Here is a 57671-nt window from a genome sequence, read left to right on the forward strand (position 1 = left end):
GATCCCGGCAATCCCCTCATACGAGGGTTTACACCGAACCTTCCTCGCAATAGGCTCGTTTCCGTGCGCCGCGGCCACGGCAAGTGACCTTGCGGAGCGTCCTCCGGCGTCTGGCTGCCGTCCTCGATGCGGCCGAGGCCCTGGCCGATCGTGGCGAGCACGTCGCCCTGGAGCGGGCCCTGGTACTGCGGCTGCACGGCCGTGGCGGCGGCGGTGAAGATCTCGCCGACGGGCGCGTCGTTGAAGTACGGCTTGCTCAGCCCGGTCAGGGCCGGGTCCTCGTAGAGCGAGGGCGTGGACGGGAAGTTCCCGGTCGCCTCGAACACCTTGAGCTGCTGCTCGGGCGCGGTGAGCCACTCGATGAACTCGTACGCCTCCTCGGGGTGCTCGCCCTGGGCGGGGAGCACGAGGTGCGAGCCGCCCATGTTCCCGGCGCCGCCGGGCACGGTGGCGATGTCCCACAGACCGGTCGCGTCGGGCGCGTTGGTCTCGATGTAGGAGGTCATCCACGCGGGGCAGATGATCGTGGCGAAGGTGCCCTCGTTGAACCCGGCGTTCCACTCCGGGGTCCAGGCGGTGAGGCGGTTGGACATGCCCGACCCGATGGCCTCGACGGTGAGGTCCCACGCGTCGGCGATCGCCGGGTTGGACTCGACGATGAGGTTGTCCTCGCGGTCGTACACGCCCTCGTCGGCCTGCTCGACCATGGCGCGGAACATGTTCCCGGAGGACTCGAACCAGTACCCGCCGGTGTCGGCGGTGTACTGCTGGCCGAGGGCCACGTAGTCCTGCCAGGACTCGGCCCACAGCGCGGAGACCTCGTCGCGCTCGACGGGGAGCCCGGCCTCCTCGAACAGGTCGCGGCGGTAGCACATGGCCATGCCGCCGACGTCGGTGCCGAGCCCGATGAGGGACTCGCCGTCGGAGGAGAGGGCCTGCTGCCACTTCCAGTCGAGCCACTGGCCTTCGAGCTCGTCGGCGCCGAGGTCGAGGAGGTTGTGGAAGCGGTCGGGCTGGGCGGTGTACTGCGAGATGTAGCCGACCTCGACGGCCTCGATGTCGGCCGCGCCGGAGCCGGTCGCGAGGTGCGTCGTCAGGTTCGTGTGGTGGTCGGCGAACTCGGAGATGCGCTCCTCGAACTCGATCTCGGGGTGGAGTGCCGTGTACTCCTCGTAGAGGGGGCCGAAGCCGAAGTCGCCGAACAGGCCCACGCTCAGGGTGATCTTGCCGTCGTCGTCCCCGCCCGAGCAGGCGGCGAGGCCCGCCGCGGTCACGAGGGCCGCCACGACACTGATGGCGCGGGTCGGTCTGGATGTCATCACTGGTTCTCCGTTGTCGTTGTCGGATGAGGGGTGCGCGGGCGGACGGGCGCCCGCCCGCGCCGGAGGGCGCCTCAGCGCCGGAAGTAGAACTGGTCCACGGACACGAAGTCCTGGGACTGGCCGGAGGTGAAGGTCAGGTACACGTCGTGCGTGCCGGTGACGGCGCTGACGTTGCCGGGGACGTCCCGCCACGAGGTCCACCCGCCGGTGTTCCCCACGGCGAAGGACCCGATCGGCGCGGCCGTGCGCGAGTCGATCCGCACCTCGACCAGGCCGCTGACCCCGCCCGCAGCCCCGGAGGCGACGCGGGCCATGAAGTCGAGCGGGCTCGACGAGCCGAACACGACGTCGTCGTAGCGCACCCAGTCGCCGTTGCCGAGGGGGCCGATCGCCCCGCCGGACACCGGCAGGCTCGCCGAGGACCCGTCGAAGGAGGTCGCCTCGACGGTCGCGTAGGCGTCGCGGGTCCCGCCGCCCCCGCCGGGGGTGGTGGTCGGCTCGCCCGTGGGCTCGCCGGAGCCGCCCGCGGTGTAGACGCGCACGTAGTCCACGAGCATCGAGGCGCCCGGCTGCGTTGCGGCCGTGGGGGTCGCGAACCCGGCGACGCCGTCGGGGAACGCCCCGCCCATCGCCAGGTTCAGCAGCACGAAGTACCCGGCGTGGTTGGTCATCTGGGTCCAGGTGTCCGCGGGGAGCGCGCTCTCGTTGACGGTGTGGAACAGCTGCCCGTCGGCGTACCAGCGCAGCTGGCCCGAGGCGCCCGAGTCGTCCCACTCGAACCGGTAGGTGTGGAAGCCGTTGTGGCAGGAGCCGCCGCACTGGGTGGTCGCGCCGAGGCCGTTGAACTCGTTGCAGGGGCCGCCGGGGGCGACGCCGCAGTGGAGCACGCCGTGGGCGTTGGCCTGCCCGTTGACGTTCTCCATGATGTCGTACTCGCCGATGCCCGGCCAGTTCCAGTAGTTGCCGCGGAACGGCGAGCCGAGGGCCCAGAACGCGGGCCAGTACCCGAGGGCCGCGTTCCCGCTGACCTGGGGGAGCTGGAGGCGGCCCTCGATGGCGAGGGTCCCGCCTGCGGGTGCCTTGAAGTCGGCGCGGACGGTCTCGATGCGCGCGGAGGTCCACGCGCCCGCGCCGTCGCGCAGGGCCGTGATCTTGAGGTTGCCGCTGCCGTCCATGGAGACGTTCGCGGGGTTGTTCGTGTGGGCGGCGATCTCGCCGGTGCCCCAGTTCGCGGGCCCGCCGGGGTAGGCGTGGCCGAGGTCGAACTGCCAGTTCTGGGTCGAGGGCAGCTGCCCGGCCGACCCGTTGAACTCGTCGGACCACACCTGGTCCCAGGTCTGGGCGGCGCCGACGTCGGTCTCGGCGTTGGCGTTCGCGATGGCCAGGCCGACGCTCGCGAGGAGCGCGACTCCGGCGGTGACGGCGGCGACGGCGCGGGCGAGGCGCCGCCGGGATCTCGTGGGTACGTGGGTCTGAACGTCTGCCATGAAGGCTCCTCTGCCGGGTTGAGAGACCGCTCTCTGAGAGTCGTCCCCAGTTGGGGCCGGTAATGAGAGAGCGCTCTCTCGCGTGGTCCAGAAACACATTCGTACCGAACGAATAGGAACATGTCAATGGGTCGTGGCCGAAACGTTACCCGGATCGGCCCCGCGCACCCATGTAAGCCCTTGCAGGGCAGGAGGTTACCGTTCAACCCGCTCAGCGGGCCCCGTCCTCGCCCTCGGTCTGCGGGGGACGCCCCGCCTCCTCGGCCCGGCGCCGCAGCTCGCCCATGCGCGCCTGCCGCTCCACCCGCAGCCGGTCCAGCCGCTCGGCCCGCTCGATGCGCTCCTCCGGCGACTCGGTCCCGGTGAGCATCCGCTTCTCCAGCCACTCCACGTGCTCGGCGTGCGCGGCCGCGTTGATCGCCCGCACGTCCTGGTAGGCGCCCCGCAGCGACTCCATCCGCTTGAGCGCGTCGTGGCACTGCGCCACCAGGATCTCGATGTCGGCGTGCTCGGCGTCGTCGGCGTCCTCGCGGCGGGCCTCCAGCCAGGCGATCCCCTCCCGCAGCCGCTCGCGCGCCTTCAGGTTGTGCATCGCCAGCTCCTCCACGAGCCGGTCCGCGGTCTCCAGGAAGCCCAGGTGCGGGTCGAAGCGGTCGTCGGTGCCCATGGGGCCGTCCTTCCACGAGGAGGTGCCTCTTCCTCTACTACCATATGCCCGCCGCTAGGATCATCCTTCACCGCGCGTCCGTTTCACCCCGAAGACGAGGTCCTGTGGCACCGTTCGAGTCCGTCATCGACACCCTCACCCGGACCCAGACCGCACCCCCGGTCTGGGTCGCGATCGCGTGCCTCGCGGCAGCCGCGGCCGCCGTCCTCTACGCGCCCGTCTGGCGCTGGAGCCGCGGCCTCGTCACCATCGCCCACGAGGGCGGGCACGCGCTCATGGCGGTCCTCATGCGGCGGCGCCTCACCGGCATCCGCCTCCACGCCGACACCTCCGGCCTCACCTTCTCGCGCGGGCGCCCCACCGGCTTCGGCGCCGCCATGACCCTCGTCGCCGGGTACACCGCCCCGGCCCTCCTCGGCCTCGGCGCGGCGGCCCTCGTGGGCGCCGGCCGGATCGTGCTGCTCCTGTGGATCACCCTGGTGCTCCTGGCGGTCATGCTCGTGTTCATCCGCAACTGGTACGGCGCGCTGGCGCTCATCGTCGTGGGCGCGGGCGTGTTCGCCGCGACCTGGTACGGGAACGCGATCGTGCAGACCGTCGCCGCCTACGCGGGCGTGTGGCTGCTCCTCCTCGGCGCCGTCAAGCCCGTCCTGGAACTCGGCGGGCGCCGCCGCGGCGGGCGCGGCTCGGGCCAGTCGGACGCCGACCAACTTGCGGGCATCACCCCGTTCCCGGCCGCGTTCTGGGTCTTCGTGTTTGCCCTCGCCACGATCGCCGCTGCTCTCTGGGGCACCTGGATGCTCCTGCCGATCGGCGAGTGGCTGGCTTAGGCGCCCCGGAGGCGCCGGTTCGTCCACGCGGTCGGTTCCGCACTCGCGGGGTCCTCGGGCCACGGGTGCTTCGGGTACCGGCCGCGCATCTCGCCCCGCACCTGCGCGTACGGTCCCCGCCAGAACGACGCCAGGTCGGCGGTCACCGCGAGGGGCCGCCCGGCCGGGTCGAGCAGGTGCGCCCGCACCTGGACGCCCGCGACCCGCGGGATCTCCTTGGCGCCGAAGAACAGCTGGAGCTTCATCTTGAGCACCGGGGTCCCGCTCGTGTAGTCCACGGCCGCCTCCGATCCGTTGCCCAGGCGCAGCCGGACCGGCGCGGTCCGGTCGAGGTCCTCCGACCACGGCACGAGGTTCCGCAGCGCGGCCGCCGTGTCGATCCGCTCCAGGTCGCGGCGCCTGCGCGCCCGGTCCCACCACGGTTCGAGCCAGTCGGTCCCCGCGAGCAGCGCCGCGTCGGACACGTCCGGCCACGGCTCGCCGATCTCCTTGCGGCAGAACGCCATCCGTTCGCGCATCCGCCGCGCCCCCTCGGACCACTGGAGCAGCTCCAGGCCCTCCTGCCGGAGCCCGTCGAGGAGCGCGGCGCGCACCAGCGCCGGGTCGGGGTTCCCGAGCCGGTCCGAGGCGTCCTCGATGGCGCCGACCATCCGCACCGACCGCGCGGCCACGTCCCGGCGCTCGGCGTCCCACTCGACGCGCTCCACCAGCTCCTCGCCGACGAGCTCGCGCGCCAGGCCCCCGTCGATCGGGACGGCCGCGCGGATCACCGCGGCGGCGCGCCCGGGGGAGCGGTCGGCGTCGGCGATGGCGAGCCACTCGCTCCCCGAGAGCGCCGACCCCTCGGCGGCGACGGCCCCGGTGCCCCCGGCGGTGAGCCACTGGCCGCCGCTGCGCTTGGCGACCCGCTCGGGGAACGCCAGGGCGATGACCGTGGCCGCCGCCTCGTCGTCGCCCACGTGCCGGTCGATGCTCGGGACGGCGCGGGCGAGGCGCTTGACCTCCTGCTCCCACTGCCGGTCGCGGGCGTTGCGGAGCTGGCGCCACTGCGCGAGGAGGTCGTCCCCCTTGCCGCGCTTGTCGAGTCCGAGGAGCGCGGCCACCTCGGCGGCCTTCGCGGAGCCGACGCGCGCGGCGCCGTCCACGAGCGCCCGCGCGAGCCGCGGGTGCAGCCCGGCCTTGGCGAGGACCCGCCCGCGGTCGGTGGCGCTGCCTTCACTGTCGATGGCGCCCAACGCGGTCAGCGTCGCCTCGGCCGCCTCGACCGCCCCCGCCGGGGGCCGCCCCGGCAGCGCCAGGTCGTCCACCGCGGTGCCCCAGCACGCGGCCTGGAGCCGGAACGCGGTGAGGTCGGCGGCGGCCACGTCAGGGACGGGCTGGGCCGCCCGGCGCAGGTGCTCGGCCTCGCTCCAGGCCCGCCACACCGCGCCCGGCCCCTCGCGCCCGGCGCGGCCCGCGCGCTGATCCGCCGCGGCCCGTGAAGCCGGGGCGGTGGTCAGCCCGGGGAGCCCGCGGGCGTGGTCCACGACGGGGCGGCGCACCAGCCCGGCGTCCACCACGATCCGCACGCCGGGCACCGTCAGGCTCGACTCGGCGATGTCGGTGGCGAGCACGACCCGGCGGCGCTCGCCGATGCGCATGGCCCGGTCCTGCTCCGCGGGCGGCACGGAGCCGTGCAGTTGATGTACCTCGGCATCGAGGTGCCCGAGCCGCTCCGCGACCCGGCGGATCTCGGCGGCGCCGGGGAGGAACACCAGCGCGTCGCCCTCGTCGGCGGCGAGCGCCCGGTCCACGAGGTGCGCGACGTGCGCGAGGAACCGCGGGTCGACCCGCATCCCGTCCGGCGGCTTGAGCCGCTCGCGCGGGGGCTCCCAGTGCATCGCGACCGGGTGCCGCATCGGCTCGGAGGCGACGGCGGGCGCGGGCCCGGCGTCCCCGGCGAGCAGCCCGGTCCACAACGCCACGTCGGCGGTCGCGGACGCGGCGACGAGCCCCAGGTCGGGGCGCAGCACCTGGCGCGACTCGATGAGGAACGCGCACGCGGTGTCGGTCTCCAGGTGCCGCTCATGGCATTCGTCCAGGACCACGAGGTCGACGCCCGGCAGTTCGGGGTCGGCGAGGAGCCGGTTCAGCAGCACCCCGGTCGTCACGACCTCGACCCTGGTTGCGGCCGACCGCTTCGTCTCCCCGCGGATCTGGAACCCGACCCGGTCCCCGGTCTTCTCCCCGAGGATCGACGCCATGCGCGCCGCGGCCGCCCGCGTCGCGAGGCGCCGCGGTTCGGCCACCAGCACCCGCCGCTGCGGCCCGTCCCCGATCAGCCCCGCCAGCGCCAAGGGCGCCAACGTGGTCTTCCCGGTCCCGGGCGGCGCGGCGAGCACCGCGGTCCCGGTGCGCTCCACGGCGTCGAGCAGCGCGGGCAGCGACGCCCGGATCGGCAGATCGGGCAGGACGAGCTTCGGCATGCGGACCATTGTCGCCGAGGCCCGGCGGGGCCGTGCCGGGGCCGGAATGTGAACGGAGGTTATCGGGCAAATCGGACGCGCGGAGCCGCCCCCGGCTCAACAGTGCCAGGCGGGTGCGACAGCGGGTGCGACAGGGAGCGTCCGGCGGTCGCGTTCGGCCGCCGGACCCCGTGGTCAGCCCAGGTCGCCGTCCGGGCAGGAGGCGTCGTTCGCGACGTAGCCGAACACGATCGGGGTGTCGCGGCTGATGTCGCCGCCGCTCTCGGGGTCCTGGTAGAGGATCTCGCAGGTCTCGTGCTCGGCGCTCTCGGGAGCGGTGGGCTCCGCGGAGACGTCGGTGAAGCCGTCGCCCGCGAGCCGGTCGAGGGCGTCGTTGACGTTGTCGCCGGTGAAGTCGTCGAGGTCGGCGAGGTCCTCCTCTTCGGAGGTCCGCTCCTCGGTCGTCTGCTCTTCCTCCTGGCCCTGGTCCTCGTCGTCGCCGGAGTCCTCGTTCTCCTCTTCCTCGGCGGCCGACTCGGTGGTCTCCTCGGCGCTGCTCTCGCCGGTCGTGGTGGGGTCCTCGGCGGCACCCGAGGGGTCGTCCTCGTCGCCCTTCCAAGGGGCCCAGATGAGGAACGCGATGAGGATCACGGCGAGGCCCGCGGCGACGATGAGGATCGGGCCGGTCGGGTTGCGCCGGGCCTCCTCCATGTCGCGCGGGGGCGGCAGGGGCCGCTCGGGGGCGCCGCCGGTGCGGTACTGGCCGGTGCCCGCGCCGGTGCCGTAGTCGTCCTGGAACGACTGCTGCTGCATGGGGCTGGTGTGCGCGGCGACGACTCCCGCGCCCATGGCCGCGCCCGCGGCCGGGCCCATGATCCGGGTCGACTGGGTCTGCGGCGACTGCGGGGGCGGGGGACTGGCGAGGATCGCGGTGGTGCCGCCGCCCATGCCGCCCGCGCGGCACACGCGGGCGAGCTCGGCCGCGGAGGCGAAGCGCTGGCGCGGGTCCTTTGCGAGGCAGCGCATGACGATGTTGGCGATCGGGGCCGGGACGTCGGGGGGCAGCGGTGCGGGCGTGCCGGTCAGGTGCCCGGCGATCGCGGCGGTCGGCTCGTTCCCGGCGTACGGGGGCCGCCCGGCGAGGGCCTCGTACGCGACGATGCCCAGCGAGTACAGGTCGGTCGCGCCGGTGAGCTGCGAGCCCTGGAGCTGCTCGGGGGAGGCGTACGCGAGGGTGCCCATGACGGTGCCGGTCTCGGTGAGCCCGGCGCCGCCCTTGGCGGCGGCGATGCCGAAGTCGACGATCTTGACGGAGCCGTCGTCGTTGACCAGGAGGTTCCCGGGCTTGATGTCGCGGTGGATGATGTGGGCCTGGTGCGCGACGTCGAGGGCCTCGGCCGCGGAGGCCATGATCTTCAGGGTCTCGTTGGGGGACAGGCGCCTGCGCTCGCGCAGGACGTTGTCGAGGGCCTTCCCGCGGACCAGCTCCATGATCAGGTAGGACACGAGCCCCTCGGGGGCGTGCTCCTCGCCGTAGTCGTACAGCGCGACGATCCCGGGCGACTGGAGCTGCGCGACGGCCTGCGCCTCCTGGTGGAAGCGGGCCCGGAACCGGTCGTTGCCCGACAGTCCGGAGTGGAGCAGCTTGACGGCGACGACGCGGTTGAGCCGGGTGTCGGTGCCGCGCCACACCTCGCCCATGCCGCCCGCTGCGAGGCGTTGTTCAAGGCGGTAACGGCCAGCGATCAGGTTCCCGGGTTCCACCCTCGGCCTCTTTCGTTCATCGGGAGCAGGGCACGAAGTGAGCTTAGTCGTGCGCCGCCTCCCCGCCCGCACGCGGCCGGGCACGCGTGAACGGGCGGTGGATCCCGTTGGGGCCGAAGGTGAACCGGCCTCCTACGCCTGGCCCTCCGCGGGCTCCAGCGTCAGGCTGATCGAGTTGATGCAGAAGCGGGCGTCGTCGGGGTTGTCCCAGCCCTCGCCGTAGAACACGTGCCCCAGGTGGGAGTCGCAGTTCGCGCAGCGCACCTCGGTGCGGCGCATCCCGAGGGTGTTGTCCTCGATGAGCTTCACCTTGTCGCCCGCGAGCGGGGTCCAGAACGAGGGCCACCCGCACCGGGAGTCGAACTTCGTGTCGGAGGCGAACAGCTCGGTTCCGCAGGCCCGGCACCGGTACACGCCGCGGCGCTTCTCGTCGACGTACTCGCCGGTCCACGGCGCCTCGGTGCCGCCCTGGCGCAGCACCTTGTACTCCTCGCGCGTCAGCTTCTCGCGCCACTGCGCGTCGTCCTCACGTCCCATGCGACCCAGTCTAGGCCGAGAATTCCGAGACAGCCCGGGACGCGCGACACCGGGAGCCCGAGCCCGCGCCGTCCCGCGGGGAGGCGGCTAGGATCGGGCCCATGCGGTACCTCCTTGGCGACTACACCACTGAAGGCGGCCCGGGCCTGGTCGCGGCCGGGCCCGACGGGCTCGGCGAGCCGGCGATGGTGGTGAACCCCTCGTGGGTCCACGTCGGCCCCGAAGCGGTCTACACCCTGACCGAGACCGAGCCCGGCTTCGCCGGGGCCTGGCGCATCGGCGACGACTTCGCGCTCGACCGCGCGGGCCAGGGCCGCTCCACCGGCGGTAACAACCCCTGCCACGCCACCGTCGACCCGTCGGGGCGCTGGCTCCTGGTCGCGAACTACGGCGCCGGGGACGGTTCGGGCGCCTCGGTCGCGGTCCTGCCGATCGGCGAGGACGGCACGCTCGGCGAGGCCGCCGACGAGTTCCGGCTCTCCGGCACCGGCCCGCACCCCGACCGCCAGTCCGGCCCGCACGCGCACCAGGTGGTGTGCCACGACGGCCGCGTCCTGGTCGTGGACCTGGGCTCGGACCGCATCCACGCGCTCGACCTCGCGGAGGACGGGAAGCTCACGCCCGCCGCGACCACGCCGCTCGAACCGGGCTTCGGCCCGCGGCACCTCGCGTTCGTCGGCGAGCGCGCCGTCATCGCCGGGGAGCTCGCGAACGCGTTCGCCGTCGGCTCCTGGGACTCGCGCTCGGCGACGTTCTCCTTCGGGCCGGCCGTGCCGCTCCCCTCGGGCGAGGCCGTCGACTACGCGGCCATGCCGGACATCGGCCTCGACGAGGACGCGCCCGAGGCGCTCCCGGCGGCGGTCGTCCCCGACCCCGAGCGCGGGCTCGTCTACATCACCGTGCGCGGGCCCGACCAGCTCGCGGTCGTGGACCCGGCGGCGAGCGCGCTGGTGCGCTCGGTCCCGGTCGGCGGCGCGTGGCCGAGAGACGCGGTCCTCACCGCGGACGGGACGCTGCTGGTCGCGTGCCAGCACAGCGGTACCGTCACGCGGGTGGACCCGACCGGCGAAGCGGCCCCGGTGACCGAGTGGTCCGTGCCCGGCGTCACTTGCGTGGCCCCCCTCTCCTGAAATCTGCGCGCTCTGCAAAATTTCACGATGAGAATCTTGTAAACACCGACCACGGCGGTTAGTGTTGCCCCATGGCCGAACCGACGGGACTCCGCGAACGCAAGAAGGCCGCCACCAAGGCGGCCCTCTCCGCGGCGACCTTCCGCCTCGCGATCGCGAAGGACGGCATCGGGAACGTCACGGCAGAGGAGATCGCCGCGGACGCGGGCGTCTCGACGCGCACCTTCCACAACTACTTCCCCTCCAAGGAAGCCGCGCTCCTCTACGACTTCAACGAGACCACCACCGCGCTCCTCGCCGACCTCCGCGAGCGCGTGGAGACCCAGCCGGTGTGGGACGCGATCCGCGACTCGGCCATCGCCATGCACTTCGACGAGAAGTTCGACATCGACATGATGCGCTGCCGCGAGCAGCTCATCCACTCCTCGCCCTCGCTCATCAAGGAGCAGTCGGGCCAGTTCCTGGCCCTGTTCAAGGAGGCCATCGGGATCGTCGCCGACGCCACCGGCACCTCCGTGGACGACCTGTACCCCCGCCTCGTGCTCGGCAGCGCGCTGGTCTGCATCAAGACCACCACCGAGCACTGGCTGGCCGACCCGGAGGGCCGGACCCTCCCCGAGGCCATCGCCGAGGGCTTCGCCGTCCTCGAACGCGGCATCACCCTGCCGCCCGCCGCTCCCGGGACCTGACACCGCCCGCGGACCCCTGACACAACTGAAGCAACGGCAACACCAGGAAACCCAGGGCCGACGACGCCGTCGGCGAACACCACCCGACCGGTCCCGCCGCACACACCCGCGCGGCTGCGCCGCTAGACAGCGCAGCCGCTGGCGGGACCGGCCAATCATCCGATTGGAGCACCCACCGTGGCCACCTTCCTCTACCGTCTCGGCAGAGGGTCCTATCGACTGCGATGGCTCGTCCTCGCCGTCTGGGTCCTCGTCGTCGGCGGCGTCGGCGCCGCAGCCGCGACCCTCCAGCAGGAGACGAACCCCGAGTTCGTGCTCCCCGGCACCGAGTCGCAGGAGGCGTTCGACCTCCTCGAAGAGCGCTTCCCCGAGATGGACGCCGACGGCGGCACCGCGCAGATCGTGATCCAGTCCGAGGACGGGCAGGCCCTCACCGCGGAGGCGAACACGGCGGCCATCGCCGACCTCGCCGCCGTCATGGAGGACTCCCCGCAGGTCGCGGCCGTGACCAGCCCGCTGGCGACCGGCCCGGACGGCACCCCGATCGGGATGCTGTCGGCCGAGGACCAGACCATCGGCGTCATGCAGGTGACCTACGCCGAGCCCTCGATGGAGCTCGACGAGGACACCATCACGTACCTTGAGGACGCCGTCGCGGACGCCGAGGACCAGGGCATCCGCGTGGAAGTGGGCGGCGACGTCCTCCAGGCGATCCCCGAGACCAGCGCCACCGAGCTCATCGGCATCGGCGTGGCCCTCATCGTCCTGGTCGTCACGTTCGGCGCGCTCCTGGCCGCCGGGCTCCCGATCATCACCGCGGTCCTGGGCGTCATGCTCACGACCGCGGGCATCCTCGCCGCCACGTCGTTCATGAACGTCAGCGAGTCGACCGGCACGCTCGCGTCGATGATCGGCCTGGCCGTGGGCATCGACTACGCGCTGTTCATCCTCTCGCGCTACCGCGGCGAACTCGCCAAGGACGGCCGCGTCGAGGACAAGCAGGCGCGAGCCGAGGCCATGGGCCGCGCCGTCGGCACCGCCGGTTCGGCCGTGTTCTTCGCCGGCCTCACCGTGATCATCGCGCTGCTGGGCCTGTCGGTCGTGAACATCCCGTTCCTGACCGAGATGGCCGTGGCCGCCGCCGTCACCGTCCTCATCGCCGTGGTCATCGCGGTGACCCTGCTGCCCGCGTTCGCCGGGTTCGCCGGGAAGCGGATCTTCACCAAGCGCCAGCGCCGCCGCATCGCCGAGGGCACGCACGGCACGAAGCCCAACGGCGGCAAGCGCTGGGCCGGGTTCATCACCCGCCACCCGATCCTGGTGGCCCTGGTCGGCATCGTCGGCCTCGGCGCGCTCGCCTACCCGGCCACCGACCTGGAGCTGGGCCTGCCCGACGCGGGCTCGTCCTCCGAGGACACCACGCAGCGCCAGGCGTACGACCTCATCAGCGACGGCTTCGGCGCGGGCTTCAACGGCCAGCTCATGATCGTGGGCGACCTGGACGACGGAGTCGACGCGAACACCGCCGCGGCCGACGTCACCGCGGAGCTCAACGAGATCGACGGCATCGCGATGGTCGGCCAGGCCGTGCCGAACGCGGACGGCGACACGCTCCTGGTGACCGTGATCCCCGAGACCGCGCCCGCGGACGAGGCCACGAACCAGCTCGTCCACGACATCCGCGGGGTCCTCGCCGAGGACGCCGACGCGGACTGGTCGGTGACCGGCGCGACCGCGCTGAACATCGACATCTCCGACAACCTCAACGACGCGCTGCTGCCGTACATGCTCATCGTGGTCGGCCTGGCCGCGCTGATCCTGCTGCTGGTGTTCCGCTCGCTGCTGGTGCCGGTCCTGGCGACGCTCGGGTTCATGCTCAGCGTGTTCGCGGCCCTGGGCGCGCTCGTCGCGGTCTTCCAGTGGGGCTGGGGCGCGGAGCTGTTCAACGTGGACCAGCCGGGCCCGATCATGTCGATGATGCCGATCCTGATGATCGGCCTCGTGTTCGGCCTGGCGATGGACTACCAGATCTTCCTGGTGACCCGCGTCCGCGAGGCGTACGTCCACGGCGCCGACCCGAAGCAGGCGATCGTCGAGGGCTACGGGCACTCCTCGCGGGTGGTCGTGGCGGCCGCGCTCATCATGATCTCCGTGTTCGCGGCGTTCATCTTCAGCGCCGAGTCGCTCATCGCCTCGATGGGCTTCGCGCTGGCCGCGGCGGTCGTGTTCGACGCGTTCGTGGTCCGCATGGCGATCATCCCGGCGGTCATGGCCCTGGTGGGCCGGGGCGCGTGGTGGCTGCCGAAGTGGCTGGACCGGATCCTGCCGAACGTGGACGTCGAGGGCGAGCGGCTCCAGAAGCGCCTCGCCGAGGACGCCCCCGAGGACGAGCGCGAGCTCGTCGGAGCGACCAAGTAGCCGAAGCCCGGAGGGGATTCGGGCCGACCCCCGGCCCGGGTCCCCGCGGGTGTCGGTGAACGGGGGACCCCATGACGGTCTTCTTCTTGGCGCTGCTGATCCTGATCGGCATGATCACCGCGGACTTCTTCGTCCCGATGCTCCCGAGCGCGACCCTGGTGACGGCCGCGGCGGGGCTCGTGTTCGGGAACCCGTGGCTGATAGCCGTGCTCCTCGTGGGCGCGGCCTCCTCGTCGTGGTTCGGCGAGTTCATGGGCTACAAGGTGTTCCGCGCGGTACGGGCCGGGCTGCGGCGGCGCCCGCCCCGGTTCATGGCGCGACTGGCCGAGCGGTCGGTGATGGGAGCGGTGCTGAAGCTGGAGAAGCTCCTCCAGGGCAGCGTCGCGAACCACCCCTACCGGACCACCGTGATCGCGCGCTTCCTGCCCGCGGGCCGCACGACGCTCGCGTGGATCGCGGCGGGCGCGGGCCGCGCCCCGTACGGGCGCATGGCGCTGCTCGGCGGGGTCCTGTGGGCGGTCTACACCGTGAGCCTGGGCCTGCTCATCGCGTGGATCGCCGGGCCGGGCCTCCAGTCGCTGCTGGGGTCCGTGCTCACGGTCCTGGCGGTCGGCCTCATCCTCGGCTGGGTCGCCAAGCACTGGCAGAAGACCCACGCGGAGGAGGCCGAACCCGAAGCGCCGCTTGCTATTGAGGCGGCGCAGGCGGTCGAGTTCGACACTGAGGCCGAGCCGGGGGAGTGCCCTCCTGCGAAAGCCGCCTTAACGAGACGCGGGCCCGTCCGAAAGGACGGGCCCGCATCGCATTCAGCTAGAGCTGCTCGCAGCCTCCAGGGACCCACGGGTCCTCCGGGTCCGGCGCGAACTCGCGGCCCTGGCGCCCGGCCGGGATCTGGCCCATCCGCCCGGCCTGGAAGTCCTCGACGGCCTCCATGATCTCGGAACGCGTGTTCATGACGAACGGCCCGTACCGCGCGACCGGCTCCTTGATCGGCTCGCCGCCGAGCAGCAGCACCTCCATCGACCCCGTCGCGTAGTGCTGCTCGGGCCCGGCGCCGACGGTGATGTAGTCCCCGCCCGCCGCGAACTGCGCGAGCTGCGACTCCTTGAGCGGGCGCTTCTCGTCGCCCGCGTACCCGTCGCCGTGCATCGCGAACGCCATCGCCGAGTACGAGTGCTGCCACGGGATGCGCACCTCCGCGCCCGGCGACAGCGAGGCGTGGACGAGCGTGATCGGCGTGTAGGTCCGCCCCGGGCCCTCATGGCCCGCAGCGGTTCCGGCGATGATCCGCACCAGCGCCCCGCCGTCCGTGGACGACACGAGCGTCAGCCCGGCGCCGCGGATGTCCTGGTAGTTCGGCGGGTTCCACTTGGCGCGCTTGGGAAGGTTCACCCACAGCTGCACCCCGTCGAACACCCCGCCGGTCATGACCAGCTTCTCCGAGGGCAGCTCGTCGTGCAGCAGGCCCGAGCCGGCGGTCATCCACTGGGTGTCGCCGCCCCTGATCACGCCGCCCCCGCCGTGGGAGTCGGTGTGCACGAACGTGCCGTCCATCAGGTACGTGACGGTCTCGAAGCCGCGGTGCGGGTGCCACGGGGCGCCCTTGGCCTCGTGCGGCTCGTACGCCGCGGTCATGTGGTCGAGCAGGAGGAACGGGTCGCCGCCGTCCATGAGGCTCGGCGTGGGGAACGGCCGCCGCACCGGGAAGCCGCCGCCTTCGAGCGTGCGCACGGAGTCGACGACCTTCGCCACGGAACGCGGCCGCGACTCCAGCGCGGGCGCGTCGAGGCGCGGCAGCGCGAGGATGTCGGGCACGGTCACTGCGGGCATGATGTCCTCCTCTGAACGTTGGTCGGCCAACAATATCATTGGCCGACCAACTATTGATACGCTGGGCCCATGGAACCCACCCGCACCACCGCCGGGACGCCCGGCGCCGACGTGTGCGACGACGAGCAGCGCGTCGGCCGGATCGGCCACGCCCTCTTCCGCGTCTCCCGCGCCCACCGCGCCGCCGCGGGCCGCATCCTCCGCGAGATCGGCCTCTACCCCGGCCAGGAGGTCATGCTCGGCCGCCTCGCCGACCACGGCGACACCCGCCAGTCCCGCCTCGTCCTCGAACTCGGCATCGACCCCTCCACCGTCACCAAGATGCTCCAGCGCCTCGAACGCACCGGCCTCGTCGAACGCTGCCCCGACCCCCTCGACCGCCGCGTCTCCGTCGTCGCCATCACCGCCAAGGGCCGCGACCTCCTCGACCGCATCGAGGACTCCTGGCGCCGCCTCGACGAGATCACCTGCGCCGGGTTCGACGACGCCGACCGCGAGCAGCTCGCCGCCCTCCTCGCCCGCCTGGAGCGCAACCTCGCCGCCTGCCAGGAGGACTGACACCGGGGTTGCAGGACCGCCCCCGCGTTGATAGCGTCTGCCAGCGTGACTTCACCGCAGCGCACGTTCGGGCCCTTGGACCAGACCCACGCCGGATGGGGCGCCGCGGCGCTGGCCATAGCGAGGCCCGCCGTCGAACTGGCCGTGCAGGGCCCGGGCGCGATGCCCGTCACCATGTCGAACCACTCCCACCGCGAGAACTGGTTCGAGCTCCTCACCCGCCCCCTCTGGGGTCTCGCCGCCGCCAAGGACCACGTCCCCGACGCCGTCTGGGAACCCCTCGCCGGGACCCTCGCCCGCGCCCTCGACGACGAGGACGACTGGTACATCGGCGACGCCGCCCGCGGCGGCCAGCGCGTCGTGGAGGCCGCCTCCGTCGGCTGGGGCCTCGCCACCGCCCCCGAGAAGCTCTGGGAGCCCCTGGACCCCAAGGCCAAGGACAAGGTCGCCGCCTGGCTCTCCCGCGCCTACACCGCCGAGGTCGCCGACACCAACTGGCACTACTTCCCGGTCTTCGCCGGGCACGGCCTCAAGCGCATCGGCGTCAAGCACGACCCCGCCGTCGCCACCGCGCACCTGGAGCGCATGGGGGAGTTCCTCCTCGGCGACTCCGTCTTCGAGGACGGCCCCGGCGGCCGCGTCGACTACTACAACCCCTTCGCGTTCCACACCTACGCGCTCCTGCACTTCAAGCTCTCCGGCGACGACCGGTACGTCTCCAACGCCGCGGCCTTCGCCAAGCGCTTCGGCTCCTGGTTCGCCGCCGACGGCGCCGCCGTCCCCTACGGCCGCAGCCTCGGCTACCGCTTCGCCCAGTCCTCCCTGTGGGGCGCGCTGGCCGCCGCGGACGTGGAGGCCGTGCCGTGGGCCGAGGCCGCCGGGCACGCCCGCCGCCACCTCGACTGGTGGTGGCGCCGCCCGATGCTCGACCCCGCGGGGCGCCTCACGGTGGGCTACTCCTACCCGAACGACTCGGTCGTGGAGCAGTACCTCACGGCCGGGTCGCCGTGGTGGGCGACGAAGGCGTTCATCGGGCTCCTCGCCGGGCCCGCGCACCCGTTCTGGACCGCTGAGGAGGCGGTCCCCGGGCCGGTCGTGGAGCCGCACAAGGCCGCCCGTGCCGTCCACGTCAGGGACCGCGCCGGGCACGTCACGCGCCTGAACGGCCAGGCGTGGCACCCGTGGGCCCGGGGCGGCCAGGCGGCGTACGGGAAGTTCGCGTACTCATCGCTCGCCGCGTTCTCGCACGCCACGGCCGGTCCCGGCCTCGAAGCGGCCGTGCCGGACGGGGCCCTGCACCTCTCGGAGGACGGGCGGCACTGGCGGGGCCGCGAGGACTCCGACGAGGGCACGATCGACGAGAACGGGGTGCTCACGATCGAGTGGCAGCCGTGGGACGACGTGTCGATCACGACCTCCCTCGAAGCGGCCGTGGACGGCTGGCACGCCCGCGTCCACGTCGTGGACACCGGCCGGCTCCTGTACACCGGCGAGGGCGGCTGGTGCGTTCCGAAGGCCGGGCACGTGGCGCAGGTCGGCGAGTCGAAGGCCCTCGTCACGAGCCAGGGCCTGCGCTCGGAGATCATCGACTCGGGGACCGGCCGGGAGGCCGACCTCATCGAGCCGATGCCCGGCACGCACCTCTACTGGCCCGCAACGGTCCTGCCGGTCCTGCGGGGCGTGCTCGAACCGGGGAAGTACGTGCTGAAGTCGTTGATCTACCTCGGCACGGAGTGAGCGGTCCGCAGCTCCGGGTTCGGTGACTCCAGGAGGTTGCGCAGGACCACCGCGGCGCCGCCGAGCGCCGCGGCCTGCGCGACGTCCGCGGCCAGCTCGACCTCGACGGTGTGGACGTGCCGCATGAACACCGACCGGTTGAGCCACTCCTCCAGGACGTCCCGATACGCCTGCCCGGACTCGGCGAACGCCTGCCCGGCGAGGACCACGCGTCCCACGTCGAACATGTTCACGAGCGTCACGGTGGCGACGGCGAGGCGCTGCGCGGAGTCGGCGATGAGCGCCGCCGCGGCGGGGTCGCCCTCGCGGGCGGCGCGGCCGACGCGGTTGAAGTCGGTGAGCGTGTCGGTGCCCAGGTCCAGCCTGGCCGCGAGCCCGGGGTCCTCCATGGCCCGCTCCACGACCGGGCGCGGCCCGGCCACGGGGTCGAGGCAGCCGCGGTTGCCGCACGAGCAGTCCTCGCCGAGGGCGTCGACGGAGATGTGGCCCAGCTCGACGCCGTTCGAGGTCACGCCCCGGTACGGGTGCCCGTCGAGGATGACGCCGCCGCCGATGCCGCCGGACATGAACACGACCGCGAAGCTCGACCCGGACCCGCCGAGGGTCTGCACGCCCAGGCCCGCGGCGGTTGCGTCGTTCTCCAGGGCCACCGGCAGACCGGTCGCCTCGGCGAGGGTCTCGGCGAGCGGGTACCCGGTCCACTCAGGCGTCGGATGCGGGGTGATGACCACGCCCGCTTCGCGGTCCTGCGGCCCGTAGGTCGCCAGGCCGATGCCCAGGACCTTGTCGCGCGGGACCGCCGCGTCTTCGAGCATGGCCTGCACGTGACCGGCGAGCTCGGCCACGACCTCTGCCAGCGGTCGCTTCCCGGCGCCGGGCATGTCGTGGCGCACCACGACCCTCCCGGCGAGGTCGACCACGACGCCGACGGCCGCGAACTGGTCGAGCTGGACGCCGACCATGTAGCACGCGTCGTCCTTGACGCCGATGAGGCGCCGAGGGGTGCCGCGATTGGCGGGGACGGTGCCGACCTCGTGGACCAGGCCGAGCGCGGTGAGCTTGCGGACGGCGTGCGTCATGGTCGCCGGCGTCATGCCCGTGGCCTCGGCCAGCTCCACGCGGCTGGCGGCCCCCCGCTCGCGGATGATGTCGAGCACGACCGCCAGCGTGGGCAGGCGGGTGTCGGCGCCGAACGAGCGCAATGCGGGCTCCTTACTCGGGGTGAACGGGCGGGTATCACCTTACTGGACATGCGCGTCCGGTGACCCGGCGAAATCGGCGGGGTGGGGCGCGCCCTGCATGGTCCGCAGCACGTGGAGCGCGCCGCCGAGCGCCGCCGCGGACCCGGTGTCGGCCGAGACGAGGACCTTGGGGCGGACGAGGGCGCGGCTGAGCGCCAGCCGCTCCAGCTCGGCGGCGACCCGGTCGCGGTACAGCGTCCCGGCCACCGTGAACGCCGGTCCGGCGAGGACGACGGTGTCGAGGTCGAACAGGTTCACGAGCGTCACCGCGGCCTGCCCGATCCACAGCGCGGACCGCTCCAGCATCGCGGCGGCGTCGGGATCGCCTGCGCGCCAAGCACGGGCGATGCGGTCGAAGTCCGCGAGCGCGCCGTCCCGCGCCCCGGTCAGCCCGAACCGCCCGGTGAAGGCGGGATCGTCGAGGGCCCGCGCGACGACCGCCTGCGGTGCCGCTTCGGCCTGGGCGCAACCTGCGCCGCCGCACACGCACGGCGTGCTGCCGCCCGCGAGGGGCACGTGCCCGATCTCGACGGCGTTGGAGGCCCGGCCGCGGTAGACCTCGCCGTCCACGATGACGCCGCCGCCGATGCCTGCAGCCATGTAGACCAGGCCGAACGTGTCGGTGCGCGGGGCCCCGGCCCACAGCTCGCCGACCGCGGCCGCGGTGGCGTCGTTCTCCAGCAGCACCGGCAGGCCCAGCCGCTCGGCGAGCGTCCCGGCGAGCGGGTACTCCAGCCAGTCGGGGCCGGGCTGGGCGGTGAGCAGCACGCCCCGGTCGAGATCCTGCGGGCCGTGGGTCACCAGGCCCGCGCCGAGGACGCGGGCGCGCGGCACCCCGGCCCGCTCCAGCAGCGCGCCGACGTGCCCGGCGAGCGCCTTCACCGTCTCGTCGGGCCCGCGCCCGCCCGTGCCGGGGAGGTTCGCGGTGGCGATGCGGCCCCCGGCGAAGTCGAGGACCTCGATCGTGGTGGTGGTCCGGTCGACCTGGATGCCGATGGCGTGCCAGGCGCCCGCGACGAGTCGCAGCAGCCGCCGGGGCTGGCCGCGGCCCGGCTGCGGGTCGCGCCCGGACTCGCGCACGAGCCCGTCCACGATGAGCGGTCGCACGGTGTTGGTGATGGTCGCGGCGGTCAGCCCGGTCCGCTCGGCGAGTTCGACGCGGCTCAGCGTGCCCTCGGTCCGCAGGAGGTCGAGCACGCGTCGGGCCGCGTTGGCGCGGGCTCCGCCCCGGTGGCGCATCGGCGGCCTCCTTCGGAAGTTCATCGGATCTTATTCTTGACACCTTAAATTTAACAGGTTAATAATTGGCCGGACGCCCAAGCGGGCGCGACCCCCTCCAGTTCCGCGGGCGACGGCGCCCCGGACCCGAAAGGACGACGATGTCACCCAAGAACGGACTGCGGCGCCGCGCCGCGGCCGCCCTCGCGGGCGCGGCCGTGCTCGGCCTCGCGCTCACCGCCTGCTCGGGAGGCTCCGGCAGCTCCTCCGCCAGCGACACCCTCGTGGTCTACACCGGACAGGCCGGCGACTACCAGGTCAACTTCAACCCCTTCTCGCCCACCAAGATCGGCGGCATGGGGACGATCTTCGAATCCCTCTTCTTCTTCAACAAGGCCCAGGTCCAGGACCCGGTCCCGCTGCTGGGCACCGAGGAGGCGTGGAACGAGGACGGCACCGTCCTCTCCGTGACCCTCCGCGACGACGTGAAGTGGAGCGACGGCGAGGCGTTCACCGCCGACGACGTGGTCTTCACCTTCGACCTCCTCAAGGCCACCCCGGCGATCAACGGCGGCGGCTACGACGGCACGGCCGCGGCCGTGGACGACACCCACGTGACCCTCACGTTCGCGACGCCGATGTTCACCAAGGCCCCCGACCTGCTGAGCACCCCGATCGTCCCCGAGCACCTGTGGGCCGACGTCGACCCGACCGCCGACGTCGTGGAGGAGCCCGTCGGCACCGGCGCGTTCACCCTCAAGGAGTTCAAGCCCCAGGCGTACACGCTCGCGGCCAACCCCGACTACTGGGGCGGCGAGCCGAAAGTGAAGGAGATCCGCTACCTGTCGCTCTCGGGCAACCAGGCCGGCGCCGACGCCATCGCCGCGGGGACCATCGACTGGCAGACCGGGCCGATCCCGGACATCCAGAACACGCACCAGAACTTCCCGAACTACGACGCGTACACGCAGTGGCAGAACCAGATGGTCCTGGGCACCTGCTCCAACCCTGACCTCGGCTGCGAAGGCCCGCAGACCGACCCGGCCGTGCGCAAGGCCCTCTACTACGCGCTCGACCGCGACCAGCTCAACTCGCTGGCGTTCATGGACACCGCCAACGAGGTCTCGCCGGTGTTCACCCTGACCCCGAGCCAGGACCAGTTCGTCTCCGCCGCAATCGAGGAGAAGGTCGCGCCGCAGACCGCGCAGACCGACACCGCGACCCAGACGCTCGAAGCGGCCGGATGGGTCAAGGGCTCGGACGGCATCTACGAGAAGGACGGCGAGCGCCTCTCGCTCACCGTCGAGGTCGTGACCGGCTGGACCGACTACATCACCGCCGTCGACACCATGGCCTCGCAGGCCAAGGAGGCCGGCATCGAGCTCACCGCCGCCCAGTCCTCCTGGAACGAGTGGACCGACCAGCGCCTCAAGGGCGAGTTCCAGCTCGCGATCGACTCGCTGTGGCAGGGCCCGACGGCCGACCCGTACTACCTGTACAACTACTTCTTCGTCTCCACCGCGACCGCGCAGGTCGGGGAGTCCGCGGGCAACAACTACTCGCGCTTCAGCAACGCCGACGTGGACGCCGCCCTCGACGCGCTCTCGGCGCTGCCGCTGGACGACGTGGCCGCCCGCCAGCCGTACTTCGACACCATCCAGGCCGCGATCTGGGACGACATGCCGTACGTGCCGATCATGACCGGCGGCACCACCAGCGTGTGGAACACCGCCGAGTTCTCCGGCTGGCCCTCGGACGAGGACCTCTACGCGTTCCCGGCGGTCTGGTCCGCCTGGGACTGCGCCGAGATCTTCAAGCGCCTCGAACCGAAGGGCTAGAGGGCCTTCGCCCCCGAGGAGGAGTCGAGACACAGTGAACTATTTCCTGCGCAAACTGAGCTTCTACGCCGTGGCCCTGTGGGCGGCGCTGACGCTGAACTTCGCCATTCCGCGGCTGCTGCCCGGCAATCCCGTCGACATCCTGCTGGCCAAGCTCCAGCAGCGGGGCGAGACGGTGACCCCGGAGACCCGCAAGGCCTACGCGCTCCTCCTCGGGGGCGACAGCGACGATCCCCTGTGGATCCAGTACTGGGACTACCTGAAGAACCTCGCCCACGGCGACCTGGGGGTCTCGGTCAGCTACTACCCGGCCAAGGTCAGCGACGTGATCCTCACGTCGCTGCCCTGGACGGTGGTGCTGGTCGGGATCGCCACGATCCTCGCCGCGGTGCTCGGGGTCCTGCTCGGCGCGGTGGTCGGGTGGAAGCCCGGCACGTGGCTGGACTCGCTCGTCCCGTCCACGACGCTCCTGGCGGCCGTCCCGTACTTCTGGCTGGCGCTCATCCTCGCCTACCTCCTGGCCCGCGTCCTCGGCTGGTTCCCCCTCCAGGGCGGCTACGACGTGGTCCTCACCCCGGGCTGGAACGGCGAGTTCATCGGCTCGGCGATCCAGTACGGGTTCCTTCCGGCGCTGACGATCGTGCTCGCCTCGATCGGCGGCTGGGTCCTCGGCATGCGCAACATGATGGTCTCGACGCTCTCGGAGGACTACATCCTCACCGCCGAGGCGAAGGGCCTGTCGCCGCGGAAGATCCTGCGCTCCTACGCCTCCCGCAACGCCGTGCTCCCCTCGGTCGCCGGGTTCGCGATCTCCCTCGGGTTCGTCGTCTCCGGCTCGGTCATCACCGAGCAGGTGTTCTCCTACCCCGGGATCGGCGGGCGCCTGCTGGGCGCGGTCACCAACAACGACTACGCGCTCATGCAGGGCGTGTTCCTGTTCATCACCCTCGCCGTCCTGGGCGCGAACCTCCTGGTCGACCTCCTCTACGGCATCATCGACCCCCGCACGCGGGCGCGGACCTAAGGAGCGGCGACCATGACGAACCTCAAGCCCGCCAACACCACCCCCGTCGCGGACGCCGCCGAAGCGGCACCCGCGGCCGGGCCCGCCCGCTCCGGCTGGCGCTCCCTCCTGCCGACCATGACCCCCTGGCTCGCGATCGGCCTCGTCCTCGTCGCCGGGATCGGCCTCTTCGGACTCCTCGGGCCGCTCTTCGTGGGCGACCCGCGGCAGATCCGCGACCAGGGCCTCACCCCGCCGTCCGCGGAGTTCTGGCTCGGCACCACCCAGACCGGGCAGGACGTGCTCGCGCAGCTCGCCTACGCGACCCGCGGCTCCCTCCAGATCGGCCTGCTCGTGGGCGTCCTCGCCACCGTGCTCTCGGCGTTCTTCGGGATCTACGGCGCCTACCGCGGCAAGTTCCTCGACGACGCGTTCTCCCTGTTCACCAACGTGTTCCTGGTGATCCCGGGCCTGCCGCTGGTCATCGTCATCTCCGGGTTCGTGCCCCGCGAGAGCCGCGGACTGTGGACGATCGCGATCGTCCTGGCCGTCACCGGCTGGGCCGCCTCCGCGCGCGTCCTCCACGCCCAGACCCTCTCGGTGCGCCAGCGGGACTACGTGGCCGCGTCCCAGGTCTCGGGCGAGCGCCCGTGGCGGGTCATCGTGGTGGAGATCCTCCCGAACCTGCTGCCGGTCATCGCCTCGCAGTTCGTGTTCGCCGTCATCGCCGCGATCCTCGGCGAGGCCGGGCTCTCCTACATCGGCCTGGGCGCCTCCAACTCCGCGACCCTCGGCACGATGCTCTTCTACGCCCAGAACGGGTTCGCGCTCTCCCTCGGCGCCTGGTGGTGGTTCGTGCCGCCGGGCCTGATGATCGCCCTGTTCGGCATGGGCCTGTCGCTCGTCAACTTCTCCATCGACGAGGTCATCAACCCCAAGCTGAAGAACCTGCGCCAGCACCGCCGGCGCGCCCGCCGGGCCCTGCGCCTCGAACGCGAGCTGGCCCGCCGCACCCCCGCCAAGGAGACCGACCGATGAACACGACCGCACCCCCGGTGCTCACCGTCGAAGACCTCACCGTCGTGTACGAAGTGGACGAGCCGGTGACCGCCGTGCGCGGCGCCGACCTCACCCTCCACCGCGGCGAGATCCTCGGCCTCGCGGGCGAGTCCGGCTGCGGCAAGACCACGCTCGCGTACGCCGTCAACCGCCTCCACCGGCCCCCGGCGCGCATCGCCTCGGGCCGCATCACCTTCCACGACCGCTCCGGCGAGGACGTCGACATCCTCGCCCTCGAAGACCGCGAGCTGCGCGCGTTCCGCTGGGACAAGCTCTCGATGGTCTTCCAGGGCGCGATGAACGCCCTCAACCCGGTCGGCACCGTCCGCGCCCAGCTCGCCGACACCCTCCGCGCGCACCGCCCCAGGATGGGCCGCAAGGAGATCCGCGACCGCTCCGAGGACGTGCTCCGCCGCGTCGGCGTCGACCCGCGCCGCCTCGGCTCCTACCCGCACGAGCTGTCCGGCGGCATGCGGCAGCGCGTCATGATCGCCATGGCGATGCTCCTGGAGCCGCAGATCATGATCATGGACGAGCCGACCACCGCGCTCGACGTGGTCGTGCAGCGCGACATCCTCCGCGAGATCGTGCGCCTGCGCGACGAACTCGACTTCGCGGTCGTCTTCATCACCCACGACCTGCCGCTGCTGCTGGAGATCAGCGACCGCATCGCCGTGATGCTCGAAGGCGAGATCGTCGAGCTCGACACCGCCGAGTCGCTCTACCGCGACGCGAAGCACCCGTACACGCAGAAGCTCCTGGGCTCCTTCCCGAGCCTCTCGGGCGAGCGCGGCGCCTTCATCCGCACGGGCGTCGACGAGACCAAGGCCGAAGCGACCGAGGAGCGAGCATGACCAGCGTGCACGTCACCGACCTGGTGAAGGACTACACGATCCGCAACGGCCTCAAGCGCACCCGCCTGCGAGCCGTCGACCACGTCAGCCTCGAACTCACCCCCGGGCGCACCGTCGCCCTCGTCGGCGAGTCCGGGTCCGGCAAGTCCACGATCGCGAAGATCCTCACCCGCATGGAGACCCCCACCTCCGGGGGCGTCGAGGTCGTCCGCGACGACGGCACGAACGTGGAGCGGGCCGCCTACCGGCGCGAGGTCCAGATGGTCTTCCAGGACCCCTTCGCCTCGCTCAACCCGTTCCACTCCATCGAGCACCACATCTCCCGGCCGCTGCGCATCCACAACCGCACGGCCGCAGGCGAGGAGACCCGCGAGCGCGTCCTGGAGATGCTCGAACGCGTCAACCTCACGCCCGCGGCGAGCATCGCCCCCAGGCGCCCCCACGAGCTCTCGGGCGGGCAGCGCCAGCGCGTCGCCATCGCCCGCGCGCTCGCCCCCGGCGCCAAGGTCCTCATCGCCGACGAGCCGGTGTCCATGCTGGACGTCTCGATCCGCCTGGGCGTGCTCAACCTCCTGGGCCGCCTCCAGCGCGAGGACGACCTCGCGGTCCTCTACATCACCCACGACCTCGCCACCGCCCGCCACTTCTCCGACGAGATCACCGTGCTCTACCGCGGCCGCGTCGTCGAACGCGGCCCGGCCGACGCGGTCATCCTCGACCCGCACCACGAGTACACGAAGCTCCTCGCCGCCGCCGCGCCCGACCCCGAGCGCCTCGGCCGCGTCACCGCCGACGCCCCGGTCGACCGCGACGCGATCGACAACAGCGCCTGCTACGACCACTTCGCGGGCGAGTGGCGCGAGGCCGGAGTCCCCGCCGCCGCAGCGAGACCGGTCGCCCGCACCTGACGCCCGCGCGGGACCGGCGCTCCCGCGAGACCGCACCACCACGACCATTGAGGACCCACATGACCTTCCTTCCCGCGACGTTCCGTCCGCTCCACGAGGGCTGGACCCTGACCGCCGCCGAGCTCCCCGCGGACGCAACGGTGGACGCTGCGGCGCTGGCCGCCGGCGTCCCGGCCGCCGTCCCGGGCGAGGCGCACCTGGACCTGCGCCGCGCCGGGCTCATCGCGGACCCGTTCGACGGCGACAACGAGGCCGCGCAGCAGTGGATCGGCGACACGTCCTGGCGGTACGAGACGGTGTTCTCCTGGGCCGACGACGGCTCGGAGCGCCACGACCTGGTCGCGCTCGGCCTCGACACCGTCGCGGCCGTGTCGCTCAACGGGACCGAGGTGGGCCGCACGCAGAACCAGTTCCGGTCCTACCGCTGGGACGTGCGGGAGCTGCTGCGGGAAGGGGAGAACACCCTCTCGGTGGTCTTCGCCGCCCCGGTCCCCGAGGCCGCCGCGCGCGCCGAGCGCGACGGGGCCCTGCCGCACACGAACCACCACGCGTACAACCAGCTGCGGAAGATGGCCTGCTCGTTCGGGTGGGACTGGGGCGTCGACGTGGCGGGCGCCGGGATCTGGAAGCCGATCGGCCTCGACTCGTGGTCCGGGACCCGCGTCGCGGGCGTGCGGCCCCTCGTGGACGTCGTGGAGAACGCCGAAGGCGGCCACGACGGCGTCCTGACCGCGCACATCGACGTCGAACGCGCCGAAGGGGACGACGAGACGGAGGTCCTCCTCGTCCTCACCGGCCCCGACCGCCGCCCGCTGGAGACCGTCGCCTCCGTCCTCCCGGGATCTGACTCCGTCACCGTCGTCCTCGACGTTCCGGACGTGCGCCGCTGGTGGCCCGCCGGCCACGGCGACCAGCCGCTGTACGACATCGGTGTCGAAGTGGGCCAAGGGGAGTGGCGCGGCCGCATCGGCTTCCGCACCGTCGCGCTCGACACCGCCCCCGACCCCGCCGGGGCCCCGTTCGACCTCCGCGTCAACGGCGAGCGCGTGCTGGTGCGCGGCGCCAACTGGATCCCCGACCACGCGTTCCTCACCGAGATCGACCGCGACCGGTACGCCCGGCGCGTGGCCGACGCCCTCGACGCGAACATCAACCTCCTGCGCGTGTGGGGCGGCGGCATCTACGAGTCCGACGACCTCTACGACCTCGCCGACGAGCACGGCCTCCTCATGTGGCAGGACTTCCTGTTCGCCTGCGCCGCGTACAGCGAGGACGACCCGCTGCGCTCGGAGGTCGAGGCCGAGGTCCGCGAGAACGTGGCCCGCCTGAGCCCGCACCCGTCCCTCGTCCTGTGGAACGGCAACAACGAGAACACGTGGGGCTCGGTCGACTGGTCCTGGGCGCACCGCCTCGGCGGCCGCGGCTGGGGCGACGCCTACTACACCGAGCTCCTCCCGTCGATCCTGTCCGAACTGGACCCGACCCGGCCGTACTCGCCCGCGAGCCCGTTCTCCTTCGGCGACTACCGCCACCCCAACGACGAGCGCTACGGCTCGATGCACATCTGGGACGTGTGGAACCGCGTCGACTACTCCGTGTACGCCGACTACCGGCCGCGCTTCGTCTCCGAGTTCGGCTTCCAGGCTCCGCCGGCGTGGTCGACCCTCGCCAAGGTCGTCCACGACGAGCCCATGGACCCCTTCGGCCACGAGATGCTCGTCCACCAGAAGGCGCACCAGGGGAACGCGAAGCTCCAGCGCGGCTGGCAGGGCCACCTGCCCGACCCGCAGTCCATCGAGGACTGGCACTGGACGACGCAGCTCAACCAGGCCCACGCGATCCGCTTCGGCGTCGAGCACTTCCGGTCCCTCACGCCCCACAACACCGGCACGATCCTGTGGCAGCTCAACGACAACTGGCCCGTGGTCTCCTGGGCCGCGGTCGACTTCGCCGGGCACCGCAAGCCGCTGTGGCACGCCCTGCGCGACATGTACGCCCCGCGCCTCGCGACGCTCCAGCCGCGTCCCTCGGACAAGGCGCGGGCCGAGGCGTGGGAGGGCCTGCCGCCCGAGCTCGACGCCCTGGGCCTGGTCCTGGTCAACGACACCGGCGAGGACTACACGGGCGGCTTCACGCTCGTGCGCGAGTCCTTCGACGGGACCGTGCTCGCCAAGGCCGCCGTCGAGGCGACGGTGCCCGCGCGCGGCGCGGCCACCGTCGTCGTCCCTGCGGAGGTCGCGGCGTTCGGCGACCCGGCTTCGGAAGCGGTGGTGGCCGTCGCCGACGACGGGGCCTTCGCGACCGCGTTCCACTACGGCGCCGAGGTGATCGGCCAGCGGCTCGACCCGCGCCCGCTCCGCGTCGAAGCCGTTGCGGCACACGGGGTCGTGGAACTCCACGTCACCGCCGCGTCCCTCGCACGTGACGTGTTCTGCCACGCCGACACCGTCGACCCGCTCGCCCGGGCCGACCGGGGCATGATCACCCTGCGCGCCGGGGAGACCGCGGTCGTCCGCGTCGACACCCCCGCCGGGGGCGACCCGGCGGCGTTCGCCGCCGCCCTGCGCTGCGCCAACGACCTGCTCTAGCACCGACGATCCGCCGCCCGGCCCGCGAGGCCGGGCGGCGCCGCGAGGAGACACGCCATGCGATGGTCCACCGGAGACTTCGACCTCGACTTCGCCACCGGCGCCGACGCACCGGTCACCCTCACCGCGTTCACGCCCGCCGGGGCCCCGCCGGGCCCGGCCGCGACCACCCCGCCGCTCGTGGAGGTCCAGGTCCTCGGCCACGGCCGCTTCCCCGGCAGCCACCGCTACTCCTGCACCACCGTCGGCGCGCGCCTGCGCTACACCGGCCACGACCTCGCCGACGGCACCCTGCGCCTCCACCAGATCGACCCCGTCACCGGCCTCCACACCACCAGCGTCTTCGCACCCTCCGACGGGGCCGTGCGCACCTGGACCGTCCTGCGCGCCGGGGAGTACCCGGTCGTCGTCCAGGCTGTGACCTCGCTCGTCCTCGGCACCTTCGTCAACGGCGACACCACCGTGGACGAGCTCGACGTCCTGTGGGGCGACAACGACTGGGTCGCCGAGTCCCGCTGGCACCGCGCCCCGCTCCGCGAGGTCGGCCTGCCCGCCATGGACCCCGCCGTCCACCACCACATGAACCGCGCCCGCATGGCCGTCACCACCCGCAGCTCCTGGTCCACCGGCGAGCGCCTCCCCACCGGCCTCGTCGCGGGCCCGGACACCGCGCTGGCCTTCCAGATCGAGCACAACGGCGCCTGGCACTGGGAGCTCGGCGAGGACCGCACGGGCGCGTCCCTCGCGCTCCTCGGCCCCACCGACGCCGAGCACCAGTGGAGCACCACGCTCGCCCCCGGCGAGATGTTCACGTCCGTGCCCGCCGCGTTCACCCTCGCCCGCGACGCCGACGACCCGGTGAGCGCCGCCCTCGCCCGCCTCACCGCCCACCGCCGCGCCCTCACCGCCGCCACCGGCACCGCCGGGCTCTCCGGCCCGCTGCCCGTGGTCTTCAACGACTACATGAACACCCTCATGGGCGACCCGACCGCCGCGAAGATCCTCCCGCTCGCCGAGGCCGCCGCCCGCGCCGGCGCGGACTACTACTGCATCGACGCCGGCTGGTACGACGATGACGACGGCGGCTGGTGGGACGCCGTGGGGGAGTGGGAGGAGAGCCGCTCGCGCTTCCCCGACGGCCTCGGCGCCGTCCTCACCGCGATCCGCGAACTCGGCATGACCCCCGGGATCTGGCTCGAACCCGAAGTGGTCGGCGTCCGGTCCAAGATCGCCGACACCCTGCCCGCGGACGCGTTCTTCCAGCGCGGCGGCCACCGCGTCGTCGAGCACGGCCGCTACCAGCTCGACCTGCGCCACCCCGCCGCCCGCGCCCACCTCGACGCCGTCGTGGACCGCCTGGTGGGCATGGGGATCGGCTTCTTCAAGCTCGACTACAACATCATGCCCGGACCCGGCACCGACACCGGCGGCCTCGCCCCCGGCGCGGGGCTCCTGGAGCACTGCCGCGCCTACCTCGACTGGCTCGACGCCGTCCTCGCCCGCCACCCCGGGCTCCTGGTCGAGAACTGCGCCTCCGGCGGCATGCGGGCCGACTACGCGACCCTCTCCCGCCTCCACCTCCAGTCCACCTCGGACCAGCAGGACCCGCTCCTGTACCCCGCCATCGCCGCCGCCACGCCCGCGTCGATCCTCCCCGAGCAGGCCGGGCACTGGGGCTACGCGCAGCCCGAGATGGGCACCGAGGAGTCCGCGTTCACGCTCGTCGCCGGGCTCACCGGCCGCCTGTACCTCAGCGGCCACCTCGCCCGGATGGGCGACGAGCAGCTGGCGCTCGTCGCCACCGCCGTCGCCGCGCACCGCGAACTCCTGCCGCACAACGCGGCCGCCGTCCCCTCCTGGCCCCTCGGCCTCGACCACCGCGGCCCCTGGCAGGCGTTCGCCCTCCACACCGAGGCCGCCACCGTGGTGACCGTGTGGCGCCTGCCCGGCGCCCCCGACGCCCTCGAACTCGCCCTGCCTTCCCTGCGCGGCGAGCACGTCACGTGCGACCAGGTCTTCCCCGCCCCCGGCACCCCCGGCATCGGCGAGTGGAGCACCGCCTGGAACGCCGCGGACGGCGCGCTGCGCATCGCCGCGGACGTCCCCGCCCCGACCGCGCGCGTCCTGCGCCTGACGAGGAGCGCCTAGGCCGCGTTCTAAGATCGTGACGGCCGAGGCTGCGGCCTCGGTCACAATCCGCTCCCGGGTGTCACAGAACCGGGGCCCGTCCGGCTCTCAGATCGGCAACACCACCCGCCGACCGAGGAGGCCCCCGTGGACCCCGGCACCGAACCGGACACCGCGACCGCGGTGTTCACCGACCACCGCGAACTGCTGTTCGGCATCGTCTACGCGATGCTCGGCACCGTCGCCGACACCGAGGACGTGCTCCAGGAGACCTGGCTCTCCTGGGAGGCCCGCTCGCACGGCGCGCCGATCGAGCACCCCCGCGCCTACCTGGCGCGCGTCGCGATCAACGCCGCGCTGGCCCGCCAGGACGCCGTGCGCCGCCGCCGCGAGACCTACATCGGGCCGTGGCTGCCCGAACCGGTCCCGACCGAGTCCGACGGCGCGGACCGCGCCGTCCACGCCGAGTCGGTGTCGTTGGCGCTCATGGTGGTCCTGGAGTCGCTGACGCCCGCGGAGCGCGCCGTGTTCGTGCTCGCCGACGTCTTCGGCTACGGCCACAACGAGATCGCCGCGATGCTCGGGCGCACCCCGGCCGCGGTCCGCCAGACCGCGCACCGCGCCCGCGGCCACGTCCAGGCCCGCCGCCCGAAGTACCGGGTCGACCCGGCCGTCCACCGGCGGGTCACCGAGCGGTTCATGGCAGCCGTGTCCGGGGGCGACCTCGACTCGCTCATCGCGCTCATGGCCCCCGACGTGGTCCTCACCTGCGACGGGGGCGGGCTCGCCCCCGCGGCCGGGCCGCGCCCGATGCACGGGCCCGAGCGCATCGCCGAGTTCCTCACCGGCCGCTTCCACCTCCGCGGCGAGGGGCTCTCGGTCGGCTTCCAGCCCGTCAACGGCTCCCCGTCGGCCCTCATGGTCCGCGACGGCGCCGTCGTCGGCGTCCTCATGCTCGACCTCCAGGGCGAGGCCGTCACCGGCGTCTACGCCGTCACCAACCCCGAGAAGCTCACCCGCCTCCACTGAACGGAGCCCCCAATGACCACGCTCTATACCGTCCTCCTGCTCGTCGGCGGCCTCGCCAACCTCGGGTCCGGCATCGGCGCCGCCGTCCGCCTCAAGGTCATCCTGCCGCTCATGGACGGCGCGCACGTGCCGCAGTCCATGCTGGTCTTCCCGATCGGCGTCCTCAAGATCGCGGGCGGCCTCGGCCTGCTCGCCGGGTTCGCCTACCCGCCGCTGGCCCTCGCCTCCGCCGCGGGCCTGATCCTGTTCTGGGCCTGTGCGGTCCACACGCACGTCCTCGCGAACTTCTGGCCGAAGGAGACCGTCGGGACGTTCTCGTTCCTCGGCCTCGCCGTCGCCACGCTCGCACTCGGCCTGGCGCTCTAGCCCTTCCGCGCGACGAGGTCGCCGATCCCGACGAGGAGCCGTTCGAGCCCGAACTCGAACGAGGAGTCGTGGTCGGCGTCCCCGTCGCGCTTCGCCTCCTCGGCGACGCGGTGCGCGGTCGGGAACCGCTCCGGGTCGAGCACGAGGTGCAGGAACGGCTCGTGCGCCTGCCAGAACCGCTCCTCGGTGCGCCCGGCCCGCTCGTCGCTCTCGGCCTGCCGCTGGAACCGGGCCGCGCCGGAGACGAAGCTCGTCAGCGACATCACCGCGGCGTTCATCTCCGCGGCGCTCAGCCCCGTCCCCTCCAGGGCCGCCAGGTCCCGGTCGTACTTCGCGGTCACGTTGGGCCCGAACGCGGGCCGCGCCGCAGGGAGCTCCAGCAGCCACGGGTGCCGCAGGTACCGCTCCCGGTCCCGCCGCGCGATGGCCGCGCACTGCTCCCGCCAGTCGCCTCGCCCCGCAGGCGCTTGCGCCGCGTCGGCGAACACGTGGTCGAGCATGAGCGCGTACAGCTCCCGCTTCCCCGGCACGTGCGTGTACAGCGACATCGTGCCCGCCCCGAGCCGCTCGGCGACGCCGCGCATCGTCACCGCCCCGATCCCGTCGGCGTCCGCGATCGCCACCGCCGCTTCCGCGATGGCGCCCACGGTCAGGCCGCTGCCGCGGCTCGGGCGCTCGGCCGTGCGCCACAGGAGCGGCAGCACGGCGCCGGGATCGGGCCATCGTTGCGAGTTCACGCGCCGATTCTAATCCCTTGCCGTACCCGGTACGCCTGCCGTATGTTGTACGGTACGACGTACGACAACGGAAGGAAACCCCATGTCCGCCATCCGATTCCTGCGCTGGAGCCCCGACGGCCGCCGCACGGTCCTCACCCTCGAACCCGGCCCGGCCCCCGCCTCACCGAGGCCCCCGCCCCCGACGGCCTCGCCGTCCCCGGCGCCGCCGGGATCGCCGTCCTCGACGGCAGCGCCCTCGACGACCCCGCCGACTGGCTCGCCTCCGGCGCGGCCCCGCTCGGCGCCGTCCTCTACACCGGCCCCGGCCCCGAGGCCCTCCTCGCCGCCGTCAGTGAAGGCCGCACCGACGACCTCGCCCCCACGCAGGCCGCGGGGGAGATCCACGTCGAGGCGGCCCCGGACGCCGTCTGGTCGGTCCTCGCCGACGTCCAGCGCTGGCCCGAGGTCCGCGGCGACGTCCGCGACATCGACGCGCCCGCCCCCGCCGCCCCCGGCACGACCTTCACCTGGAGCGCCGGTCCCAACCGCGTCACCTCCACCTTCGGCGCCGTCGAACCCGGACGCCTCCTCACCTACGTGAGCACCAGCGCGGGCGCCCACTTCACCCACGTCTACCGCACCGAACCCGCGGCAGGAGGAACCCGCCTGTCCTGCAAGGAGACCCTGTCGGGCCCGGTGGTGGCCGCGCTCCTCCCGAGCGCGGCCCTCCAGATCGGCGTGGACACGTGGCTCGCGGGCGTCAAGGCCGCCGCCGAGTCCCGCTAGCGGTCAGGCCGGGTCGAGGCCGGAGACGATCGCGCGGACCGTCGCGGCCACGAGCCCGCGGTCCAGCGGGGCGCGTTCGAGGACGCGGTGGATCGGCCAGCCCTCGATGAGCACGTCGAGGGCGAGGCACACGTGCTCGGGGAAGTGCAGCTTCAGGCTCTCGCGGCTGCGCAGGAGCCACGTCCGCAGGATCTCCATGGCCTCCGGGCGGTGGTTCGCGTAGGCGTACATCTCGAAGATGAGCGTCATCTCGCGGGACGTCCCGTACTCGGGGCCGCAGATGAGCTGCACGACCGCGGCCTCCGCCTCCTCGCGGGTCGCGGCGCCCTCCAGGGTCGCCCGGTAGTGGACCGACATCGTGTCGGCGAGGCGCGCGAACGCCTGCGACAGCAGGTCGTCCATGCCCTCGAAGTAGTACGTGAGCGACCCGAGCGGCACCCCGGCGCGGGCCGCGATGCGCCGGTGGGTCGTTCCGTGGACGCCCGACGCGGCGACGACGTCGAGCACGGCGTCGAGGATCCGCTCCCTGCGCCCGGGGTCGTTGGGGACCTCGCGCCGTGTTCCTCCCATGTGACCAATCTGCCATAGCCGGGGATCCGGCCCGGCCGCCCCGCCCCCGCAAGTGTGTACGGTTGTACAGACTCGTCCCCGCCCCGAGAAGGCCCGCCCGTGACCGCTTCCGTCCGCACCCGCAGGAACGCCCTGTCCGGGCTCTTCTTCCTCCCCGGCATCACCATCTCCTCGTGGGTCACCCGCACCCCCGACGTGCGCGACCTCGTCGGCGCCTCCACCGCGCAGATGGGCCTCATCCTCTTCGGCCTCTCCATCGGCTCCATGACCGGCATCCTCAGCTCCGGGTCCTTCGTGTCCCGCTGGGGCACCCGCCCGGTCATGATCGCCGGGACCCTCGCCATGGCCGCCGCGTCCGGGGTCATCGGCACCGGCGCCCACTTCGGCTCCGGCCTCGCCGTCGCGATCGGCCTGGGCCTCTTCGGCTGCGGCATGGGCGGCGCCGAGGTCGCCTTCAACATCGAGGGCGCCGAGGTCGAACGCCTCCTCGGCCGCTCCGCCATGCCCCTCATGCACGGCTTCTTCAGCCTCGGCACCGTCGTCGGCGCCACCGCGGGCATGATCCTCACCGCCGTCGCCTTCCCCGTCGTCGCGCACCTGTGGATCGCCGCCGCCATCGTTATCGCCGGACTCGCGATCGCGATCCGCCCCGTCCCCTCCGGCGTCGGCCGCGTCGTCCGCTCCGGCACCGCCGAACGCACACCCCGCCCCGCCGTGTGGAAGGACGTGCGGCTGCTCCTCATCGGCGGGATCATCCTCGCCCTCGCCATGGCCGAGGGCACCGCCAACGACTGGCTCCCGCTCCTCATGGTCGACGGCCACGGCTTCGACGCCGCCCTCGGCTCCGCCGTCTTCGCGATCTTCGCCGCCGCCATGACGATCGGCCGGTTCATCGGCGGCCGCTTCGTCGACCGCTACGGCCGCGTCGCGGTCCTCGCCGCCTCCGCCGTCGTCAGCGCCGCCGGAATGGCCCTCGTCGTGTTTGTCGACAACCAGGCCGTCGCGGCCGCCGCCGCGATCCTGTGGGGCCTCGGCGCCGCCCTCGGCTTCCCCGTCGCGATCTCCGCGGCCGGCGACTCCGGCGAGCACACCGCCGCCCGCGTCGGCCTCGCCGCGACCATCGGCTACGTCGCCTTCCTCGTCGGACCGCCCGTCCTCGGCTTCCTCGGCGAGCACTACGGCCTCCGCTCGGCCCTCATCGCCGTCCTCGTCCTGGTCCTCGCCGCCGCGTTCATCACCCCGGCCGCCCGCAAGAACACCGAGGTCGAAGAACCGGTCGCGACCCGGACATAAGCCGACTGTCGCCCCGATGGTGTAGACAGGTCACCATGGTCCTCCCCGCAGAGCACGTCGCGCCCGCCATGATCGAAGTGGGCGAAGGGCACCGCCTCGCGGTGCGCCGCCGCGGCGAAGGCGGCGTCCCGCTCCTGCTCGTCCACGGCTTCCCGTGCACGAGCCGCATCTGGTCGCACAACATCCCCGCGCTGGCCGCGGCCGGGTTCGACGTGGCCGCGCCGGACCTGCGCGGCTACGGCGACTCGGACTTCGCACCGGACGGCTTCTACGACTTCAACGCGTTCAACACCGACCTGACGGGCCTGCTCGACGCGCTCGGCTGGGACCGCGCGGTCGTCGCGGGCCACGACCTCGGGGCGATGGTCGCGATCGACCTCGCCAACCGGCACCCCGGCCGCGTCGACCGCCTCGTGGTCCTGGACGACTCCATGCCGGACCTGGACGAGGCGTTCGCGGCCGCGGGCATCCCCGCGTCCCGCTCCAAGCCCGCGGTGTACGACTACCAGCGCCTCCAGGGCCGCCGCGCCGACGAACTGGTCGCCGAACTCGACACGCCGGAGCGGCGCCGCCGCTACATCGGGGAGTTCTTCGGCCACCGCCTCTGGTGCCCGCCCGACGCGTTCGACGAGGAGGACCTGGCGTTCCTGACCGAGCCGTACGCGGACGCCGAGCGCCTGCGCGCGTCCTTCGCCGACTACGAGGTCGTCATGGGCGCCCGCCCGGTCTCGGCCCCGGAGATGATCGACCGGCCGGTGCCGCACCGCACGCTCGTGCTCGTCGGCACCGACCAGGTGACCCTCGGCGAGCACATCGACGAGCGCGTCGCGGTCGCCTTCCCCGAGGCGGTCGGCCCGTACTGGATCAAGGGCGCGGGCCACTTCATGCCGTGGGAGCGCCCGCAGGTCGTCAACCGCGCGATCACCGCGTTCTGCGGCGACCTGCTCGCCCGGGTCAGCCGACCGTGACGTCCACGGTGTGGAGCCCGGTCGCGCCGTCGGGGATGACGCCCTGCACGGCGCTGGTCTGGACCTGCCCGTCGCCGTCGGTGGCCCTGACGGTGAGGGAGTGGTCGCCCGAGGGCGCGTCCCATTCGTAGCGCCACTGGCGCCACGTGTCGCCGCTGGGCACGTCGGACAGCTCGCACGGCAGCCACTCGCCGCCGTCGACGCGCAGTTCGACGGCGCTGATGCCGCGGTGCTGCGCCCAGGCGACCCCGGCGACGGCGACGGTGCCCGTCCCCGCCCTGCTCCTGGGGGTGTCGATGCGCGACTGGGTCTTGATCGGGCGCGGCTCGGACCAGCCGCGGGTGATCCAGTACGCGTCGTAGCTGTCGAACGTGGACAGTTCGAGTTCGGTGAGCCACTTGGTGGCCGAGACGTACCCGTACAGGCCGGGGATCACTAGTCTCGCGGGCCAGCCGTGGTCGAGGGGGAGCGGCTGCCCGTTCATGCCGACGGCGATCATCGCGTCCCGCCCGTCGAACACGAGCTGCGTCGGCGACCCGGCGGTCCACCCGTCGGTCGACCGCGAGATCAGCTGGTCGGCCGCGGGGTCGGGCCCGGCCTCGGCGAGCAGGTCGGCGAGGGACACGCCGAGCCAGCGCGCGTTGCCGACGAGGTCCCCGCCGACGGGGTTGGAGACGCACGCCAGGGTGATGTCGCGTTCGATGAGCTCGCGGCCCAGCAGGTCGTCGAAGGTGAACGTCAGCTCCTTGTCGACCATGCCGTGGACGCGCAGCGTCCAGGTGTCGACGTCGACCTGCGGGACGGTGATCGCGGTGTCGATCCGGTAGAAGTCCCCGTTGGGCACCCGGTACGGGGAGAGGCCGTCCACTTTGAAGTCCGCGACCGGCCCGGGTTCGACGGCGGGCACGTCCGCCTCCGGCAGCTTGACCGCGTCCCGCTGCGCCTCGACCCCGGCAGGCCCGGACCGCCCGGCCCACCACGAGGCCGCGAACCCGGCCGCGGCGACGCCGCCGAGCACCATGAGGAACCCGCGCCTCCCGGCCTCCTCTCCCTGGAACCTGTTGCCCCACCACTGGAGTCCCGCGATCGCGACCGCCCCGGCCAGGAGCGAGGGCACGACGGCCTCCGGTCCGAGTCCGGGCCTGGTGAACGCGGCGGCCGCGCCGACGAGCGCGAGCACGGCGACCGCGATGCGCGCGGGCCACGGCCTCGCCCGCCACAGCAGCCCGACGCCCGCGCCGACCACGGACACGCCGATGAACAGGCCGAGGATGAGCAGCGGCTTGTCGAGGGTGCCGACGAGTTCGATGAACCAGTGCGACACTTCGAGCGGGACGACGGCGATCACCGCGTCCGACAGCGCCGACAGCGGCGCCGAGCGCGGCTCGTAGAGCGCGGCGGCGAGATGCCCGAGCGCGAGTCCCGCGACGGTGGCGAGCAGCCCGGCGGCGGCCCAGGAACGCGGCGATGCGTGTTGCGTGGTGTTCACCCCTCCATCTTGAACCGCCGCGGACGCGATTGCCCGGCGGCGGTGCTTACGTTCCGCTAAACAAGGGCGGCGGGCGATTGCGCCAGCGCCTGCGCGAAGTCCGCGACGAGGTCGTCGGCGGCCTCGATGCCCGCGGAGAACCGCACGGCCTCGCCGGACATGCCGCCCGCCCCGTCGAGGTCCAGGCGGGTCACGAGCGACTCGACGCCGCCGAGGCTCGGCGCGGCGTACGGGAGCCGCAGGGCCTTCACGATCGCCTCGGCCGCGGGCGCGCCGCCGGCCGGGAGGAACGTGACGACCGACCCGAACCCGTCGAGCAGCGCGGCCGCGCGCCGGTGGTCGGGATGCGAGGCCAGGCCCGGGTAGCGGACCGCGGCGACCGCATGGTGCGCGTCGAGGAGTTCGGCGACGGCCTGCGCGTTCTCGTTCTGGCGCCGCACCCGCAGCGCGAGCGTCTTGAGCCCGCGGGCGAGCAGGAACGCGGCGTGCGGGTCGAGGCTCGCGCCGTACGAGCCGAGCACGGCGGCGACGCGCGCGATGCGCTCCCGCGAGCCGGTCACCGCGCCCGCGGTGAGGTCGGAGTGGCCGTTGAGGGCCTTGGTCGCCGAGTGGCACACCAGGTCGAAGCCGACCGTGTGCGGCCGGAACACCACCGGGGTCGCCAGCGTGTTGTCGATGAGGGACGTGAGCCCGTGCGCGCGGGCGAAGCGGGCGGCCCCGGCGAGGTCGCCGACCCTGGTGAGCGGGTTGGTGATCGTCTCGGTGAGGAGCGCCTTCGTGGACGGTCGCAGGGCCCGGCGCCAGGCGTCGGGGTCGCCGGGGTCGACGAGGTCGAACGTCCAGCCCAGGCGGGCGGCGTGGTCGGTGAGGAACCGGTGCGTGCCGCCGTAGAAGTCGCCCGCGGCGATGAGGTGGTCCCCGGTGGCGAGGACGCTGTGGAGCGCGGTCGTGATGGCGCCCATGCCGGACGCGGTGGCGACGGCCGCCTCGGCGCCTTCGAGGGCGGCGAGCCTGCGGTGCAGGTGCCGCTGCGTCGGGTTGGTGCCGAGCCTGGAGTAGGGGGCCTCGCCCCGGTCGGTCTCGAAGACGGTGCCCTGGAAGAGCGGGAAGACCACCGAGCCGCCCGCGGCGGGCCGCGGCTCGCCGCCGTGGACGGCCAGGGTCTCGAACGTGTCGGTCATGCCGCTGACGCTACGGCCGCGGCCGCCTTGAAGGCCACGGATTGTCCTTACGTTTCGCTTACGTCCGCCAGCGCCGGGGTCGCGGCGTCGATGAGCTCGCGGACCTTGTGGAGGTTCGCCTCGAACACCGCGAAGACCGCGTCCTGGCTGACCGGTTCGACGTCCGGGTCCTCGTCGAGCCCGGCGTCGTAGTCGGTGACCAGGGCGATACCGACGAACGGGAGGCCCGCCTCCATCGCGAGCGGCGCCTCGGGGCACTGGGTCATGTTCACGACGTGCCAGCCGGACTCGCGGTGCCAGCGCGACTCGGCGCGGCTGGAGAAGCGCGGGCCGTTGACGACGACGACGGTGCCGCCGTCGTGCGCGGTCACGCCGACTGCGGCGGCGGCGTCGAGGACGATGCGGCGCAGCCGCGGGTCGTACGGTTCGGCGAACGGGATGTGGACGGGGCCGTCCGCGAACTCGTCGTGGAAGGTGGACTCGCGGCCCCAGGTGCGGTCGACCACCTGGTCGCAGACGACGAAGTCGCCGGGGCGGATCTCGGGCCGCAGCGATCCCGCCGCGAACGGGGAGACGAGGGCGCGCACGCCGAGCCGCCGCATGGCGTCCACATTGGCCCGGTAGTTGACCTTGTGGGGCGGGAGGCGGTGCCCGGCGCCGTGGCGGGGCAGGAACGCGACCCGGACTCCCGATATCTCAGTGACGGAGACCGGGGCCGAGGGAGGCCCCCAGTCGGTCGCGATGGCGAAGGTCTCCGCTTGCGCCCCAAGGGTGTAGAAGCCTGATCCGCCGAAGACGCCGACGTCGGCGCGGGGGAGGTCGTTCATGCATCGCTCCTGTTCGCTCGCGCGGCGGCCCTGGCCCGTGCCAGTTGCGCCCGCATGTCCTTGACGGCGCGGAGGGTCCCGCCGACGGTGCCCGTGACCTTGCTGCGGCCGACCCTGGGCCGGTAGGGGACCGGCAGCTCCGCGATCCGCCACCCGTCGAGCCCGGCCCGCAGGACCATCTCCAGGGGCCAGCCCGAGCGCCGGTCGGCGGTCCCCAGCTTCAGGAGCGCTTCGCGGCGGGCCGCGCGCATCGGCCCGATGTCGGTGACGCGGGCGCCGCACGTCCGCTCGACCTGCCGGGCGAGGTACCGGTTGGCGAGGCGCCCGTGCAGCGGCATCGCACCGTCGTCCGCTTGCCTCGCGCCCAACGCGAGGTCCGCTTCCCCCGCGAGGACCGGCGCGCACACCGCGGGCAGGTCCGCGGGGTCCAGGGACGCGTCGCAGTCCATGAACGCCACGACCGGCGCGGTCGCCGCGGAGAGCCCCGCGAAGCACGCCGCGCCGAAACCGCGCCGCGGCTCGGCCACCACCCGCGCGCCGAGGCCCGCGGCGACCTCCGCGGACCCGTCGGTCGAGCCGTTGTCGACCACGATCGGCCGGTACCCCTCCGGCATCCGCTCCAGCACCCACGGGATCGCGTCCCGCTCGTCCAGGACCGGCAGGACCACGTCGACCACTGGAAGCAGCCGCCGCACCAGCGCCGCGGTCCGCGTCCCGGGCGCGAACGCCGCGATTGCACGAGCATCGGCCGCGTCGTCGAGGTCCCGCAGCACCGGCAGCTCCGCGACCTCCAGGCCCAGCGCCTCCAACTGCTTGCGCTGGAGCCGGCCCGTGTCGCCGGTGCTCATCGGCACGTCCGCGAACGCCTCGGGATGCGGCCGGGCCAGGCCCAGCGCCCACCACCCGCCGTCCTCGGCGAGGCCCAGTGCCGCGTCCGCACCCTCGGTGACCACGGCCAGCGCCGCGTCCAGCAGCTCCGGCGTCACCTGCGGCGTGTCCATGCCGATCTGGAGCCCCGGGCCGCCCGCGTGCGCCCACGCCGCGGCGAGCCGCTCATTGAAACTGCCCTCCACCTGCGCGAACACCTCGAACCCCGGCGGCAGCCACGGCCCCGGCTGCCCGTCGAGCGCCAGCAGCAGCCGGTCGGCCCCGCACCGGGCCACGGCCTCCAGGGTGTCGGCGAGCGCCGTCTCCGCGACGGCCGCGGCCTCCGCAGGAGTCAACGGCGGCGTGAGCCGGGTCTTGGACCGGCCCGGGACCGGGGCTTTCGCCATGACGAGGAGACGGGTCCGCTGCATCTGGCCGATGCTAGTTGCGCACAGGGCGCTTCCAGGCCCGCTCGATCCTTACGGTTCGCGAAAGTCTCGGCAGGTCGCGTGACGGACGGCCGCCGTATCGGGCATCGTTGCACCCATGACCTCCCGAGCCGACCCGCGCGTCCTGGTCGTCGACGACGACCCCGCCCTCGCGGAGGTCGTCGCCCGCTACCTGCGCCGCGACGGCTTCGACGTCGACTACGCCGCCGACGGCGCCACCGGCCTCGACCGGGCCCTCGCCACCCTCCCCGACCTGGTCGTCCTCGACCTGATGATGCCCGGCCTCGACGGCTTCGAGGTGTGCCGGCGCCTGCGCGAGGCCACCGCGATCCCCGTGGTCATGCTGACCGCGCGCGGCGAGGAGACCGACCGCATCACCGGCCTCGACCTCGGCGCCGACGACTACGTGACCAAGCCGTTCTCCCCGGGCGAGCTCGCCGCCCGCGTCCGCGCCGTCCTGCGCCGCACCGCCCCCAAGGACCCGGCGCCCGCGGTCCTCACCGGCGGCGGCGTCGCCGTCGACACCGTCGCCCACCGCGCCACCCGCGGCGGCGAACCCCTCGACCTCACCGCGAAGGAGTACGACCTGCTCGTGTGCTTCCTGACCAGCCCCGGGCGCGCCTTCCGCCGCGAGGAGCTCCTCGAAACCGTGTGGGGCTGGAGCATCGGCGACACCTCCACCGTCACCGTCCACGTGCGGCGCCTGCGCGAGAAGATCGAGGACGACGCCTCCGCGCCCCGCCACCTCACCACCGTCCGCGGCGTCGGCTACCGGTGGGAGTCCTGATGCGGCACTTGACCAACCGGCGGGTCGGCTCGCTGCTGATCCTCGCCGTCGCCCTCGCCGCGGCCTCCGCGCTCGCGGTCGCCTTCGACTTCCCGCCCCGCGACATCGCCGTCCTCGTCGTCACCGCCGCGGTCGCCTCGGCCCTCGCCGGCGTCGTCGGCGGCCTGGTCCTGCGGCGCCTCCGCGGCCGCGGCGCCCGCGTCCAGACCATGACCGTCGCCCTCTCCTCGGTCCTGGTCGCCGCCACCGGCGTCGTCACCGCCGCGCTCGCGATGTTCATCTCCTACCACGACCTAGTGCTGCTGTTCGTGGTCCTCATCGTCGCCTCCGGCGTCGCGTTCGGCGCCGCCTGGCAGCTCGGCGACGACATCGGCGCCGGCGCCGAACAGGTCGGCGCGTACGCCCGCACCATGGTCGACGGCCACGGCCGCATCGCCGCCGAACGCGCCCCCGCGGTCACCGGCCCCGGCGAACTCGCCGCCCTCGCCGGAGAACTCGCCGACGTCTCCCGGCGCCTGGACGAGTCCCAGCGGCGCGAACGCGCCCTCGAAACCTCACGGCGCGAACTCATCGCCTGGGTCTCCCACGACCTCCGCGCCCCGCTCGCGACCATCCGCGCCATGGCCGAGGCCCTCGACGACGGCGTGGTCGACGACGACGCCGCCGTCAAGCGCTACCACGCCCAGATCCGCACCGACGCCGAACGGCTCTCCGCGCTCGTCGACGACCTGTTCGAGCTCTCCCGCATCAACTCCGGCACGCTCCGGCTCGGCCGCGAGCAGGTGGACCTGCGCGACGCCGTCGCCGACACCCTCGCCGGGGCCAGCGCCGCCGCCGACCTCAAGGGCGTCCGCGTCATCGAGCGGCTCACCGCCCTCCCCGACGCGGAGGTCTCGGCGCGCGAATGCTGCCGCGCCCTCGACAACCTCTTCGACAACGCCATCCGCCACACACCCGCCGGAGGCACGGTCCTCATCGAGGCCCAGGCCGCCCCCGGCGCCGCCGTCCTGTCCATCCAGGACGAATGCGGCGGCATCCCCGAGGCCGACCTGCCCCGCGTGTTCGACATCGCGTTCCGCGGCGACGAGGCCCGGCGCCGCGACGAGCGCGGCGGCGGCCTCGGCCTGGCGATCAGCCGCGGCCTCATCGAAGCCCACGCGGGCACCGTGACCGTCGCCAACACCGCGGGCGGCTGCCGCTTCACCGTCCGCCTGCCCGCCGGGGACCGCCGGTGACGGTCAAGGCCCGCACCGCCGCCGTCCTCACCGGCTGGGCCCTGCTCCTCGCCCTCGCCTGGGTCCTCGGCCAAGTGAAACTCGACGTCACCGAAGGCCGCCACCAGCTCGGCGCGATGCCTCTGTTCGGCAGCTGGGAACCCCACCTCGACGCCACGCTCCTCGCCCCGATCGCCCTGGGCGCCTTCCTCATCGCGTTCCTCCCGGCCGCCGCCGCACGCTGGCGCTGGCGGTGGACCGCCGCCGCGACCGCCCTCGCCGCCGTCGCCTTCAGCCTCGCCCTCACCGTCGCCCACTCCCACCCCCGCACCTGGACCGACCTCGACCACCACTACGCGGGCAACATCCACCTCATCGACGACGCGGGCGGCCCCGCCGCGTTCCTGGCGCACTACACGCAGCTCCAGCTCGACGGGGCCTACCCGATCCACTTCCAGTCCCACCCGCCCGGCCTCGTCCTGTTCTTCTGGGGCGCCGAGCGTCTCGGCCTATCCGGGCTCCTGTTCCAGAACACCGTGATCCAGCTCGGCGTCGCCGCCGCGGCCCTCGCCGCGCTGGCGATCGGCCGCGACGTCGCGGGAGAGCGCCTCGCCCGCCGCGCCGCGCCGTTCCTGGTCATCGCCCCGGCCGCCTACTGGCACAACACCGCCGACCTCGTCTTCGCGGGCGTCACCCTCGCCGCCGTCGCGTGCCTGGTCCTCGCCACGAACCGCACCGGCGCCCGCGCCGCCGTCCTCACCGCGGCCGGGGGGCTCCTCGCGGGCGCGGCGCTCATGCTGTCGTTCTCCGCTGCGCTGCTGGCGATCCCGGTCCTCGTCGTCGCCGTGTGGCGCCGCCGTTGGGGCGTGTTCCTCGGCGGCGGCGCGCTCGCGGCCGCCGTGGTCCTTGCCCCGCTGGCCTGGGGGTACTGGTGGCTCGACGGCCTCCAGGCGACGCGCGTGCGCTACTACGCGGGCGTGGCCGCGATCCGCGGGTACTGGTACTTCCTGCTCGCGAACCTCGCGGTCCTCGCGCTCGCGCTCGGCCCGGCGACCGCGGTCGCGCTCTCGCGGCTGCGGGACCGGCGCATGTGGATCGTCGTCGGCTCGTGCCTCGCGGCCGTCGCGGTCGCGGACCTGTCGGGCATGTCCTCGGCCGAGACCGAGCGGATCTGGCAGCCGTTCATGCCCCTGATCCTGCTCGCCGGGTGCGCCCTCCCGCGCCCCCGGGCGTGGCTGGCGGTCCAGCTCGGAGTCGCCGTCGTCCTCGCCGCCGCACTGCGCGTGCAGTGGTGAACCACCAACAGCACCAGAGAAAGGCGAACGCATGCGCGTACTGGTTACCGGCGGCGCCGGGTTCATCGGCGGCGCGGTCTGCCGCCTCCTCGCCGCCCGCGGCGACGACGTGGTCGTCCTCGACTCCCTTGCGGCCCACAAGGAGACCCCTGACTACCTGCCCGACTCCGCGGAGCTGATCGTCGGCGACCTCGCCGACGAGGACGCCGTGCGCCGCGCGGTCGAGGGCGTCGACGCGGTCTGCCACCAGGCCGCCCGGGTCGGCCTCGGCGTCGACTTCGACGACGTGTCCGCTTATGTCGCCGACAACGACGGCGGCACCGCGAACCTCCTGCGGGCCCTGTGGCGACGCTCCTTCACCGGGCGGCTCGTCGTGGCCTCCTCCATGGTCGTCTACGGCGAGGGCCGCTACCGCTGCCCCGCGCACGGCGACGTCCGCGCCGCCCCCCGCACCGCCGCCGACCTCGACGCCGGCCGCTTCGAGCCCCGCTGCCCCGCCTGCGGCGCGGCCCTCGCCTGGGCCCCGGTCACCGAGGACGCCCCGCTCGATCCCCGGAACGTCTACGCCGCCACCAAGGTCCACACCGAGCACCTGTCCGCCCTGTACGGCCGCGAGTCCGGCTCGCCCGTCTGCGCCCTGCGCTACCACAACGTCTACGGACCCCACATGCCCCGCGACACCCCCTACGCGGGCGTCGCCAGCATCTTCCGCAGCGCCCTCGAATCCGGCCGCGCTCCCCGAGTCTTCGAGGACGGCGCCCAGACCCGCGACTTCGTCCACGTCGACGACGTCGCCCGTGCCAACCTCGCCGCCCTCGACACCGACTGGACCGGCGCCGCGAACATCGCCTCCGGTGAACCGCACACCATCGCCGACATGGCAACAGCCCTCGCCGCCGGATTCCCCGCCGCCCCGGACCCCGTGGTCACCGGCGAGTACCGCCTCGGCGACGTCCGCCACATCGTCGCCGCCCCCGATCTCGCAGCCGAGAACCTCGGCTTCCGCGCCTCGATCCGCTTCGCCGAAGGCATGGCCGCCTTCGCCCACGACCCGCTCCGCTGACTCGCGGGCTGATCCGCGCCCGGCCGTGACCCGTTGCTACCGTTCGGTATCGCGACGGCGGCGAGGCCCGCGCGCCGGTCCGGCCGGGGTGGGACCGATGTGGGACGGAACGATGGCCGACGCCCCGTAGCGTGTCGCGTTCACATGCCCTGCACACCCGCATCGGATCGGACGGTCACCCATGGAGCCACTGCGTGAAGGCGATCCGGCCCGGATCGGCCCGTACCGGCTGACGGCGCGGCTCGGCGCGGGGGCGATGGGCCAGGTGTACCTCGGCGAGGACCCGAACGGGCGCAAGGCGGCCGTCAAGCTCCTCAACCCCGAGCTCGCCGACAGCCCGGAGTACCGCGAGCGGTTCGCGCGCGAGTTCGAGGCCGCGCGCCGGGTCGCGGGCGACCGCACCGGGCACGTCGTGGACGCCGACCCGGAGGCAGAGCGGCCGTGGCTCGCCACCGCGTACCTCCCCGGCCCGACCCTCCGCGAGGCCGTCGTCCGCGACGGCCCGCTGGACGAGGCCCGCGGCGCCGCCCTGGGCGCGGGCCTCGCCGAGGGCCTGACCGCGATCCACGGATGCGGGCTCGTCCACCGCGACCTGAAGCCCAGCAACGTGATCCTGGCCGAGGACGGCCCCCGCATCATCGACTTCGGCATCGCCCGGGCCGTCGACGCCAGCACCCTGACCGGGACCGGCACGGTCCTCGGCACGTACGGGTTCATGTCGCCCGAGCAGATCACCGCCGACACTGCGGGGCCCGCCAGTGACGTGTTCGCCCTGGGCTGCGTCCTCGCCTTCGCCGCGACCGGCCGCGGGCCCTTCGACGCCTCGACCGTCCCGGCGGTCATCCACCGCGTCATCAGCGAACCCCCGCGCCTCGACGGCGTCCCCGGCGGCCTGCGCGAGGTGATCGAGGCGTGCCTTGCCAAGACTCCCGAGTCGCGCCCGGGCACCGGCGAAGTCCGCGACCGCCTCGCCGCCCTCGCAGCGGAGGCCCCGACCCGCGTGGACCCCGGCCCCGAGCCGACCCGCGTCGACCCGAACGCCGGCCCCGGCTACGCCGACCCCGGTGCGGCGCCGGGCTTCACGCCCGGGCGCGCCGACCGGTCGGGGTACGGGCCCCCCGCGGACGGGACGACCGTCCTCGCCGCACCGGGCCCGGAACCGCGCCCGCGCATGGGACGGCGCGCGCTCCTCATCGGCGGTGGTGCCGTAGTGCTCGGGGCCGCCGCCGTCCCGCTCTGGACGCTGCTCGACCGCGACGACACGCCCTCCGGCGGCTCTGATCCAGGCACGAAGCGCATCGGGATCTCGCTGCCCTACAACGAGGAACCGCGCTGGAACTTCGACGGCGAGCAGCTCACGGCCCACTTCGAGGCCGCGGGCCATGACGTCGACTTGATGTACGCCGACGGCACCCGCGAATCGCAGATCGCCCACCTCGAAGGCATGATCGCCGACGAGGTCGACGCGGTGGTCGTCTCACTGATCGACGCCGACGCCGCTGCGGACGTCCTCGACCGCGCCCGGGCCGCGGGCGTCCTCGTCGTCGCCTACGACCGGCCCGTCGGGGACGACCCCGCCGCCGACTACTACGTCGGCTCGGATCTATCGAAAGTCGGCGTCCTCCAGGCCGAATACCTCATCGCGTCCCTCGGCCTGGACAGCGGCGCCGGACCGTTCACCCTGGAACTGTTCGCGGGCAACGCCCTCGACCCGACCGCCCGGGTCTTCTACGACGGCGCCTGGGACGTCCTGCGCCCCTACGTCGAAGCCGGGCGCCTCATCGTGCCCTCCGGCGAGACCGACTTCGACGACGTCGCCACCGACTACTGGGACCCCGCCATCGCCCGGGACCGCATGACCGAGCTCCTGGAGACCTACTATCCCGCCGGGTCCAGCCTCGACGTCCTGCTCTCGCCCTTCGACGGCATCACCGCCGCCCTCATCGACGCGATCGAGACCCACGGCCTCGCCATGCCCCTGGTCGTCGGGCACGACCCCGACGCCGACTCGCTCCCGTACCTCACCGACGGCCGCCAGGCCATGACGGTCTTCACCGACCCCCGCGCCCTGGCTGAAGCCACAGTGGACCTGGTCGCCACGGTCCTCGACGGCGGCGAACCCGATACCGACGACACCGGTGCAGTCCCGACCGTGCTCGTCGACCCGGTGGCGGTCGATGCCGAGCACAGTCAGGAACTGCTCATCGACTCCGGCTACCTCGACTGACCAACGGCCGTAAGGAAACCGCGCCAGTCCGCCGGGGTGGCGTCAAGAATCGGCGACCGCTCGCCCAGCTTCGTGTCGCGGACCTGGACGATGCCGGCGTGGCCGCGTGCCTCGACGCAGTTCCCGCCCGTGTTGCCGCTTCGAGAGGACTTCATCCAATCACCTGTCAGCACTGGTCTCTCTCCACTCTTCTAGCCCCAAGGCCACCGGGAGTGTGGCTGAGAAGAGCGTATTACACATCTCGACTTTCACTTTGTCCGCCTCGTAGTGGCCGCCGAAGAGGTTCTCCTGGTAGACCACCGCGGGGTCCTTGGGGTCGGCGAAGGTCATGATCTGGTAGGTCCAACCGCGCGAAGCGTATGTGGTGTCTCCGGGCACGATGAAGATGTTGACCCCTTCGAGGCGGTTTCGGTCGAGGAGGTGCTCGACCTGCTCTTCATATATATCGGTGCCCCGGAACACGGTGAGGGCGCGTTCTGGGATGACCGCCTGAATTTGGGGCGGGCCGCCTGGCCGTGAGAACAGCGACTCGCCGCGCTGAATCCGGAATCCGACCGCATCGCGGCGCTGTTCAAGGATGAGGTTTGGGTTCGTTGCGAGAACGGCATCGGCATAGGCCGAAGTCTGGAATGGACCGGGCACGTGGCCGTCTTCATAGATGCGGATCATCTCGGCTATCAGCTCGATCCCGATGAACTGACTGAACCCTGTCGGAGCCTGCTCAAGCCAGCTCGCCGGATTGCCCTGGCGGATCCATTTGGCCTTGGCTCGTGCGTCGTCGATGATCTCCTGTGTCGCGCCGTATTGTCCCAGCCAGTCTGCGACGATTCCCGGCTCCGGATTTTGGAGTTTTCCGCTTTCGTAGCTGTCGAGGGTGGTCTTGGATGTACCGAGGAACCAGACCGCCTGCTCCTTGGTCAGCCCCTTCCGTTTGCGGTACTTCATGAGTGTCCGGCCAAGGTCTCTTTGAAGGAAGTTCTCGCCTGCCATCGTGACATGGTGCCATGAAGATGTGACATTCCGAAACTGCAGGATTCCTGCACCAGGTATCCCGCGGGAGGAATGAGGACATTGCGTGTCGCGTTGACCTGCGCCTATGTTGTGTTGAGCTTGCCGAGGACATCCGACTCAAAGGAGGCACAGCATGGCGGACACGCTCCAAGGCACACCCGAAGTGCCCGATGCGTTGGTGCGCGGGCGATTCAGCGACGGGCACACCGACTTCACGGTCCGCGCTTCAGGACCGGTGGCGCCGGACTCGTTCCAGGTCAGCGTGACCCGGAACCCGGCCGATCTGGTCCTGATCGTCTCGGGCATCAACTCCGGGAACCTGCATGCCACATGGGGGCAGGAGTGGCGGACCTTCGCGCCCGACTGGAAGGTCTGGGTCGAGGACGCCGCGTTCAAGGTCTTCTACACCGGCCACCGCATCGAGGACCGTCGCAACGGCGGCGACGTCAGGCACTGCAATGGGTGAACTCGATGACGGATGGCTCGGCGACTTCCGAAGGGGCCCAGCTGTCTTCGCGCTCTTCCTGATAGGTCCCGACGATGGCGGGCACCCGCTCGGTCCGCGCGAGTACCGGATCGAGTGCAACGACGGCGCCGGACCGCGCGAGATCTGCCGGTTCTTCGATGAGGACGAGGCCGTGCCCGAATGGGTCGGCACCTGGCAGGGCGACGCCTGGTGCGATTGGATCCTCACCCAGGCCCGCCGCCTGATCGCCAAGCCCGAGAACACCTGAGCTTTCTCCCCGCGAAGCCGAGCTGCGGCTTCGCCCGGGCCGGTCGACCTTTGGTGGAAGGTCGACCGGCCCGCTACGTCGGGTTGCAACGCCCTGTCGCCAATGCGACAGCAGAAAAACCGCTCGCCGGGGTGCCGGCGCGATTCGCGCTCATATCATTCTGTCGACATTACCTTCCATTGAGGAGAGTGAATGGCGATGGCGATCAGGGGAACGGTCCTGCGGGCCACAGGGGTGGTGCTGTCCGCACTGGTCTCGGTGGCGGTGATGACCAGTCCGGCCCAGGCGCAGGACACCACCTACTTCGACAGCTTCGAGGACAACCCGGACGACCGGTGGAGCTGGAGCACCTGGTACGACGGGAACACCGGTTACGACATTCAGCGCGGGCTCGCCCGGACCGGCGCGAACAACGGCTGGCTGACCGCCGAGACCGGCGGCGCCTCGTTCAACCGCTACGTCGAGTTCCCGAGGTCGGCCGGGCAGTGCGCGGGCGAGGTCTACGTCAAGCCCAGTACCGACGACACGGTCATGACCCTCGACGTGTGGGCGCTGGACCCCAATGACACCGGAGGCTACGACTGGCATCTGCGCAACTCCTCGCGCCACCAGCTGAACGCCGGGGACTACCAGGCGATCGGGTTCGGGACGACCCCGACCGTGTACGGGGGGACCGTCCGGCTCCAGTACTGGGTCACGCTCAACGGCGGCGGCGCCGGGAACTTCAAGATGGCCCGCGTTGACGACTTCTTCGTGCGGTGCTGGTGGTAGACGCCAACGGGGCGGGCCCACGGCTCGAACGCCTCGTTCGATCGCGGCCCGCCCCGTTCGCGGTGGCGGGTCAGGTGGCGCGGATCTGGTCGCGGATCCAGACGCCGGCCGGTTTGAGGTTGGTGGTGCCGGTGTAGGGGCCGTCGGGGCAGGTGCCCTCGGTGTAGACCGAGCCGGAGCGCCAGTCGTCGGCGAAGTTCCAGTTGGTCCAGCTGATCTTGTTCTCGGCCATCATGTCGACCCATTGCTGCGACATGGCGAAGTCGTTCTCTCCGTCGCCGGTGTAGGTCTGGGTGCCCCATTCGGTGGCGAAGATCGGGAGCTGGTCGGCGGCCCTGTCGACGGCCTCGATGTACGGTTCGCGGTGCGAGGCGGCGTAGAAGTGGAACGCGTACATGATGTTCTCGGCCTCGACCGGGTCGGCGATGATGTCGGCGGCGCTGCCGCCCTCGTTGATGCCGAGCGACGAGTAGCCCGCCGTGCCGAGGATGATGACGCTGTCGGGGTCGTGCTCGCGGATCACGGGGACGACCTGCTCGTGGTAGCTCTTGATCTGCGGCCAGGCCACGCCGTTGGGTTCGTTCGCGGTCTCGTAGAGGACGCCCGAATTGTTCGCGTGCGCGGCGGCGATCTCGGCGAAGAACGTCTGGGCCGCTTCGAGGTTCACGTTGGGGTCGCCCGGGGTCAGGATGTGCCAGTCGACCAGGGCGTACATGCCGCGCGAGGTCACGTCGTCGATGAGGCCGCTGACCCGGGCCGTGTAGCCCGCGGGGTCGGTCTCGTAGCCGCCTTCCTGGACGTACATCGAGATGCGCACGATGTCGGCGTTCCAGTCGGTCGCGAGGGCGTCGAGCGAGGCGTCGTTGACGCAGTCGCCGTGCCATTGGAGCCCGTGGGTGCTCATGCCGGTGAGCTGCACCGGTTCCCCGGTCTCGCCGCACAGGGTGGTGCCGCAGACGGAGAGCTGCCCGTGCTGCTCGATCGCGGTGGCCGCGGCCCCCTCGTCGGCATCAAGTTCCGCGTCGCCGTCCGCCAGCGCGATCCCTGCGGGCACGAGCGCGGCCGCCGCGAATGCGGCGGTGAACATGAGGCCCTTTCTGCTGCGGGTCCCGTCTTGTCTGTTCGTCAAGTCGTCGGTCCTTTCGCGGGCGGCCTGTCCGGGGTTGGGACGAGCCGGGCAAACACTGCCGATCGATATGATGTCGTAGTTCGGGCGGCTTGTCGAGTGCAGTTGCGCCGCAATCGGTTCAGACAACCCGATTTCCGGCCTGCCAGACGGTAAGGCCGCGTGCGAGCGGGCCGCGTCGGCATTTCGACGCACCTCCTCCGCGTAGACCGCGTACATCGGGCCGGGGAGGTCGTGGCCGACTCCCGGGGTGACGACGAGGCGGGCTCCTGGGATCGCTGCTGCGAGGTCCTTTGCGGCGGTGGTGCGGAGGAGCTGGTCGCTGTCGCCGTGGAGGACCACGGTGGGGACCCGGATCGAGTCGAGGGCGGGGCCCGACCAGTGGGCGCCGAGTTGGCGGCCCATGGTGTTGGGGTCGCGGACGGGGCTGTGCTCGTCTTTTCTAATGCGGGACCGGGCCTCTTCTTCATCGAAGGGGAACCCGGGGGAGGCGAGGGAGCGGGAGACCGCGAGGCTCATCGCGAGGCCGCCTTCCGGGGTGTCGGGGAAGCGCAGGCGGGCCATCTTGGCGACGAAGCCGAAGTGGATGTAGCGCAGGAGCTTCAGTCGGCCCGCGTCGGAGGAGACCCCGGCCGACAGGGCGAGGCTGCGGACCCGGGCCGGGTGGCGCAGGGCTATCCGCTGGGCCCGGAGGTTGCCGTTGGAGTGTCCGAAGAGGTGCGCGGACTCCCAGCCGAGGGCGTCGAGGACCGCCACGGCGTCGTCGGCGACGTCCTCGCCCGTGTATGCCGGGACCTCCTTGCGGAACAGCGCCGTCACCGGTTTCGCCGGGGAGGCGGGGAAGTGGGTGGACTGGCCCGAGTCGCGGTTGTCGAAGGCCGCCACGTGGAACCCGCGGTCGATGAGCGCCTCGACGAAGCCGTCCGGCCACCAGAAGCGCGTGACCGCCGCGCCCATGACGAGGAGGAGCGGCTCGCCGCCCGCGCCTCCGAGGTCCTCGTAGGCGATGCGGACCCCGCCGTTCTCCGCGTAACCGGTGGGAGTGGGGGGCGGGGACTGGTCCTGGTTCATGGCTCCTCCTCGATGAGCGAGTTCGCGAACGGTGTTCCCGAAGTCTAGCGTTCGGGTACAGTGTTCGCAAACGATGGAGGAGTGACGTGGCCGACTACGACGAGCCGATCTGGCTCCGCCCCGAACGGGCCGCCACCGGCCGCCCCGCGGTCCGCAGCCGCCCGGAGATCACCGCGGCCGCGCTGGCGGTGGCTGACCGGGGCGGGCTCGACGCGGTCTCGATGCGCAACGTCGCCGAGGAGCTGGGCACCGGCGCGGCCTCGCTGTACCGCTACGTCTCCGGGCGCGACGACCTGCTCGACCTCATGGTCGACGCCACCGCCGCCGGGGTCGAGCTGCCCCAGCCCACCGGGGACCTCGTCGGCGATCTCGTGGCGGTGGGGGAGGGCCTGCACGGGGTGATGGCCCGGCACGAGTGGCTGCCCGAGCTGGTGCTCACCCGCCCCTCGCTCGGCCCGAACGGGGTCGCGGTCCTCGACCACGTGCTCGGGCTGCTCGCCGACCGGCCGGGGGACGGCCGCGCCAAGCTGGAGGTCTACGCGCTGCTGAACGCCGTCGTCGCCACCTTCGCGATGAACGAGCGCGCCGCCGGTATCCGGGCGCAGCACGCCGCCGTCTACCTCGGGCACGTCGCGGCGTCGGGGGAGCACCCGCGGATCGCGGAGCTGCTGGGCGACCTCGCCGTCCCGACCGGGTCCGCGGAGGAGCGGCGGACCGCCGCGCTCGCCAGGCTCCTCTCAGGGCTGGTCGGGTAAGGAGGTCTGCTCCTTCGCCTGCGGCGCTTCGTACTCGGTGCCGCTCCAGCTCGCCAGGAGCTGCAGCCGCTCGAAGGACGGCGAGGCGGGCTCCGCGGTGTAGACCAGCAGGACCAGGCCGGGCTCGGCGGTGAATTCGAGCTCCTCGTACGCCATGTCGAGGTCGCCCGCGACGGCGTGGCAGACGTGCTTGCGGCCGCTGCCGTGGATGCGCACGTTCCTTGCGGCCCAGCGGGTCCGGAACTCCTCCGAGCGGGTGGACAGCTCGCCGATGAGGTCCTGGAGGCCCTTGTCGTACGGGTCGCGGCCGGCCTCGGCGCGGAGCATCGCGACGTTGATGTCCGCGGCGGTCGTCCAGTCGGGGTAGAACCGCTGGGAGCGTTCGGTGTCGAGGTAGGTGAACCGCGCGAAGTTCGGCGGGTGCTCGGCGCTCGCGTAGAGGTCGTCGTAGAAGGCCCGCCCGAGCCGGTTGGCGGCGACGATGTCGAGCCGTCCGTTGCGGACGATCGCCGGGGAGCCGATGGCGTCGAGCAGCTGGACCAGGCTCTGCCGCGGCGTCCAGTTCTTGGCGGCGCGGCGCCGCGGCCGCACCTGCGGGCTGCGCCCCGCGGCCTTCGCCAGGTCGAACAGGTACGAGCGCTCGGCCTCGTCGAGCCGGAGCGCCCGGGCGAGGGAGTCCAGGACGGTGTCGGAGGCGCCCGCGAGGCCGCCGCGTTCGAGGCGCGCGTAGTACTCGACGCTCACGTTCGCCAGCACGGCCACCTCGGCGCGCCGCAGGCCCGGCACGCGGCGGTTCGACCCGGCGGGCAGGCCCGCCTGCTCGGGCGTGAGCTTCGCGCGACGCGAGGTCAGGAACTCGCGCACTTCGTCCCGGTAGTCCACGCCGACGACGCTACGCCGCCCCGCGCCCCCGAGAGGTGCCCTCCCAGTACACCCCTCAAGAGTGCGTTCCACCAGGCCGGCGGGCGCGCTTTGATCGATGATGTCGGGGGCGGCCGAGTCCGCCCCGATCCGAACCCGAGGGAGATCGACCATGTACGGCACCGTCATCCACGCGCCCGGCGACGTCCGCTTCGAGGAAGTCCCGGCCGCCGCGCTCACCGCGCCCACCGACGCGGTCATCCGCCTGGCCGCGACCTGCGTCTGCGGCTCCGACCTGTGGCCCTACCGCGGCATCGAACCCGTCGGCGAGCCGCACCCGATGGGCCACGAGTACGTCGGCGTCGTCGAGCAGATCGGCGCGGACGTTCAGAACGTGAAAGTCGGCGACTTCGTCGTCGGCTCCTTCGCGACCTCCGACAACACCTGCGAGATCTGCAAGGCCGGGTACCAGTCCCACTGCGTGCACCGCGAGTTCATGGGCACCGCCCAGGCCGAACTGACGCGCGTCCCCCACGCCGACGGCACGCTCGTCGCCACCCCCGGGACGCCCGACGCGGACCTCATCCCGCACCTCCTGGCCGCCTCCGACGTCCTCGGCACCGGCTGGTTCGCCGCCGACGCCGCCCAGGCCGGGCCCGGGAAGATCGTGGCCGTCGTCGGCGACGGCGCCGTCGGGCTCCTCGGCGTCCTCTCGGCGAAGCAGATGGGCGCCGAGCGGATCATCGCCATGTCCCGCCACGCCGACCGCCAGAAGCTCGCCCTCGAATTCGGCGCCACCGACATCGTCACCGAACGCGGCGAGGAGGGCGTCGCCCGCGTCAAGGAGCTCACCGGCGGCCTCGGCGCCCACTCGACCATCGAGGCCGTGGGCACGCAGGAGTCGATGATGCAGGCGATCCACTCCACCCGCCCGGGCGGGCACGTCGGCTACGTGGGCGTCGCCCACGGCGTCGCCCTCCCCGGCGACGGGCTGTTCTTCTCCGGCGTCCACCTCCACGGCGGCCCCGCCCCCGTGCGCCGCTACCTGCCCGACCTCATCGACCTGATCTGGCGCCGAGAGATCCAGCCGGGCAAGGTCTTCGACCTCACCCTGCCCCTCGCCGACGTCGCCGAGGCGTACAAGGCCATGGACGAGCGCCGCGCCGTCAAGGTCCTCCTCCAGCCGTAGGATGGCACGATCCCGGGCTCGGACCCCGATCCCGCCCGGGACCGACCGAAGGAGCGGCCAGTGAGCACATTGGAGACGAGGAACCTCGGTGACGGCCTGACGGTCTCGGCGATCGGCCTGGGCTGCATGGGGATGAGCGACGCCTACGGCCCCTCGGGCACCCGCGAGGACCACATCGCACTCATCCGCGGTGCGGTCGACCGGGGCGTGACCCTGTTCGACACCGCCGAGGTCTACGGCCCCTACGTCAACGAGGAGCTCGTGGGCGAGGCGCTCGCGCCCGTGCGCGACCGGGTCGCCGTCGCCACCAAGTTCGGGTTCGACATCGGGCCCGAAGGGGACGCGAACGGCACCGACTCCCGGCCCGAGCACATCCGCGAGGCCGTCGAGGGCTCGCTGCGGCGCCTCCGCACCGACCGGATCGACCTCTACTACCAGCACCGCGTCGACCCCGACGTGCCCATCGAGGACGTCGCCGGCGCGGTGAAAGACCTCATCGCCGAAGGCAAGGTCCTCCACTTCGGACTCTCCGAGGCATCGGCGGCGACGATCCGCCGCGCCCACGCCGTGCAGCCCGTCGCCGCCCTCCAAAGCGAGTACTCCCTGTGGTGGCGCCGCCCCGAGGGCGAAGTCCTGCCGGTCCTGGACGAGCTCGGCATCGGACTCGTCCCGTTCAGCCCCCTCGGGAGGGGCTTCCTCACCGGCGCCGTCGACGCGGGCACGGCCTTCGCCGAAGGGGACATCCGCAACAGCATCCCGCGTTTCGGAGCCGAAGCGCGCGAAGCGAACCGGGTCCTCGTGGACCTCCTCGCCGGGATCGCCGCCGCCAAGGGCGCCACCACCGCGCAGATCGCCCTCGCCTGGCTCCTCGCGCAGCGACCCGCGCTCGTCCCCATCCCGGGCACCCGCAGGCCCGAGCGCCTCGCCGAGAACCTCGGCGCCGCCGCCGTCGACCTGACGCCCGACGACCTGGACGCGATCGAACGGGCCGCGTCCCAGGTCCGCATCCGCGGCGGTCGCTACTCCGAGGAGATGGAGAAGATGACCGACCTCTGAATCAGCCGTGCAGGGTCGGGCGGTAGACGAGAGGGCGGGCCGGCCGTTCGCTGGTGGACGTCCGACCGGCTCGCTTGTAAGAAGAACGCACCGGGATGTCTTCCATGACGGACAACGGGTGAAAAATCCTGATCGACTGACAGGAGGTCCGCGGCAGCCCGAGTCGGTGTCAGGCTCGCGTCAGCGGTCCGTCAGGGCGGCCCCCGATAGTTGCTCCATCAACGGGAAACGCCCGGTGAGACACGCAAGGAGCAAGAACATGAGCGTCAACCTGACCGCCCAGGACAAGACCGTCATCCGCACCGCCGCCTTCGGCGCCGTCACCCTCCTCTCCTACGCCGGGATCGCCGGATCGGCCCACAAGGTCGCCACCGACGGGACCCTCGCGTTCGCCTCCGCCACCGGCGAGGTCGGCCACGTGCTCGCCTCCAAGAAGGGCGACTTCAAGCTCAAGGCCAAGTCCGCGGCGTCCCTCGCCGACCAGGTGCTGCCCGCGCTGGCCGAGTCGGTCGCCATCCTGAAGGCGCAGGACCCGGCCGAGGCCGAGAACTTCCGCACCGTCGTCGGCGTCGCGGTCGAGGCCGCCAACCGCGCCCACAAGGGCGCGCCGAGCCCCGTCATGGCCGAGATGACCCGCAAGATCACCGCGGCCGTCAACGCCTAGCCGCACCCCGATCCGAACCGCCGCGCCGCGGGAGCCCGAGAGGACTCCCGCGGCGGTCGCGCTGCTCAGAGCGGATCTGCTCAGGGCGGATCTCGTTGCGGGGGAGGAGCGGGAGTGGAGAAGGTTGGGGCATGAGCGAAGACAACAGGCCGCAGCAGTTCTCCGAGCGGGTCAGGCGCGAGCTGTACCAGCAGCGCGTGCTCGTGCTCGACGGGGTGCTCGACGACGACAACGGGACGCTCCTGGCGACGCAGATGCTGTCGCTGGCGATCGACGACCCGAACAGCGATATCTCACTGTGGATACATTCCCCCGGCGGATCGGTCCCGGCGATGCTCGCCATCCGCGACACGATGCGGCTCGTGCCGTGCGACGTCGCGACCCTGGCCCTCGGGATCGCATGCAGCGCAGGCCAGTTCCTGCTCTCGGCCGGGACGCGGGGCAAGCGCAAGGTGCTGCCGCACGCGCGCATCCTCATGCACCAGGGGTCGGCCGGGATCGGCGGCGGGGCCGTCGACATCGAGTTGCAGGCCAACGACCTGCGCTACACCAGGGACACCGTCCTCAAACTCATCGCCGAGGACACCGGGCAGACCGTCGAGCGGATCTTCGAGGACTCGCTGCGCGACCGCTGGTACACCGCCGACGAGGCCCGCGAGTACGGGTTCGTGGACGGAACCGTCACCTCGTTCGAGGAGATCACGCCGAAAGAGCGACCGGGCATCGGCCTGCGCGTCGCGGCCGAGAGGGGCACGAAGTGAGCAGCTACATGATTCCGAACGTCATCGTCGACCAGGGCGGCCGCGGCGAGCGCGTCATGGACGTCTACTCGCACCTGCTGTCCGGACGCATCATCTACCTGGGCACCGGGATCGACGCGGGCGTCGCCAACGCGCTCGTCGCGCAGCTCCTGCACCTGGAGGAGGCCAACCCCGACAAGGACGTCAACCTCTACATCAACTGCGAGGGCGGCGACCCGAGCGCGATGCTCGCCGTCTACGACACGCTCCGCTACATCCGGCCGAAGGTCGCCACGCTGTGCGTCGGCCAGGCC

At 72.6% G+C, this 57671-nt stretch carries 51 protein-coding genes and 1 pseudogene (1 of these 52 running past the window's edge); 32 read left to right on the forward strand and 20 right to left on the reverse strand.

The features are described 5' to 3' along the window. From AB0A65_RS15240 to AB0A65_RS15250, 3 genes are all read right to left on the reverse strand, one after another. Positions 1–1319 (reverse strand): ABC transporter substrate-binding protein (locus AB0A65_RS15240; protein ID WP_359951622.1); only part of this gene is annotated, 1319 nt, incomplete at its 3' end. A gap of 74 nt (positions 1320–1393) precedes the next feature. Beyond that, positions 1394–2809, reverse strand: coding sequence for a carbohydrate-binding protein (locus tag AB0A65_RS15245; protein ID WP_359951624.1), 1416 nt, complete (start codon positions 2807–2809; stop codon positions 1394–1396). Positions 2810–3020: 211 nt separating this feature from the next. After that, positions 3021–3476 (reverse strand): hypothetical protein, encoded by a 456-nt coding sequence (locus AB0A65_RS15250; protein WP_359951626.1) that lies wholly within the window; start codon positions 3474–3476, stop codon positions 3021–3023. 104 nt (positions 3477–3580) lie between these two features. On the opposite strand from AB0A65_RS15250, the gene AB0A65_RS15255 reads away from it, so the two are divergent. Further along, a complete protein-coding gene (locus tag AB0A65_RS15255; protein WP_359951628.1) occupies positions 3581–4306 on the forward strand; it encodes a M50 family metallopeptidase in 726 nt (241 codons plus the stop codon). On the opposite strand, the gene hrpB is transcribed toward AB0A65_RS15255, so the two are convergent. The 3 genes from hrpB to msrB form a co-directional block, all read right to left on the reverse strand. After that, a complete protein-coding gene (gene hrpB, locus AB0A65_RS15260) occupies positions 4303–6780 on the reverse strand; it encodes an ATP-dependent helicase HrpB (protein WP_359951630.1) in 2478 nt (825 codons plus the stop codon). The genes AB0A65_RS15255 and hrpB overlap by 4 nt on opposite strands. A gap of 165 nt (positions 6781–6945) precedes the next feature. Beyond that, positions 6946–8514, reverse strand: coding sequence for a serine/threonine-protein kinase (locus AB0A65_RS15265; RefSeq protein ID WP_359951632.1), 1569 nt, complete (start codon positions 8512–8514; stop codon positions 6946–6948). Between the two features lie 132 nt (positions 8515–8646). Next, positions 8647–9051 (reverse strand): peptide-methionine (R)-S-oxide reductase MsrB, encoded by a 405-nt coding sequence (gene msrB, locus AB0A65_RS15270; RefSeq protein ID WP_359951634.1) that lies wholly within the window; start codon positions 9049–9051, stop codon positions 8647–8649. Positions 9052–9152: 101 nt separating this feature from the next. Here msrB and AB0A65_RS15275 point away from each other — a divergent pair, with 101 nt between their 5' ends. The 3 genes from AB0A65_RS15275 to AB0A65_RS15285 all read left to right on the forward strand — a co-directional run bounded on the left by AB0A65_RS15275 (position 9153) and on the right by AB0A65_RS15285 (position 13288). Continuing rightward, positions 9153–10181 carry a beta-propeller fold lactonase family protein gene (locus AB0A65_RS15275; protein WP_359951636.1) on the forward strand — a complete coding sequence of 343 codons (1029 nt, stop codon included), beginning with the start codon at positions 9153–9155 and terminating at the stop codon, positions 10179–10181. A 71-nt stretch (positions 10182–10252) separates the two neighbouring features. After that, positions 10253–10870 (forward strand): TetR family transcriptional regulator, encoded by a 618-nt coding sequence (locus AB0A65_RS15280; protein WP_359951638.1) that lies wholly within the window; start codon positions 10253–10255, stop codon positions 10868–10870. Positions 10871–11047: 177 nt separating this feature from the next. Continuing rightward, complete coding sequence (locus AB0A65_RS15285) at positions 11048–13288, forward strand: MMPL family transporter (RefSeq protein WP_359951640.1); 2241 nt, start codon at positions 11048–11050, stop codon at positions 13286–13288. 810 nt (positions 13289–14098) lie between these two features. On the opposite strand, the gene AB0A65_RS15290 is transcribed toward AB0A65_RS15285, so the two are convergent. Next, positions 14099–15118 carry a pirin family protein gene (locus AB0A65_RS15290; RefSeq protein WP_359951642.1) on the reverse strand — a complete coding sequence of 340 codons (1020 nt, stop codon included), beginning with the start codon at positions 15116–15118 and terminating at the stop codon, positions 14099–14101. A 69-nt stretch (positions 15119–15187) separates the two neighbouring features. On the opposite strand from AB0A65_RS15290, the gene AB0A65_RS15295 reads away from it, so the two are divergent. Further along, positions 15188–15676, forward strand: coding sequence for a MarR family winged helix-turn-helix transcriptional regulator (locus tag AB0A65_RS15295; protein WP_359951644.1), 489 nt, complete (start codon positions 15188–15190; stop codon positions 15674–15676). A gap of 45 nt (positions 15677–15721) precedes the next feature. Next, on the forward strand, positions 15722–17413 hold the full coding sequence (locus AB0A65_RS15300) for a DUF2264 domain-containing protein (protein ID WP_359951646.1): 1692 nt from the start codon (positions 15722–15724) through the stop codon (positions 17411–17413). On the opposite strand, the gene AB0A65_RS15305 is transcribed toward AB0A65_RS15300, so the two are convergent. Beyond that, positions 17395–18615: an ROK family transcriptional regulator gene (locus AB0A65_RS15305; protein ID WP_359951648.1), complete on the reverse strand. Its 1221-nt coding sequence runs from the start codon at positions 18613–18615 to the stop codon at positions 17395–17397. The two genes, AB0A65_RS15300 and AB0A65_RS15305, sit on opposite strands and share 19 nt — an antisense overlap. Before the next feature lie 39 nt (positions 18616–18654). Then, positions 18655–19893: an ROK family transcriptional regulator gene (locus tag AB0A65_RS15310; RefSeq protein WP_359951650.1), complete on the reverse strand. Its 1239-nt coding sequence runs from the start codon at positions 19891–19893 to the stop codon at positions 18655–18657. Between the two features lie 140 nt (positions 19894–20033). On the opposite strand from AB0A65_RS15310, the gene AB0A65_RS15315 reads away from it, so the two are divergent. From AB0A65_RS15315 to AB0A65_RS15355, 9 genes are all read left to right on the forward strand, one after another. Beyond that, positions 20034–21710, forward strand: a complete 1677-nt coding sequence (locus AB0A65_RS15315) for an ABC transporter substrate-binding protein (protein ID WP_359951652.1) — start codon at positions 20034–20036, stop codon at positions 21708–21710. Positions 21711–21744: 34 nt separating this feature from the next. Then, positions 21745–22734, forward strand: coding sequence for an ABC transporter permease (locus AB0A65_RS15320; RefSeq protein WP_359951654.1), 990 nt, complete (start codon positions 21745–21747; stop codon positions 22732–22734). Between the two features lie 12 nt (positions 22735–22746). Next, a complete protein-coding gene (locus AB0A65_RS15325; RefSeq protein ID WP_359951656.1) occupies positions 22747–23751 on the forward strand; it encodes an ABC transporter permease in 1005 nt (334 codons plus the stop codon). Then, positions 23748–24626 (forward strand): ABC transporter ATP-binding protein, encoded by an 879-nt coding sequence (locus AB0A65_RS15330; protein WP_359951658.1) that lies wholly within the window; start codon positions 23748–23750, stop codon positions 24624–24626. Before AB0A65_RS15325 ends, AB0A65_RS15330 begins: the two co-directional genes overlap by 4 nt. Further along, the gene (locus tag AB0A65_RS15335) at positions 24623–25534 is read left to right on the forward strand and encodes an ATP-binding cassette domain-containing protein (protein WP_359951660.1); all 912 of its coding nucleotides are present in this window, start codon (positions 24623–24625) and stop codon (positions 25532–25534) included. Before AB0A65_RS15330 ends, AB0A65_RS15335 begins: the two co-directional genes overlap by 4 nt. 59 nt (positions 25535–25593) lie before the next feature. After that, positions 25594–28122 (forward strand): glycoside hydrolase family 2 protein, encoded by a 2529-nt coding sequence (locus AB0A65_RS15340; protein WP_359951662.1) that lies wholly within the window; start codon positions 25594–25596, stop codon positions 28120–28122. Between the two features lie 57 nt (positions 28123–28179). Further along, positions 28180–30270, forward strand: coding sequence for a glycoside hydrolase family 36 protein (locus AB0A65_RS15345; RefSeq protein WP_359951664.1), 2091 nt, complete (start codon positions 28180–28182; stop codon positions 30268–30270). 126 nt (positions 30271–30396) lie between these two features. Next, the gene (gene sigJ / locus AB0A65_RS15350; protein WP_359951666.1) at positions 30397–31278 is read left to right on the forward strand and encodes an RNA polymerase sigma factor SigJ; all 882 of its coding nucleotides are present in this window, start codon (positions 30397–30399) and stop codon (positions 31276–31278) included. A 12-nt stretch (positions 31279–31290) separates the two neighbouring features. Beyond that, positions 31291–31644, forward strand: coding sequence for a DoxX family protein (locus AB0A65_RS15355; RefSeq protein WP_359951668.1), 354 nt, complete (start codon positions 31291–31293; stop codon positions 31642–31644). Here AB0A65_RS15355 and AB0A65_RS15360 read toward each other — a convergent pair. Then, complete coding sequence (locus tag AB0A65_RS15360; protein WP_359951670.1) at positions 31641–32381, reverse strand: TetR/AcrR family transcriptional regulator C-terminal domain-containing protein; 741 nt, start codon at positions 32379–32381, stop codon at positions 31641–31643. The genes AB0A65_RS15355 and AB0A65_RS15360 overlap by 4 nt on opposite strands. 42 nt (positions 32382–32423) lie before the next feature. On the opposite strand from AB0A65_RS15360, the gene AB0A65_RS15365 reads away from it, so the two are divergent. Further along, positions 32424–33149 carry an SRPBCC family protein gene (locus AB0A65_RS15365; protein WP_359951672.1) on the forward strand — a complete coding sequence of 242 codons (726 nt, stop codon included), beginning with the start codon at positions 32424–32426 and terminating at the stop codon, positions 33147–33149. Between the two features lie 3 nt (positions 33150–33152). Here the strand turns inward: AB0A65_RS15365 and AB0A65_RS15370 are convergent, their stop codons facing one another. Next, positions 33153–33719, reverse strand: a complete 567-nt coding sequence (locus AB0A65_RS15370; RefSeq protein ID WP_359951674.1) for a TetR family transcriptional regulator — start codon at positions 33717–33719, stop codon at positions 33153–33155. A 99-nt stretch (positions 33720–33818) separates the two neighbouring features. Here AB0A65_RS15370 and AB0A65_RS15375 point away from each other — a divergent pair, with 99 nt between their 5' ends. Together AB0A65_RS15375 and AB0A65_RS15380 are read left to right on the forward strand one after the other, a co-directional pair. Continuing rightward, entirely contained in the window at positions 33819–35012 is a 1194-nt protein-coding gene (locus AB0A65_RS15375; protein ID WP_359951676.1) for an MFS transporter, read from the forward strand. A gap of 35 nt (positions 35013–35047) precedes the next feature. Then, positions 35048–35980, forward strand: a complete 933-nt coding sequence (locus AB0A65_RS15380) for an alpha/beta hydrolase (RefSeq protein ID WP_359951678.1) — start codon at positions 35048–35050, stop codon at positions 35978–35980. Here AB0A65_RS15380 and AB0A65_RS15385 read toward each other — a convergent pair. From AB0A65_RS15385 to AB0A65_RS15405, 5 genes and pseudogenes are all read right to left on the reverse strand, one after another. After that, on the reverse strand, positions 35967–37469 hold the full coding sequence (locus AB0A65_RS15385; RefSeq protein WP_359951680.1) for a molybdopterin-dependent oxidoreductase: 1503 nt from the start codon (positions 37467–37469) through the stop codon (positions 35967–35969). The genes AB0A65_RS15380 and AB0A65_RS15385 overlap by 14 nt on opposite strands. 56 nt (positions 37470–37525) lie before the next feature. Then, on the reverse strand, positions 37526–38650 hold the full coding sequence (locus tag AB0A65_RS15390) for a PLP-dependent transferase (RefSeq protein ID WP_359951682.1): 1125 nt from the start codon (positions 38648–38650) through the stop codon (positions 37526–37528). 47 nt (positions 38651–38697) lie between these two features. Further along, positions 38698–39477, reverse strand: a complete 780-nt coding sequence (locus AB0A65_RS15395) for an MTAP family purine nucleoside phosphorylase (RefSeq protein WP_359951684.1) — start codon at positions 39475–39477, stop codon at positions 38698–38700. After that, positions 39474–40163, reverse strand: coding sequence for a glycosyltransferase family 2 protein (locus AB0A65_RS15400; protein ID WP_359952216.1), 690 nt, complete (start codon positions 40161–40163; stop codon positions 39474–39476). The genes AB0A65_RS15395 and AB0A65_RS15400 overlap by 4 nt, the downstream gene beginning before the upstream one ends. A gap of 165 nt (positions 40164–40328) precedes the next feature. Next, a pseudogene (locus tag AB0A65_RS15405) lies at positions 40329–40775 on the reverse strand (DUF2064 domain-containing protein); the annotation flags it as partial. A 115-nt stretch (positions 40776–40890) separates the two neighbouring features. Between AB0A65_RS15405 and AB0A65_RS15410 the strand changes: the two are divergent. From AB0A65_RS15410 to AB0A65_RS15430, 5 genes are all read left to right on the forward strand, one after another. Further along, positions 40891–41580, forward strand: a complete 690-nt coding sequence (locus AB0A65_RS15410) for a response regulator transcription factor (protein WP_359951686.1) — start codon at positions 40891–40893, stop codon at positions 41578–41580. Further along, positions 41580–42815: a HAMP domain-containing sensor histidine kinase gene (locus AB0A65_RS15415; protein ID WP_359951688.1), complete on the forward strand. Its 1236-nt coding sequence runs from the start codon at positions 41580–41582 to the stop codon at positions 42813–42815. The genes AB0A65_RS15410 and AB0A65_RS15415 overlap by 1 nt, the downstream gene beginning before the upstream one ends. Then, complete coding sequence (locus AB0A65_RS15420) at positions 42812–44089, forward strand: hypothetical protein (protein WP_359951690.1); 1278 nt, start codon at positions 42812–42814, stop codon at positions 44087–44089. Before AB0A65_RS15415 ends, AB0A65_RS15420 begins: the two co-directional genes overlap by 4 nt. Before the next feature lie 31 nt (positions 44090–44120). Next, entirely contained in the window at positions 44121–45152 is a 1032-nt protein-coding gene (locus AB0A65_RS15425; RefSeq protein ID WP_359951692.1) for an SDR family NAD(P)-dependent oxidoreductase, read from the forward strand. A gap of 181 nt (positions 45153–45333) precedes the next feature. Next, on the forward strand, positions 45334–47379 hold the full coding sequence (locus tag AB0A65_RS15430; RefSeq protein ID WP_359951694.1) for a substrate-binding domain-containing protein: 2046 nt from the start codon (positions 45334–45336) through the stop codon (positions 47377–47379). Here AB0A65_RS15430 and AB0A65_RS15435 read toward each other — a convergent pair. After that, positions 47367–47534, reverse strand: a complete 168-nt coding sequence (locus tag AB0A65_RS15435) for a DUF397 domain-containing protein (RefSeq protein ID WP_359951696.1) — start codon at positions 47532–47534, stop codon at positions 47367–47369. The genes AB0A65_RS15430 and AB0A65_RS15435 overlap by 13 nt on opposite strands. Before the next feature lie 4 nt (positions 47535–47538). Then, a complete protein-coding gene (locus AB0A65_RS15440; RefSeq protein WP_359951698.1) occupies positions 47539–48369 on the reverse strand; it encodes a helix-turn-helix transcriptional regulator in 831 nt (276 codons plus the stop codon). Between the two features lie 154 nt (positions 48370–48523). Between AB0A65_RS15440 and AB0A65_RS15445 the strand changes: the two genes are divergently transcribed. The 3 genes from AB0A65_RS15445 (at position 48524) to AB0A65_RS15455 (ending at position 49895) form a co-directional block, all read left to right on the forward strand. Then, the gene (locus AB0A65_RS15445) at positions 48524–48856 is read left to right on the forward strand and encodes a hypothetical protein (protein WP_359951700.1); all 333 of its coding nucleotides are present in this window, start codon (positions 48524–48526) and stop codon (positions 48854–48856) included. After that, on the forward strand, positions 48849–49124 hold the full coding sequence (locus tag AB0A65_RS15450) for a hypothetical protein (protein WP_359951702.1): 276 nt from the start codon (positions 48849–48851) through the stop codon (positions 49122–49124). Before AB0A65_RS15445 ends, AB0A65_RS15450 begins: the two co-directional genes overlap by 8 nt. A 192-nt stretch (positions 49125–49316) precedes the next feature. Then, on the forward strand, positions 49317–49895 hold the full coding sequence (locus AB0A65_RS15455; protein WP_359951703.1) for a hypothetical protein: 579 nt from the start codon (positions 49317–49319) through the stop codon (positions 49893–49895). A 70-nt stretch (positions 49896–49965) separates the two neighbouring features. On the opposite strand, the gene AB0A65_RS15460 is transcribed toward AB0A65_RS15455, so the two are convergent. Further along, positions 49966–52092, reverse strand: a complete 2127-nt coding sequence (locus AB0A65_RS15460) for an alpha/beta fold hydrolase (protein ID WP_359951705.1) — start codon at positions 52090–52092, stop codon at positions 49966–49968. Positions 52093–52178: 86 nt separating this feature from the next. Here AB0A65_RS15460 and AB0A65_RS15465 point away from each other — a divergent pair, with 86 nt between their 5' ends. Further along, on the forward strand, positions 52179–52847 hold the full coding sequence (locus AB0A65_RS15465) for a TetR/AcrR family transcriptional regulator (protein ID WP_359951707.1): 669 nt from the start codon (positions 52179–52181) through the stop codon (positions 52845–52847). Here AB0A65_RS15465 and AB0A65_RS15470 read toward each other — a convergent pair. Next, the gene (locus tag AB0A65_RS15470) at positions 52830–53729 is read right to left on the reverse strand and encodes a helix-turn-helix transcriptional regulator (RefSeq protein ID WP_359951709.1); all 900 of its coding nucleotides are present in this window, start codon (positions 53727–53729) and stop codon (positions 52830–52832) included. The genes AB0A65_RS15465 and AB0A65_RS15470 overlap by 18 nt on opposite strands. Positions 53730–53880: 151 nt before the next feature. Between AB0A65_RS15470 and AB0A65_RS15475 the strand changes: the two genes are divergently transcribed. The 5 genes from AB0A65_RS15475 to AB0A65_RS15495 form a co-directional block, all read left to right on the forward strand. Beyond that, positions 53881–54897, forward strand: a complete 1017-nt coding sequence (locus AB0A65_RS15475) for a zinc-dependent alcohol dehydrogenase family protein (RefSeq protein WP_359951711.1) — start codon at positions 53881–53883, stop codon at positions 54895–54897. Positions 54898–54966: 69 nt separating this feature from the next. Further along, the gene (locus AB0A65_RS15480) at positions 54967–55953 is read left to right on the forward strand and encodes an aldo/keto reductase (protein WP_359952217.1); all 987 of its coding nucleotides are present in this window, start codon (positions 54967–54969) and stop codon (positions 55951–55953) included. A gap of 259 nt (positions 55954–56212) precedes the next feature. Then, positions 56213–56617: a hypothetical protein gene (locus tag AB0A65_RS15485; protein WP_359951713.1), complete on the forward strand. Its 405-nt coding sequence runs from the start codon at positions 56213–56215 to the stop codon at positions 56615–56617. 131 nt (positions 56618–56748) lie between these two features. Next, positions 56749–57378: an ATP-dependent Clp protease proteolytic subunit gene (locus AB0A65_RS15490; protein WP_359951715.1), complete on the forward strand. Its 630-nt coding sequence runs from the start codon at positions 56749–56751 to the stop codon at positions 57376–57378. Next, positions 57375–57671 carry the 5' portion of an ATP-dependent Clp protease proteolytic subunit gene (locus AB0A65_RS15495; RefSeq protein ID WP_359951717.1) on the forward strand. The gene runs 294 nt beyond the window's last position, so only the first 297 of its 591 coding nucleotides appear in the window; it begins with the start codon at positions 57375–57377; the stop codon falls past the right edge of the window. Before AB0A65_RS15490 ends, AB0A65_RS15495 begins: the two co-directional genes overlap by 4 nt.

The sequence above is a fragment of the Glycomyces sp. NPDC047010 genome, assembly GCF_040644205.1.
GTDB lineage: Bacteria > Actinomycetota > Actinomycetes > Mycobacteriales > Micromonosporaceae > Glycomyces.

Bases quoted from the DNA above. Each gene is read 5' to 3' on its own strand.
- AB0A65_RS15295 (WP_359951644.1), top strand. From the start codon at position 15,188: ATGGAACCCACCCGCACCACCGCCGGGACGCCCGGCGCCGACGTGTGC.
- AB0A65_RS15440 (WP_359951698.1), bottom strand. From the start codon at position 48,369: ATGGCAGGCGAGAACTTCCTTCAAAGAGACCTTGGCCGGACACTCATG.
- msrB (WP_359951634.1), bottom strand. From the start codon at position 9,051: ATGGGACGTGAGGACGACGCGCAGTGGCGCGAGAAGCTGACGCGCGAG.
- AB0A65_RS15380 (WP_359951678.1), top strand. From the start codon at position 35,048: ATGGTCCTCCCCGCAGAGCACGTCGCGCCCGCCATGATCGAAGTGGGC.
- AB0A65_RS15430 (WP_359951694.1), top strand. From the start codon at position 45,334: ATGGAGCCACTGCGTGAAGGCGATCCGGCCCGGATCGGCCCGTACCGG.
- AB0A65_RS15410 (WP_359951686.1), top strand. From the start codon at position 40,891: ATGACCTCCCGAGCCGACCCGCGCGTCCTGGTCGTCGACGACGACCCC.
- AB0A65_RS15330 (WP_359951658.1), top strand. From the start codon at position 23,748: ATGAACACGACCGCACCCCCGGTGCTCACCGTCGAAGACCTCACCGTC.
- AB0A65_RS15310 (WP_359951650.1), bottom strand. From the start codon at position 19,893: ATGCGCCACCGGGGCGGAGCCCGCGCCAACGCGGCCCGACGCGTGCTC.
- AB0A65_RS15250 (WP_359951626.1), bottom strand. From the start codon at position 3,476: ATGGGCACCGACGACCGCTTCGACCCGCACCTGGGCTTCCTGGAGACC.
- hrpB (WP_359951630.1), bottom strand. From the start codon at position 6,780: ATGGTCCGCATGCCGAAGCTCGTCCTGCCCGATCTGCCGATCCGGGCG.
- AB0A65_RS15325 (WP_359951656.1), top strand. From the start codon at position 22,747: ATGACGAACCTCAAGCCCGCCAACACCACCCCCGTCGCGGACGCCGCC.
- AB0A65_RS15425 (WP_359951692.1), top strand. From the start codon at position 44,121: ATGCGCGTACTGGTTACCGGCGGCGCCGGGTTCATCGGCGGCGCGGTC.
- AB0A65_RS15345 (WP_359951664.1), top strand. From the start codon at position 28,180: ATGCGATGGTCCACCGGAGACTTCGACCTCGACTTCGCCACCGGCGCC.
- AB0A65_RS15245 (WP_359951624.1), bottom strand. From the start codon at position 2,809: ATGGCAGACGTTCAGACCCACGTACCCACGAGATCCCGGCGGCGCCTC.
- AB0A65_RS15365 (WP_359951672.1), top strand. From the start codon at position 32,424: ATGTTGTACGGTACGACGTACGACAACGGAAGGAAACCCCATGTCCGC.
- AB0A65_RS15315 (WP_359951652.1), top strand. From the start codon at position 20,034: ATGTCACCCAAGAACGGACTGCGGCGCCGCGCCGCGGCCGCCCTCGCG.
- AB0A65_RS15275 (WP_359951636.1), top strand. From the start codon at position 9,153: ATGCGGTACCTCCTTGGCGACTACACCACTGAAGGCGGCCCGGGCCTG.
- AB0A65_RS15485 (WP_359951713.1), top strand. From the start codon at position 56,213: ATGAGCGTCAACCTGACCGCCCAGGACAAGACCGTCATCCGCACCGCC.
- AB0A65_RS15290 (WP_359951642.1), bottom strand. From the start codon at position 15,118: ATGCCCGCAGTGACCGTGCCCGACATCCTCGCGCTGCCGCGCCTCGAC.
- AB0A65_RS15335 (WP_359951660.1), top strand. From the start codon at position 24,623: ATGACCAGCGTGCACGTCACCGACCTGGTGAAGGACTACACGATCCGC.
- AB0A65_RS15460 (WP_359951705.1), bottom strand. From the start codon at position 52,092: ATGAACCAGGACCAGTCCCCGCCCCCCACTCCCACCGGTTACGCGGAG.
- AB0A65_RS15445 (WP_359951700.1), top strand. From the start codon at position 48,524: ATGGCGGACACGCTCCAAGGCACACCCGAAGTGCCCGATGCGTTGGTG.
- AB0A65_RS15340 (WP_359951662.1), top strand. From the start codon at position 25,594: ATGACCTTCCTTCCCGCGACGTTCCGTCCGCTCCACGAGGGCTGGACC.
- AB0A65_RS15280 (WP_359951638.1), top strand. From the start codon at position 10,253: ATGGCCGAACCGACGGGACTCCGCGAACGCAAGAAGGCCGCCACCAAG.
- AB0A65_RS15415 (WP_359951688.1), top strand. From the start codon at position 41,580: ATGCGGCACTTGACCAACCGGCGGGTCGGCTCGCTGCTGATCCTCGCC.
- AB0A65_RS15475 (WP_359951711.1), top strand. From the start codon at position 53,881: ATGTACGGCACCGTCATCCACGCGCCCGGCGACGTCCGCTTCGAGGAA.
- AB0A65_RS15450 (WP_359951702.1), top strand. From the start codon at position 48,849: ATGGGTGAACTCGATGACGGATGGCTCGGCGACTTCCGAAGGGGCCCA.
- AB0A65_RS15455 (WP_359951703.1), top strand. From the start codon at position 49,317: ATGGCGATGGCGATCAGGGGAACGGTCCTGCGGGCCACAGGGGTGGTG.
- AB0A65_RS15490 (WP_359951715.1), top strand. From the start codon at position 56,749: ATGAGCGAAGACAACAGGCCGCAGCAGTTCTCCGAGCGGGTCAGGCGC.
- AB0A65_RS15390 (WP_359951682.1), bottom strand. From the start codon at position 38,650: ATGACCGACACGTTCGAGACCCTGGCCGTCCACGGCGGCGAGCCGCGG.
- AB0A65_RS15355 (WP_359951668.1), top strand. From the start codon at position 31,291: ATGACCACGCTCTATACCGTCCTCCTGCTCGTCGGCGGCCTCGCCAAC.
- AB0A65_RS15395 (WP_359951684.1), bottom strand. From the start codon at position 39,477: ATGAACGACCTCCCCCGCGCCGACGTCGGCGTCTTCGGCGGATCAGGC.
- AB0A65_RS15435 (WP_359951696.1), bottom strand. From the start codon at position 47,534: ATGAAGTCCTCTCGAAGCGGCAACACGGGCGGGAACTGCGTCGAGGCA.
- AB0A65_RS15370 (WP_359951674.1), bottom strand. From the start codon at position 33,719: ATGGGAGGAACACGGCGCGAGGTCCCCAACGACCCCGGGCGCAGGGAG.